The organism is Lysinibacillus louembei (genome assembly GCF_033880585.1).
Lineage (GTDB): Bacteria > Bacillota > Bacilli > Bacillales_A > Planococcaceae > Metasolibacillus > Metasolibacillus louembei.
Window position 1 is genome coordinate 2,786,544 of sequence record NZ_CP137624.1, and the last position, 57,671, is coordinate 2,844,214.

Genomic DNA, 57,671 nt, shown 5'->3' on the forward strand with positions numbered 1-57,671 from the left:
AGGCAATCGGTGGTGACCTGCTACTCGAAAAAGTTTCGAGCAACCCGCTAGTTGAGCCACCTGTTGACCTGCAAGGTGAGCGCCCAAAATCGTTGCTGCAATACAATGCCTCATTAAAAAAGTTGCAGCAAATGGACATTTCGACACTATATACAGGGCACGGTGAGGCAGTGACAGACATTAAGCCGCTTGTTACAGCGCGTCTAACAAAGCAGCATGAGCGTGCGATGTATGTTTTACAGCTGATGGAGGAGCATCGTAATGTCTATGATTTAACGAAAGCATTGTTCGGTAAAACGTATGCTAAACAACCAGGGCTAACATTATCAGAAACATTAGGGCAGCTTGATTATTTAGTTGAAGAAGGCTATGCCCGTAGCGAAATGCAAAATGGGGTAGAAATTTATATCCCTGCATAGAGGAGAGCTACTATTGAAAAAATTATTCTTGTTATTTAGCGTTTGTCTCTTGCTCGTTGCTTGTACAAAAAAAGAGCCTGAGCTAGCTGCAGAAATTGTTATTAGCGATTTGACGGACGCACAATTTGATACAGTCGGAGGAGCAGGTGATGCAACAAAGGATGACTTCAAAATGCTGACATTCAACTTTACGATGAAAAATAGCAAAAATGTCGAGCGAGAAATTACGATGTTTCAAGATTGGAAAAATGTCTTGCAGGAGCACTACTGGACAGGGTCAGGTAGCGCTTTTGATAATTTAACAGCGGATATCGTTGAATACCACACAGAGATTGTTCTTTATGCTAAAGGATTAAGTGAGAGTGATTTACAACAACGGTTTGGCGACGCACATATTCATGTGGAGTGGCAGCAAAACGGTGAAACACGTGGTGAAAATATTTTTTTAAAGGATATCATCTTGGTTCAGTAAAAGGCCCCTTCCTCAAAAGGGGCTTTTCAAGCAAGCTTGAAAAAATCTGGAATCAATAGAAAAAAGCACAGCGCGTATGCTGTGCTTTTTAAGTAGGTTAAACTGCCATCGCAGGGCCAAAGAATTCGTAGTTAACGTTTTCCTCTGGGATATTTAAGTCGCGTAACAAATTAATTACGTGCTGCATAAATGGTGCAGGTCCACATAAGTATACCTTGCTATCATTTTTTAATAAGCCTTCAAGCTGTTCCTTTGTCACGAAGCCTTCCTCATCAGAGTACATTGCTTTGTAAGTGCCGCCGATTTCATCCACCTTTGCAGCAATTGTTTCTGTAAATGCAGCAACGTCTTTGTTGCGTGCACATTGTAGGAATGTGACATCACGCTCTTCAATTGTTTGTAGCATGCTGTTTAATGGTGTTACACCGATACCACCACTTACGAATAAGACAGGTGCACCGCTGTTATCTAATGTGAAGACACCAGCTGGTGCGCTGACATCAATGTGTGTGCCTTGCTCATAGCCTGTGTGTAAATAGTTCGATACGATACCTTTTGGATCGTTTTCGTGCTTCACTGAAATACGATATTCATTTTGGTTATTTGCTTCAGAAACAGTGTATTGGCGGTTCATTAAATATTTTTCGCCAGGTATTTGCATACGCACTGTAACGTATTGTCCTGCTTTGTAAGCTGGTAAAGGTTGACCATCTACGGGTGCTAAATAGAAAGAAGTTACTAACTCGCTTTCTTTTTCTGTGCGTACGATTTTGAATGGCTTGAATAAGCGCCAGCCTTCGTTTTGCTCTGCCTCTTTATATAAATCCTCTTCCACTTGAATGAAAATATCTGCGATGACACCGTAAGCTTGTGCCCATGCATCAATAATTTCGTCTGTCGCTGCATCGCCTAACACTTCTTTAATCGCTTTCAATAAATTTTCACCTACGATTGGGTAGTGCTCTGGTAATACTCCTAAGCTGCGGTGCTTATGTGCAATTTGAATAACTGTTGGCACGATTGCTTGTAAGTTATCGATATGCATAGCAGCTGCTAATACTGTATTTGCTAATGCTGTTTGTTGTCGGCCTTGCTCTTGATTGGAATGGTTAAAAATGTTTAATAATTCTGGATGTGCACTGAACATATTTTTATAGAACGTCTTTGTAATTGTCACACCGTACTCCTGAAGTGCAGGTACAGTCGCTTTAATTGTATCAATTGTTTGTTGTTGTAACATTTAAGTCACGTCCTTTTCCTTTGATAAGCCAACTATAAGCCTAAAGTGAATTTAAAGCAATATCAAAAATACATCTTTAACAAAATGGACACAAATGTAGTATCAAAAATACATCTTTTAGCTGTGAATGATTTCATAAGCAAATAATAGTCCGATTTGATATACTAACGAGAGAAGAAAGTTGGTGAAAAAGTGCGCTTAACCGTCTATACAGATTACTCGTTGCGTGTGCTAATTTATTTAGGTGTACGAGGACAACAGCATTTAGCCACAATACAAGAAATTGCAGATGCGTATCAAATATCAAAAAATCATTTAATGAAAGTCACATACGACCTTGGGCAGCACGGCTTTATCGAAACGATTCGAGGTAGAGGTGGAGGAATTCGTCTTGCAATGGCGCCTGAAGAAATTAATATTGGCGCAGTTATTCGAAAAACAGAAGAAGACTTTCATCTTGTCGAATGCTTTAGCTCAGAAAGCAATTTATGTAAAATTTCAGCTGAATGCCAATTAAAAAATGCTTTGAATGAAGCGTTGAAGGCATATTTAGCGGTTTTAGATCAATATCATATTTCCGATTTCATTCATTCAAAGGAATCGATGCTAAAATTGCTTGGCCTTAAATAACTATATGCGTAACAGCATGTAGTTTTTTTACTATTATTGAAGGGAAGTACAAAAAAATGCATAAAAAAAAGATTTTAATTACTGGTGCAACGAGCGGCCTCGGCTTACATATGACCAAGCTTTGTTTAGCAAAAGGCTACGAAGTTTATGCAACGGGTCGCAATGAAGTGTCATTAACGACATTAGAAAAATTAGGGGCGCATCCGATACAGGCAGATTTGCGTGAAATGGAGCAAATCGATGCATTACTACAGCAATTACCGAAGCTCGATGTGGCGATTATTAATGCAGGTGTTGGCATTTTTGAAAATGCCTTTCATTTAACAGATGAGCAAATTGATACAATGATTGATGTCAATGTGAAAGCGCCAATCTTCCTAGCAAAAAGGCTATTTGCCAATATGCAAAAAGAGGGGCATTTTATTTTTATTAGCTCACAGGCAGGAAAGGTAGCAACGAAAAAAGCGAGTGTTTATGCATCGACAAAGCATGCGCTCACAGGCTTTATCGATGGCTTCCGTCATGAGGCTGCACCATTGAAAGTAACAGGCATTTTCCCAGGGCCGATTGATACGCCATTTCTGCAAAAAGCGGATGCAGCAGGCGCATATCGTCAGGCGATTGCCCACTTTTTATTAACACCAGAAAAAGTTGCAAATGCGGTTATTAAAACAATCGAGCATCCTGTGCGCTCTGTCAATTTACCTTGGGTAATGGGCTTGTCAAGCAAGCTATATGCGATAGCTCCAACGCTTGTAGAAAAGCTTGGCAGTAATTTTTTCAATAAAAAATAAATTTATAAAAATGCACTTGTATTTATATTTATTGCGTGGTAATATGCATGTATAAACTATTAATTTCTATGTATAAAAATACGTAATGATTATCGGAGGCATATTAGATTATGGCAAATAAAAAGGTAGTATTAGCATATTCAGGTGGATTAGACACATCAGTAGCAATTCCTTGGCTAAAGGAGCAGGGCTGGGATGTTATCGCAGTTTGTCTTGATGTAGGTGAAGGCAAAGATTTAGAGTTTATTAAAAACAAAGCATTGCAGGTCGGTGCGGTTGAATCTTATATGGTTGATGCAAAAGACGAATTTGCTGAAGAATATGCATTAATTTCATTACAGGCACATACATGGTATGAGCAAAAATATCCTTTAGTATCTGCGTTATCACGTCCATTAATTTCGAAAAAGCTTGTAGAAATTGCCAACCAAACAAATGCGGATGCGGTAGCACATGGCTGTACAGGTAAAGGTAATGACCAAGTGCGCTTCGAAGTGTCAATTAAAGCATTGAATCCTGACTTAGAAGTGTTAGCACCTGTGCGTGAGTGGGGCTGGAGCCGCGATGAGGAAATTGAATATGCAATGAAGCATAATGTGCCGATTCCTGCGACACTTGATTCACCATTCTCAATTGACCAAAACTTATGGGGACGTGCCAACGAAGCAGGTGTGATGGAAGATCCTTGGGTAGCACCACCAGAAGAAGCATATGGCTTAACGAAGGCCATCGAAAACACACCAGATACTGCTGAAGTAGTAGAAATCGAATTCGTTGCTGGTAAGCCTGTTGCCTTAAATGGTGAAGAAATGAAGCTAGCCGATTTAATTCAAAAATTAAATGCGGTTGCTGGTGAGCACGGCGTTGGGCGTATCGACCACGTAGAAAACCGCTTAGTCGGCATTAAATCACGTGAGGTATACGAAATCCCAGGTGCAAAAGTGCTATTAACAGCACATAAGGAGCTAGAGGACTTAACGCTCGTAAAAGAAATGGCACACTTTAAGCCAGTAATCGAGAAAAAATTATCAGAAATTATTTATGAGGGACTATGGTTCTCACCATTGCGTCCAGCATTAGAAGCATTTTTAAAAGAAACACAGCAATATGTCAACGGTACAGTGCGCGTGAAATTATTTAAAGGGCATGCAATTGTTGAGGGACGTAAATCGCCAAACTCTTTATACAACGAGAAGCTTGCAACATACTCTAAAGAAGATATGTTCAACCATAACTCAGCAGTTGGCTTTATTGAACTATGGGGCTTACCTACTGTTGTAGCAGCAGGTGTCAATAAAAAATAAGTAATTGTGAGCAAGAGGCACTAGCGCTTCTTGCTTCTACTTTTAATCGAGGTGTGAAGGTAATGACAAAATTATGGGGCGGGCGCTTTCAGAAGTCTGCGGAAGCATGGGTAGATGAATTCGGTGCATCCATCGGCTTTGATCAGCAATTAGTAATGGAAGATCTGGAAGGCAGTAAAGCACATGTCACGATGCTAGGCATCCAAGGTATTTTACCAAAAGCAGATGTTGAGCAAATTCTAGATGGCTTACAGCAGCTACAAGTAAAAGCAGAGGCAGGGGAGCTCGCATTTTCAGTAGCAAATGAAGACATTCATTTAAACTTGGAAAAAATGCTAATTGACTTAATCGGCCCTGTTGGTGGCAAGTTACATACTGGTCGCTCACGTAATGACCAAGTAGCAACAGATATGCATTTATTTTTGAAAAAGCGCGTAGCAGAGGTCATCAGCTTAATCGAAAACTTCCAAAAAACGCTACTACAGCAGGCGGAGCAGCATGTTGAAACAATTGCGCCAGGCTATACACATTTACAACGTGCACAACCAATTTCCTTTGCCCACCATTTAATGGCATATTTCTGGATGCTAGAGCGTGACAAGCAGCGCTACACAGAATCTTTAAAACGCATTGATATTTCACCGCTTGGTGCAGGTGCGATGGCTGGTACAACATTCCCAATTGACCGTTTAAAGTCAGCGGAGCTACTAGGCTTTGCGGATGTTTATGCCAACTCAATGGATGCGGTAAGCGACCGTGATTTCATCGTGGAGTTTTTATCAAATTCATCTTTATTGATGGCGCATTTATCACGTTTTGCAGAAGAAATCATTTTATGGTCAACGGATGAATTTAAATTTATCGAGCTAGATGACGCCTTTTCAACAGGCTCATCCATTATGCCGCAAAAGAAAAATCCTGATATGGCGGAGCTGATTCGCGGAAAATCAGGTCGTGTCTACGGCAATTTAATGGGACTATTAACGGTATTAAAAGGCACGCCGTTAACATACAACAAAGATATGCAAGAAGATAAGGAAGGCATGTTTGACACAGTGCACACGGTTCTAGGTGCATTGAAAATTTTCGAAGGCATGGTTGCCACAATGACTGTCAATACAGAGCGCTTACATAGTGCCGTGCATAGCGACTTCTCCAATGCAACGGAGCTAGCTGATTACTTAGCTGCCAAGGGCATGCCATTCCGCGAAGCACATGAGGTCACAGGCAAGCTTGTTTTCACATGTATTCAACGTAGTATTTATTTGCTGGACTTGCCATTAGCAGATATGCAAGCAGAAAGCACATTAATCGAAGCTGATATTTATGACGTGCTCGCACCCGAAGCCGCTGTACGCCGCCGCAACTCACTAGGTGGCACAGGCTTCGAACAAGTACGCACACAACTGGCAAAAGCGAAAGCATTATTAGCATAATATTAAAGAAAGGGGTTCGCTACATGGCAGAAGCCCCTTTCATTATTATTCTTGCGGGCGAATATAGGCATCTTACGGGCGATTTTTTATGTTTCATGGGCGAATATAAGAGGCTTACGGGCGAATTCACCTACCTTGCGGGCGAATCAGTTCTGGAATTTCATAGTAGGTGTATTTTCCGCGTTTTACGATAGGTAAAAGCCTCAATAATCGCTTTGCTGCATAACGTGAAGGTAAATCACACAACACACAAAACTGCTGATTCGTTATTTTCGTATCAACTAATAATCGAAAATCATGCAATGCTTGGAAATGGGCATATTTGTTTTGAAAACGGCAATGTGGGCAAAGAAATTTACCATGAGCAAAGCGCATTTTCGCGGCACATTTCTCACAAAACACACCGCATTTCAATTGCTCTAATGTAAAAGTAAATGCCTCTTTTTTAGGAGAATGTAAAGACAACAGCTGTGCATAAACCTTATCTAAATCAAGTATCGGCTTACAATGCTGTATAAGTTTTTTCTCGATAAAGCTCAGCACATAATCCGCATGAAAAATAGGGGAATCGGGAGGCTTGCTCGCAATGATGGCACGGCGATTTGCGATGACAACAGCACCGTGAAGTGGGATATAGGGAAAGAAAGAAGAAAGCGCACGTAAATGCCGGTTGAGTTGTTCAATAGGGTTAGCAAAACGCTCAGTAACGCCATCAGCACGGGTTCGAAGCAACTGCGAGGACTCCGCATCAAAATGCAGCGTGCCTGCTATATTTTTCACCTCAAGGCACACAATCAATGACGGAAAAATTACGATAAAATCAATTTCGTGACGCTGCTGCTGTGCATTAAAAAAGGAGAAATTGCGAATGACACGATGTGGTGTAGCAAGCTCCTGTAAAAAGAATTGCACCTCATCCTCACCGGAAACTCCGACATTTGCCATAGCAAGCTGCTCTTTAAAGTACAAATAATCTGGATGGAACGCATCAATTCTTCTAATAATTGCTTCAAGTTGTTGAAGCCTCAAATAAAATCACCTCCAATTATAGTATATTATGAAATCCTGTCTATTTCTTCATATAGTTTTAACACTCGCTTTACAATTATCATGTACGATACAAATATTAATTTATTTGGAGGTTTAACATGAAATTTAAAAGTTTAACAGCATTAACAGCAGGGATTACAATTGCATTATCTAGTTTGGGAGCACCGCTAGGAGCAAAGGCTGAAACAATGCTACATATGCAAGCTACATCTCGCTATGATTCAGGCGTACAAAATGAGGATGGTGGTACAACAGAAATTGTTGCTTACAATGCCGATAATCAAAAATACTATGTGATTAATGGAACAACGAAGCAAATTGAAGTGGTCGCATTACCAAATACCGCATCGTTTACAACTTTAAAAGCAGAAAAAAGCATCAATCTTGAAGAAGGGCTTAAAAAAATTAAACCAACATTTACATATGGCGATGTGACAAGTATTAGTATCAACACAGAGCTAAAGACGATTGTAGCAGCAGTGCAAGCTGCCGGTACAAATGATAACGGCTTAGCAGTATTTTTAAATTATGATGGTGTGATACAGCATGTTGTAGAAGCAGGTAAACAGCCAGATATGATTACATTTACACCTGATGGTAAAAAGGCACTTGTAGCAAACGAGGGTGAGCCACGTGAAGGCTATGACAAGGCGGTCGATCCTGAGGGTAGCGTGACGGTTATTGATTTAGCAAATGGTATAACAAATGCGACAGCACAAAATGTAACATTTGAAGCGTTAGATGCACAACGTGAGAAATTAGTGGCACAAGGGGTAATTGTCAAGAAAAATACAGCTCCTTCAGTTGATTTTGAGCCAGAATATATAGCGGTGAATGCAGCTAGTGACAAAGCATATGTAACATTACAGGAAGCAAATGCAATCGCTACACTGGATTTAACAACAAATCAATGGATTGATGTTAAATCATTAGGCTTAAAGGATCATAGCTTAGAAAAAAATGCATTAGATTTTAGAAAAGATAAGAAAATCGCAATTCAGCCAGAAAATTTATTTGGACTTTATATGCCAGATGGAATTGCCAGCTATGAAGTAAATGGCAAAACATATTTAGTGACAGCAAATGAGGGAGACTCTCGTGATTGGGAAGGCTATATAAACGAAATTGAAACAGAATTAGATGGCAATGAAGTCGTGTTATTTGATCCATCGGATTATGACGGCTTAGATGCATCCAAAACGTACAGCTTCGGTGCGCGCTCATTTTCCATTTATGAGGCAGACACAATGAAGCAAGTGTATGATAGCGGTAGCGACTTCGAGAAATTAACAGCGCAAGCTTTGCCTGAATACTTCAATGTTTCAAATAATAATACAAAGCTAGATAATCGCAGTGGTAAAAAAGGGCCTGAGCCTGAAGATGTAAAAATCGGACAAATCGCTGACCGTTTTTATGCTTTCGTTGGACTTGAGCGAATCGGTGGTATTATGATGTACGATATTACAAATCCTAGCGCACCAACGTTTGTCCAATACATCAACGAGCGTGATTTTAGCGAGGATATAAAAGGCGATGTTTCACCAGAAGGGCTTGCATTTATTGCAGCAGAAAAAAGTCCAACAGGCTTGCCAACTTTACTTGCGGCACATGAAGTAAGTGGGACAGTTGCAGCATATACAATTGGTGCACCAAAAGCAGTGACATTTACTGATATTCAAGGTCACTGGGCACAAACAGCGATTGAGCATGTTGCAAGTGTTGGCATTTTCAAAGGTGTTACAAAAGAGCGCTTCAATCCAAATGAACAGCTAACGAAGGCACAATTTATTACAGCATTAAGTCGCACACAGCAGCTTGTACCATCTACAAGCGCACCGTTTACAGATGTGAAAGCAACACATTATTTTAGCGAGGCTGTTGCATGGGCTTATGACAATCAATTGATTGAGACAACGAGCCGACAATTTAAGCCAAACAATGCAATGACACGTGAGCAAGCGGCACAAATACTGTACCGCTACTTACAACAAACAGGCTATGAATTCCTAACACAGCAAACGCAAGCATACACAGATGATGCAACGATTTCATCAGCGGCGAAAGAAGCTGTCTATGCGCTACAGCAAGCTGGTATTATGACAGGTAATGAACAGCAACAATTTAACCCACAGGCTACTTTAACGAGAGCGGAAGCGGCGGCAATTTTAAGCCCATTATTTTAAAGAAATATAAGAAAAGTGCCTGAAACTATCAGGCACTTTTTTGTATGGCTAGCTTTCTGGATTGTCAGCAACTTTGAATTGATCGATTTGTCTTTCCATTTCCTGACTCATTAATAGCAGCTCCTCTGATGCCATTGCGACTGTTTTTGTTGCTTCGGTCTGCTCAAGTGTAGAGCTTGTCACTTGCTCTGTTGCGGCAAGTGTTTGATCGCTTGCATTTAAAATTTCGTGCATTTGATGCTGTATTGTTGAAGATAGGGAAGTGGCAGAGGACACTTCTTCATTGATTGCATGAATAGCAGAAAGCATATTTGTTACATGCTGCGACATTTGCTGGAAGGCAGATGTCGTTTCTTCAACTGCGTTTATTTGAACAGCGAACTGTTCATTTGTTGATTGCATTTCAGCTGTCGCAACTTTTGATTGATTTAAAATTTCCTGAATAGATAGCTGAACATCCGCAGCTGCCTGTGCCGATTGCTCCGCTAGTTTGCGTACCTCATCTGCTACGACTGCAAAGCCTTTACCATGCTCACCAGCGCGCGCTGCTTCAATAGAAGCATTTAATGCCAATAAATTTGTTTGTCCTGAAATCGTTGTAATAAATGTCGCAATGCTTTCAATTTTCGCCATATCCTGTTCAAGCTTTGTCATAATCGCTTGCATATGTTGAATTTTAGCTTGCATTGAATGATTTGTTTCTTCTAAATAATCAATTTGCTGTATAGCCTGTGAGCCAACTTCATCAACTGTTTGGGCAGTGGATGAAAGGACTGTTGTATTATCATGGATTTTTTGCATTTGCTGCTGCAAGGAGTCTGATAGCTCTGCTGCTTTATTTGCCTCTGTATTAACGAGCGCTGCATCATCCGAAATGGATATGGTAGCTGTGGCAATTTCATCACTTGTCGCATTCATTTCCTCTGAATAAGCTGTTAAGCTATTGGAAGATAGGCTCAATTTATAAATCGATTGCTGGATATTACGAATAGTATTGCTCGTTTTACTTACCATATCACCAAATGCTTTCGCTAAGCTGCCAACCTCATCATTTGTCGTTGCTTGCAATTGTACGGTTAAATCACCAGTCGCTAATTGCTGTGCCACCTTTTCAAGCGCTGTAATTGGACGAATCAGGCGGCTGACGATGAATAGCATTAAAATTGTAATAATGATAAGCACAACAGAAAACGTGATAAGCAATATTTTCGTTGTAGAATTAGCAATCGCATTAATGTTTTTCATTTCATAATCGCTACCAACAACCCATTGTACACCTTCAATTTTTTTATAAACGACTAGCTGATTATCAAGCTGCTGATGATTAACTGTGAAATCAGTGTCATCAAGCGACTTTAAAAATGAATAAGCAGGGAGCTCAAAAAGATTTTCATCTTCAATTGTATGATGAACAATCGGATTACCAATAGCACTAACGAGGAAAACCTCCCCATCATAGCCTGGATTAATGGTATTAAGCGTTTCAATTAAGTAGGTTAAACTAATGTCAGCTCCAATAACCCCAACTAATTGATTCGTTTGAGAATAAAGTGGCTGTGAAATCGTAATAACTTTTTCACCAGAAATAGCATCCACATACGGTTCGCCAATGACAATTCCTCCGACTTTAACCGCATCCACATACCATGGACGGTCGCGTGGGTCGATATTTGCTGGTACATTATTGACAGGTGCGGCAATCGTTCTACCATTATTTAAGCTAATATAAACATTTGACACACCTTCATAAATTTCTGTAAATGGTAATAACGCTTCAAAAATCGTATCAACTTCGATTTCATTTGTCGTTACAGAGCTTGTTGCCGCAGCAACAAATTGCTCATTATTCATCAGAAGAGATAAACCGTCGCGATAGCGCTCAAAATAAGCATGAATAATAGCTGTTGTACTTTCTAACATTGTTTCGCTTTGTAGCATGGCATCTTTTTTTAATGCCCTGCTATTAATAGTTGAAATAAATAGCATCATTGCGATAAAAGCAACGATTAATGTGATAAGTAGTGGGATTAATATTTTTCCTTTTAAAGATAGTTGTCTGCGCATTGCTTTTTCGCCCCTCTCTTGTACTGATACGAGTTTATACAATGATAATATACAAAAACTGAATTGCGAAGAATAATCAGAAAATTTTGTCGAAAATTATTAGTGAAACTTTCGACATAATCTTTCGTATATAGTAGTATGGAAAAAATAATGTACAATAGTAGTATTATAAGAATTGGGGGATGCATATGTCTGAATATAAAAATCCATTATTTGAAGATTTAGAAACGCGTGAAAAAATAACAAATGAAATCGTAGAAGCTGAGCCACAGCAGCTTGTTTCGAATGAGGAATATTCACAAATTCGCAAGCGTCAAATTGCTTTAAAATCTGAGCCACAAGTGCGTGCATTAGCCAACAAAATCGATGTGCATAATCAAATTGCAGTATTGGAATTTGGCAAGGACACAGCGAAGGGCATTTCGACTTTTTCTGATCGTATGCTATCGACAATTAAAACGAGTAAGCTAGAGCGTTCAAGTGAGCTGCTCCGCAATTTAAATACGATTATGGACCGCTTTGATCCGAAAGACTTTGAGCAGGAGGAGAAGAAAAAAGGTGGGCTCATTAAACGCTTGTTTTCGAAAAGTAAGGAGCAGCTAGAGAAACTGTTATCCAAATACGATACGATGAACAAGGAAGTTGATGCTGTTTACAACGAAATTCAAAAATACGAAGTAGAAATGAAGCGCAATACGATGGAGCTTGAGCAAATGTATGATGAAAACTTAAACTATTTCCATAGTTTAAGCGAGCATATTGCAGCTGTCGAAGTGAAGGTGGAGGAGCTAAATAGTCAGCTACCATCATTAGAGGCGCAGGCGAATGCAGGTGACCAAGTGGCCATTTTAGAATATGAAACAGTGCAGCGAGCAATTGAATTATTGGAGCAGCGTCGCTACGATTTAGAAATGGCACAGCAAGTGTCATTCCAATCAGCGCCACAAATTCGTCTAATGCAGCAAGGGAATAACCATTTAATTGCGAAAATTAATTCGGCATTTGTGACAACAATTCCTATTTTTAAACAAGGGCTTGTTCATGCGGTAACGATGCAGCGCCAAAAGCTGGTTGCGGATTCGATGATTGAGCTAGACAAACGCACAAATGAAATGCTTGTACGCAATGCTCAAAATATTCGCCAAAACTCTGTTAATATTGCAAGAACAGCGGGTAGCCCAAGCATTACAATCGATACGATTGAAACGACATGGCAAACAATTATGGCAGGCATTGAGGAAACGAAGCAAATTCAAGAAGAAACGATTCGCAACCGTGAAGAAGGTCGCAAGCGTATTGAAAAACTGCAGTTAGAATATGAAAAATTAAAGAAAATGTAATGAACAAGGCTGTTGGAAAAGGCAAAGCTGCTTTTCCAGCAGCTTTTTTCTCGAAGTAAAATCTTCAATGATTGCAGCCTCATTTTATGCTAAAATAAATGAAAACGATTAAATGAGGTTTTGTATGCTAAAAGAAATTGCTCGAAAAAGCGTCATCGCGATTATTGCAACATTGCTACTTAGCGCATTGTTCGCCTACGCAGGCTTTACACCAGAAGAGGAGTTATTCCCATTTCCCAAGCTGTTTCAAATGTTTTTCTTATTAAGTGCACCTGCCTATTTTTTAGGGGGGATTCCTATCTCCATGTTACTTGACCGCTTTTGGAGCTGGCCTTCATTTGAAATATTAGCGTATGCAGCGTTTGGGGCACTATTGATGATTCCTTATTATTTCCTTGCATTTGCTGCGACAGGTGGACCGCTAGGAGTCATCATGTTATTTGGAGCGAGTGCAGCTATTATTTTTTATTTTGTGAAAACCTTCCTACATAAATTATTCAGAAAATACGGATTTTAGAGGTGTATGCTGATGTGGATAGAGCGCTGGCAGCAATTAGCCAAAAATTTAAAGCGACAGGGAGCCTTTGTACAGCCAATTGATATACAGCCTGTCGCAACAGAGCAAGAGCTACAGCAAGTAGAGGCACAGCTTGGCATACAAATCCCATCTGAGTTTCGTCAAGTATTGCAAAAGTGCTCACAGCAAGTAGATGTGTATTGGACGTTACCTGATGAAGTAATTATTCCATCTGAGCTAACAGATATCCCTTCAGGCGATTTTGGATGGAGCTTGGCAAATTTGTATGTACCAGACGAGCAGCTATATTTGCAATTTCATTCAGCTCGTAATGGGGATGCAGTTCTGATAAAGCTTGAAGATGCAACGATTTGGTGCTGGAGCCATGAGGAGGATCAATACGATTACCTTGCGACTAATTTCCAAAGCTATGTCGATGCGATAACCACTTTAGGCTGCATAGGCATAGATTGTGGGCAGCATCGTCAGTTTTGTGATACGACAGGATTAAACCTCCAGCTAACTAGCTCACAAATATGGCTGGATTGGCTTGAGCAATATAGCATCTCTGATTTACAGCAAGCTAAATTGAGCTTACATAGCTTGCTTTTATATGCTTCTATGCACGGTATAAAAGAGACAGAGGTACAGCAGGCCTTTTTACAGTTTGACAAAGAGCAAATTTATCAGGTGCTACGTCAAAATATCGAGCAAGAGCAATCAACCACCAACCAAAAAGCATGGAGTGATATATTAGTCAATGTTTGTGCTAGCGAGGCTGTGCAGTGGGTGAGAGCGCTTTGGCAAAAGGACAGCAACATAGCAAGTGGGCTGCGCGATTATTTGACTGCACAATGCTTGCCCAGCGAAGAAGGGCTATCACTTATTCTTAACGATATAGAAAAGGATAAAGTAAATGGCTATACCGCTTTGCAGAGACTGCGTCATTTTCAGCATCCATCTATCATTGAATGGATGCAAAATACCGTAGCTTTTCCAATCGATGGCTGGGACATCCTGTTAGCACAATCACAGCCAAGTGCTGAGCGATTGTTAGAATGGCTGAATGGACGTGAAGTGGAAAGGCTGATAGCCATTCATGCGATTCATTACATGATGCGAGGAGAAATTGTTCCTACATCTGTTGTGAAAACAGAAAAATGGCGTCCGTTGTTAGCTTTTTGGGAAGAGCATGAAGTATTACGAAAAAATAAAAAGCTATTTAGTCAAGCTTTAAATGGTTTGGATAATTGGTTATTAAAACAACAGAGGGGGAACTAGCAATGAAAAAATTATTAGTGACAGGCTTTGAGCCATTTTTACAATTTACATTAAACCCGACAGAGGAAGTAGTGAAAGCATTAGACGGTAAAGCAATCGGTCAATACCAAATTGTTGGCAAGGTGTTACCTGTAGAATTTGGGGCTGCACAGCAGCACATTCGTCAGCTCTTAATAGAGGAAAAGCCAGATGCGGTTATTGCGCTTGGACTTGCAGGTGGACGCAGTAAAATTACTCCAGAGCGTATCGCCATTAATGTAATGGATGGAGCAAAGGATAATTCAGGTCATACACCGACAGATGAAGTGATTGCTGAGGACGGGGCAGATGGCTATTTTTCTACATTGCCAATTCGTGAGATGGTCAACCGCTTGAAGGATGCAGGTTACCCAGCTACCATTTCCAACACCGCGGGTACATATGTATGTAATTTATTAATGTATACATTGCTATATGAAACAAAAGGAGCTATTCCAGCAGGCTTTATCCATATTCCTGCATCACACCAGCTAGCCATTGAGGAAGGCAAAGTACCAAGCTGGTCACAGGCTGACTTAAATGCAGCGATTGAAATTTGTATTGAAACATTAATTTAAAGTGGTGGGACATGTAGGGAAATTTGCTCTATATGTCCCTTTTTATATAGCGTTCCCTATATAAACAAATAAGGGGGGAATGCAAATGAATATCAGCGCAGGACATTGGCATGTTGGGACAGGAGCAGTAGGCTATATAGATGAAGTAACAGAGGCAAGGCGCGTTGTAAAGCGGGTAGCAAGCTTATTGCAGCAAGCGGGTGTAGAAGTGCGCGTCATTTTCGATAATATGTCCAAAAATCAGCGACAAAATTTAAATTATTTAATTCATGCACACCAAAAGGACAAGGGCTTACATGTTAGCATCCATTTTAATGCGGTCGCAAAAGCGACAGCCGGCGGGCTAGGAACAGAGGTGCTTTACGCGAGAACGGAAATGCAGCAGCTTGCTTCCAAGGTAAGTGCAGCCATAAGCAAGGCGAGCGGCTTGCGTAATCGTGGTGCTAAACGGCGGAACGATTTAGCCTTTTTAAACGCCTTGCCACAAGCCATACTCATTGAAGTATGCTTTGTTAATTCAAAGGAAGATGTTGCTTGCTACAAGCGCCATTTTGAAGCAATCTGTCAGGCAATGGCGCTAGTGCTAAAGTCATGATTCGCACGTAAGACAACAAAAATCGCACGTGAAACAAGCACATTCGCACATAAAACCTAGAGATTCGCACGCAAACGAAGCAAGCCGTGCAAGGAGAGATTCCTTACACTTTTTCATGAGCATTGTACGGAAATCTCATGTAACAGTGCCGTCAAATTGTCCTCATCTTCATACAATGTGAGCAAGGTTGTTAGCTGCTGAATAACTTCCTCATTCGGTTGCCCTAAATGAAACAGGCAAATCGCTTTGTAAGTATAAATATAGCTAAGCATTTGATAACTGAGCTTTTGTTTAAATTGCGTGAAAACACGTGCCAGCAATGTGAGGCATGTCGCATATTTTTTATTTTCTACATATAAAATACATAAATCGAGATGAAAATAAATAGATAAGTAGGTCATATCCTTCTCATAATCTTTGTACAAATCAAGGCGTTTTGTCGCGATGCTAACAATTTCAATGGCAGAATCTAACGGAAATAAAAAGAGAATTGCATTGAGTAGAACTAAATCATTGAGATACCAATGGTCAAGCTTTTGCATCTTTGTCCAAATTTGTTCTGCTAAAAGCCGCGCTTGTAGTAAATCGTCCTGTTCAACTAAGATGAGCAGAGCTTGATAGGCCAAATCAATATGCTGAATAGCCTCATCGTGATGCTGCCGCAAATATTGCTGTACGGGAATTAAATTTTTTTTGATTTCAGCAGAGGTTGTCAAGTCCATTTGGGCAAAATCCCGAATTAATTTTTCACGCGCATTTATTGTGTAATTGGTATGAACGTATAAAAATTCATTGACCGTCATATTTAATTTTGTCGTAAGTTGGACAAGAAGCTGTGCACTAAGGGTGAGCTTACTTTGTTCAATGCGTGAGTATGTACCTTGCTGAGCGATGTCGTAGGCAAGCTCCTTTTGTGTTATTTGCCGGTTTTTCCGTATTTTTTGTAATGTGTCTCCAAAATCCATCGTCTTCACCTCCGAATATTCCGATTCGTATATTTTGTTCTATAATAATAGAATTCTATTATACTGGAAAAGTACAAGTGAGAAGGAGGTTTTTAACATAAAAATAGCAATTATCATCATCACTTTCATACTGCTTTCTACGGTAGTCAATCTTCTATTTCATCGTACCAAACGAAGGCGAATCAAAGAAAATTGGGCACAGAAGCACCAGCAAGGGCATGAGCCTTTGTCATCAGTTAGCAGCTATTGGCACAATAAGCAGCGCACAACACATATTGTCGATGATTACACATGGCATGATTTAAATTTAGATGAGGTCTATGAGCAAATCAAATTCACCTATACAAGCCCTGGCTCGGAAAAGCTTTATGCTTTATTAAGAGAAATTCATTTGGGAGGCGGGCCACATCAACAGCGAGAAGCTTTTCTGAAAAAATTGTCTGTATCGCCTGTGTTACAAGAACAATTACAATTGATTTTGTATGATATTGGAAAGAGAAATGGGACGAACAGCTCTGCTTATATGCACTCAATTGAAGACAAGCAAATCCCGCATCAATGGCTGTATTCACTATGTGGAGTGTTACCATTTTTCTCATTAGCTGTCGCTTTTTATAGTAGCCAAATCGCAATTTTCTTATTTTTCGGCTGTGTAGTATTGAATGCCATTATTTATACTAGTAAAAAAGACCAATATGAAAGTGAATTTTTCTCTCTGCTCTATGCAATTTCGATTATTTATGGCGCCAAAAGGATGGCAAAATTTAAGCTGACAGATGAACTGTGCCTACATCTGAAAAAGCTCAAGCCGTTATATAAATATCGTTATTTGATTTCAAAAAATAAAGAGACGCCGCTTGAAATAGTAATGGACTATTTTAGAACATTTTTCCTCATCGATTTTTTCATTTATCGCCGAATTACCAAGCATTTGTATGTACAACAAGAAGCTGCAGCGTATGTTTGGGAGTTGATTGCTGAAATCGATGTGAGCTTTTCGATTTTACATATGCGTGAGCATTATAGACATAGCGTGCCACTGTTTGTAGATGATTTCAAGGTTACATGTGAGGGGCTATACCATCCACTGCTTGCACAGCCTGTGAAAAATACTTTTTCAACAGATTGTAGTGTGCTGATTACAGGCTCGAATGCTTCTGGGAAATCGACCTTTATGAAAAGTTTGGCGTTGAATTGTATATTAGCACAAACGCTCAATACTGTTTTTGCAGATGCCTTTCAAATGAAGCGAGCTGCGATTTTTACATCATTCGCAATTAATGACAGCTTACTACAAGGGGAGAGCTATTTTATGGCCGAAATGCATTCGCTGAAAAGAATGCTGGACGTAATTGAACAAGATGTTCCTTGTTTCACATTTATTGATGAAATATTAAAGGGTACGAATACTATTGAACGTATTTCTGCATCGGCTGCAATTTTAACATGGTTACATAAGCAAAAAAATAATTTAACATTTATCGCTTCACATGATATCGAATTATATCAAATATGTGGGGAAATGTATGATGGCTACTATTTCGAGGGAATCGTTGAAAATAATCAGATTCGCTTCACTTATGCTATAAATAAAGGCAATACGTATATAAAAAATGCGTTAGAGCTTTTGAAATTGAGAGGCTTTCCAAAGACGGTTGTTGATAATGCTGAAATGCTGTCTGATAGTTATATATCAACAGGACAGTGGCAAGGGAAAAGTTTTCAAAAAAGATGAAACATTTTCACAATCTAGTCGTATATTGATTATCGGGGTTAAAGAGAGGAGTTGGAGGATTTGTTAGTATTACAAAATGTAACGAAGCGTTATAAAGATTTTACAGCCGTTCAAAGCTTAAATTTTTCCATTTCACCTGGTGAGATTTTTGGATTAATTGGCCAAAATGGCGCAGGGAAAACGACAACGTTTCGCATGATTTTAGATTTGCAGGAGACGACAGAGGGCGTTATTACGTGGGAAGGAACGCCTATTAATGATGTGAATCGTGACTTGCTTGGCTATTTGCCAGAGGAGCGCGGCATTTTCCCACAAATGAAGGTGGAGGAGCAGCTTATTTATTTTGGACAGCTGCGTGGCATGACGAAAGCAGCTGTTAAAAAAGAGGCTGATTTTTGGATTAAGCGCTTTGAGCTTGAGGAAAAGCGCAATGATAAGGCGGAAACATTATCAAAGGGAAATCAGCAAAAGGTACAATTAATTGCTAGCTTTATTCACAAGCCAAAGTTTTTAATTTTAGATGAGCCATTTAGTGGACTAGACCCAGTGAATAAGGATTTATTAAAAAATGCGATTTTATTATTAAAAGAGCAAGGTATGACGATTTTATTTTCAAGTCATCAAATGGATAATGTCGAGGAGCTATGTGACCATCTTTGCTTATTAAAGCGCGGTGTTTCGCTGTTTTCAGGCTCGCTCTTAGATTTGAAAAAGCAGTATGGTAAAACGAAGCTAACGATTCGCACAGAGCTGTCCGCGGATAAGCTAGCCAAGCTTGATGGTGTGAAATCGGTGAAGGAAGAGCGTGAGCAATATGTGCTTACTTTAGAGGATGAGCAATATGCGAAAGGTGTGTTTGATGTCGTATCGAGCGGTACATATATTGAAAAATTTAGCTTAGATTACTTGTCACTCGACGAGATTTTCAAAGACAAGGTAGGTGGCACGCATGTCTAAATTTATGATTTTATTGAAGGAAAATTATAAGCAAAAGGTCAAGGCTAAATCATTTATTATTATGACGGTCTTGTATATTTTAGGGATTTCTGTGTTTTTCTTCTGGTCAGATATAAAGGAAGCACTATTTTCTAGTGAGCCTGATCAAATGATTTATGTCAATACGACAAGCTTTGATGTTAGTGCCATGCTAGAGGATGGCGATATCGTATGGACAGAGCTAGCCTCTACGACAGAGGCAGAAGAGGCCTTGAAAAAAGAGGAGTACGTGGCAGCGCTGATTTTTTCCGCAGCGGATACAACATTGGCAGTCAATTTAGTGTCGCTTGACCCGTTGCCGTTAAATATGCAGCAACAATTATCAGCAACTGCCAATACAATTGGACAATTTTATGCGATGGATCAATTAAATTTAAGTCCTGAGCAGTCTGCACAGCTGTTAAATGCTGCACCGCAAATTGAAATGAAAACATTAAATGAAGCGGCGACAGATGGCAAGTCAGAGGAACAAAAATCAGCAGGTATGCTTGTTTCCTATATTGCTGGCTTCCTAGTGTATATATTCGTTATTTCATTTTTATCCATTGTCACTTCTGATGTTGCATCAGAAAAAGGCTCACGTGCTTTGGAAATGCTGCTAGTAAGCGTTAAAGCGGAAACGCATTTTAAAGCGAAGGTTATGAGCATATTTTTAGTTGCTGTAACGCAATTCGCTGTGATGTTTGGCACATCATTTGTACTATTAAAGCTAACTGATGGCGGTGCTAAATGGGCGATGGTAAGTGAAGTGTTAGGAGAGCTTCACGGTCAATATTTATTGTATGTCGCTGCATTTTTACTCGTGACAATTTTCATGTTTTTAATTATCGGAGCACTGCTCGGCTCGCTCGTATCAAAGCCAGAGGAAGCTTCACAGGCGATGATGCCTGCAATGATTTTAGTTATTGTGGCATTCTTTATTATGGTAACAGCAACAGGAAATCCTGATACATTGCTTGTGACAATCGCATCGTATGTGCCATTCACATCGGGAATGGTAATGCCAATGCGCATTGGTGCAACAGATTTAGGTGTGCTTGAGCCAGTAATTTCTTTAGCGATTTTGGTTGCATCAACATTCGTGCTTTATTTAGTGAGCATATCCTTCTATAAACGTAGTGTATTAACATACTCGACAGGCGGATTGATTCAAAAAATTAAAACGGTGTTTAAGGTGACAACTTAATATAGAGGAGGCTTGGAATCTGGGGAAATCCTAGATTTCAAGCGTTTTTTTATTTTCGCTCAACGAATAGTAAAATTCGCTCATCAAAGTACGATTTTCGCTCAACGAAAGCCCGAATTCGCTCATCGAAAATTGAAATTCGCTCGCATCTCCCTGTTCCTAAGTCTTATCTCCGCCCTTTGACTGAAATATTTCAAAAGTCGAAACAAATTATTGAATTACTATTCAATAATATTCGAATATTTGTTAAAATAGGCAAGTCAAAATATAAAGGTGGGGAAATGATGAAAGTATTTCGAAAGCTCGGCTGGTTTTTTAAAGAGCGCAGGCGAGAGTATGTAATTGGTCTTTTAACGTTAACACTTGTTGCAATTTTGCAGCTTGTGCCACCGAAGGTCATTGGTTATACCATTGATGAAATCGGTGAAGGGACGCTGACAGTAGGCACTTTAACAAAATGGGTAGGCATTATTGTTGTCGTCGCTATTTTGATGTATATTCTCCGCTATTACTGGCGTCAGATGATTTTTGGGTCATCGAACTATTTGGCGAAAACATTGCGTGAGAAGCTGTTTCGCCATTTTACAAAAATGTCGCCATCCTTTTATCAGCAACGTCGTGTTGGGGATTTGATGGCACATGCGACGAATGATATTTCTGCTGTACAGCAAACAGCAGGCGGTGGTGTTTTAACATTATTCGATTCCATTACGACAGGAACATTTGTCATTTTGGCGATGGCAATTACGATTGATTGGCGCTTGACGCTGATTGCCTTAGTGCCAATGCCAATTATGGCTTTCTTAACAAGCTATTATGGGAAGCTGCTACATGAACGGTTCCGTCATGCGCAAGCTGCATTTTCAGATTTGAATGATAAAACGCAGGAAAGCATTTCAGGGATGAAGGTCATTAAAACATTCGGGCAGCAACAGGATGATATCGAGGATTTTACGCAGTTATCGAACGATGTTGTCGATAAAAATATGCGCGTAGCGAAAATCGATTCGCTGTTTGATCCGACGATTAGCCTTGTCATTGGTGTCAGCTTTTTCCTAAGCTTAGGATTCGGTGCGAAGTTTATTACAGAGGGTGCAATGACGATTGGTGATTTAATCGCATTTACGACGTATTTAGGCTTGCTCGTATGGCCGATGCTAGCAATTGGTATGCTGTTTAACATCGTGGAGCGCGGTTCGGCTTCGTATGACCGTATTGAGCAGCTATTGAATGAGCCTGTTGAAATTATGGATAAAACAGGAGCCTCCAATATGCGACCAAAAGGGGATTTGTCATTCCATGTGGATTCGTTTACATTCCCAGATGATGCGACACCATCCTTAACAAATGTCCACTTTGATTTAAAGCAAGGGCAAACACTTGGGATTGTTGGGAAAACGGGTTCAGGCAAAACGACAATTTTAAAGCTATTGCTGCGTGAATTTGAAGGCTATGAAGGCTATATCAAATATGGAGATATTCGCATCGATGATTATACAATGCTTGCATTGCGTGAGGCGATTGGCTATGTACCACAGGATCATTTCCTGTTCTCATCGACGATTTATAAAAATATTGCTTTTACAAATCCAGATGCACCAAGGGAACAGGTGGAGCATGCGGCAAGCTTAGCATACATTCATAACGATATTTTAGGCTTTACAGAAGGCTATGAAACGATTGTTGGTGAGCGTGGTGTCTCGCTCTCAGGAGGGCAAAAGCAGCGTATTTCGATTGCGCGTGCGTTAATGATGGAGCCAGAGCTATTAATATTGGATGATTCCTTATCTGCGGTCGATGCAAAAACAGAGGAAGCGATTTTACAGGCATTAAAAGCTTCACGTGAAAATGCGACAACGATTATTACATCACATCGCTTAAGTGCGATTCAGCATGCACATATCATTATCGTTATGCATGAAGGGACGGTTGTTGAGAAGGGCACGCATGAGGAATTGATGGAATTAAGAGGACGTTACTACGAAATGTATGAATTGCAGCAACTAGAGCAGCAAGTGGAAAAGGGGGGCATCTAGTATGGAAAAGCAGACAACCTTTTCACGCAAGGAGCAAGCAGCCATTTTGAAGCGTTTGCTACGCTATTTAATTCCGCATAAAAAGGCGGTTGTTATCGCACTTGCTTTACTTGTTTTAACAGTCATTGGCGATGTGCTCGGACCGTATATTATTAAAGTCTTTTTAGATGACCATGTCGCACTCGGCGATTTTGAAACGAAGCCAATTCTTGTTTTAGCGATTAGCTATGCGACCATTCAAATTTTAAATGTGGTTATTAGCTATTTACAATTATTGAAGTTTCAAGAGTTAGCACTGAAAATTATTCAGCAGCTTCGCATCGATGTATTTTCGAAAATTCATCAGCTTGGTATGCGTTATTTTGACCGAGTTCCAGCTGGCTCCATTGTATCGCGTGCAACGAATGATACAGAAGCGATTAAAGATATGTTCGTCAGCGTATTGATTAGCTTCGTACAGGCAGGATTTTTAATTATCGGTGTCTATGTAGCAATGTTTTTATTGAATCCTGTGCTGGCATTGTTTGCGCTTGTGCTACTGCCAATCGTGATTTACATCATTTATCTATATCGCAAATATAGCTCACTTGTCTATATGGAAATGCGTGAAAAGCTAAGTGAATTAAATGCAAAGCTATCAGAGTCGTTATCTGGTATGAGTATCGTGCAAGCATTCCGCCAAGAGAAGCGCTTTAATGATGAGTTTGATGATATTAATGGCAAGCATTTTAAGGCGATGATGGACAATACAAAGCTAAATAGCTTATTGCTGCGTCCTGTAGTTGACTTAGTGTATTTTGCGGCAATTGTACTGCTGCTAGTGTATTTCGGTAAAACATCGTTAACGACAGCAGTTGAGGTTGGGGTTGTTTACGCGTTTATCACATATATTAATCGCTTCTTTGAGCCAATTAATCAAGTGATGGAGCGTTTAGCGATTTTCCAGCAAGCTTTAGTAGCGGCATCGCGTGTATTTGTGCTATTGGATGAAGAGGAGCTAGAGCCTGTTCAGCAAAATAAGGCAGGGCAAATTACTGATGGGCGCATTGAGTTTAAAGATGTAACATTCAGCTATGACGGGCAAAAGGATGTGCTGAAAAATATTTCATTTACGGTCAATCCAGGTGAAACGGTGGCACTTGTTGGTCATACAGGAAGCGGCAAAAGCTCGATTATTAATTTATTAATGCGCTTTTATGAATTTGAACAAGGCGATATTTGCATTGATGGTGAGTCCATTAAAGCATTCAGCCAAGAGGAAATTCGCCGTAAGCTAGGGCTTGTGCTGCAAGATCCATTTTTATTTTACGGCACAATCGACAGCAACATCCGCTTATATAATAAAGAAATAACGGATATCGATGTTGAAAAAGCTGCTGAATTTGTACAGGCAGATCGCTTTATCAATACGCTACCTGATAAATATAAGCAAAAGGTGACAGAGCGAGGCTCAACGTTTTCAAGTGGTCAACGCCAGCTTTTAGCCTTCGCTCGAACGATTGCGACAAATCCAAAAGTTTTAGTGCTAGATGAGGCAACGGCAGCAATCGATACTGAAACGGAAGTGGCGATTCAGCAGTCTTTAGAGAAGATGCGAAAAGGTCGCACAACGATTGCCATTGCGCACCGTTTATCGACGATTCAAGATGCTGAGCAAATTTTGGTGCTACACCAAGGAGAAATCAAGGAGCGTGGCACACACCAAGAGCTCCTTGCACAGCAAGGCTTGTATTACAAAATGTATTTATTGCAAAATGGTATAGCGAGTTTATAGAGGAGAGGACACCAAGGTAGCTGCCTTGGTGTTTTTTTATGAAGTGATCGAATAGCTGATAAAAGTGATCGAATAACCTGTAAAAGTGATCAAATAGAAGCTAAAATCGCTCGAATAGCATAATCTGTTTTACCATTTATGGATTTTATTTGTTATACTACTTAATATAGGGATAGCAAGAGGGGAAAAATAATGATTACAGAATTACAGCAAAGTGATTTTCATAAATGTGCCAGCATTTTAAATGAACAAGGGCAAATAGAGGCAAAAGCCATTATTGCGGGCATTAATCCAGGGCGTGTCTTTGTCGATGATGTGAGTACACCAACAACGGGGCTTATTTGGTTAGGCAATAATGATGGTTTTATTTTTATTGGAGATGAGAATAATGAGCAATTTAATCAAGAGATCAATGCGTTTCTTGACGATGTCATTGCCCCTGAAGCCAAAGAAGTGGGCCTGGCTTGGTTTGAAGGGGTAGGCAATCATGAGGAATGGAATCCTATGATTGAATCGTTATTGGCACAGCGTGAAGTTGGAAGCTGGCTGCAAAGGGTATACATTTTACAGCAGGAAGATTATCAGCCTAATCTAGAGCCGTTGCTGGCACAAGGATATACGATACATAAAATGGATGAGGCACTCTATAATAATAAGGCAATCAAAAACATAGAATTTTTACACGCAAAAATAGATGAGTTTTGGTCGTCACCACAGCATTTTTTCAATGAAGGCATCGGTTATAGTATTGTCTATAACAACGAAATTGTCAGTGTTTGTTTTTCTGCCTTTGTTGTGGAAAATACCCATTGCGTAACGATTGAAACATTGAAAGAGCATCAAGGGAAAAAATTAGCACAAATCACAGCGCATCGTTTTGTAAAAGCTTGCTTTGAGCAGCATATGGTGCCATATTGGGACTGTATGGAGGGCAATAAACCTTCTGTAGCCGTCGCTGAAAGCTTGGGCTTTAGCAATACGTTTAATTATAAAGGCTATGAGTTTTCATTTTAAAGAAAACGGATGAGCGCATATCGCTCATCCGTGTTTTTATGCTTGAACAATGTGGTCATTGACGAACGCTTGTAAGAAAAATAATTCATTGTCGTTCGGCTCACGCCCATTTTCTATCTTAAAGCACTCAATTGCATCGTCAAGTGAAGGGGATATGACAGCTTGACTTGCAGTGATTAATTCCGCCCAATACGTATCCATTTCAGCTGTATCACAGATGGATTCATGACCAAGTAGGAATTGCTCGGCTCCATACTTTTGTATGTCCTTTATCATTGGGATTAATAATGATTGCTTAAAACGAAACAGCCCATTCGTCGTTGTGCCATATGCGGCATCCCCTAAAAAAATCACCTTTTCATCAGGAATATAGACAATTGTCGAATCGTTCGTATGCGTGCTTTTGATTTGTTCAATGCCGCAAATTTTATTGCCTAAATCAATTGTTAATGTATGTTCAAAGATGATGTCAGGTGTCCTCAATTGGAAGCTATCTTGATTTGGTATGTCAGCTTGTATAATCTCCATACATTTAGCACTTATTTGCTGTGCATTGACATATGTTTGTAGTGAATGGTCGTCAAACTCGTAGCTTTGCCATTCTTTTAACAGCTCGCTTGTTTGGTGGTTGACGATTGTAATAGCATCAAATTCATTCATACCAAGAAAATGATCCCAATGTGCATGTGTAAGCACTACATATTTAATCGGTGGCACCTGCAGTTTTGCAATTTCTTGTAAAAATTCCTTTGCATGCTGTGGCGAATTGCCAGCATCAATCACAAGACTATATTGCTCACCACATACTAAACCTAGTGTCGGTCGCTCCTGCTCATCTTGATTGGCTAAATAATAAATCGTCTCGCTTAATTTAGTTAACATGTTAAATTCTCCTCTATGTTTACCTATTTAGTTGATGAAAGAGAAAATTTACATGTCGATTTGAAAATTTTCTCTATATTATTTTTTTACCATTGGACTTGTACCTCCTCTATTTACTAAAGTAAAGTATACCGTTTTTTTCCTTTTCAAACAATAACATTTATCATCTCGCTTTATGCTATGATATGTATAGGTTAGGGAAGAGGAGATGCTTGAGATGAGCGAAGAGAGAAAAGGCATACTTTATACATTTTTATCGTATGCGATGTGGGGGTTTTTACCGCTTTTTTGGAAGTTACTAGAGCATGTAAATAGCATGGAAGTATTAGTAGGACGTGTGATTTGGTCATTTATTTTTACTATGTTGGCGATTTTATTTATCGGACAGAGGAAAGCGCTTTTTCAAGATTTACATTATTTATGGCAGCATAAGAAGCAATTCATTTCATTGATTGCAGCATCATTTATGATTGCGGTCAATTGGTACATATTTATTTATGCAGTGAATAGCAATCAAATGCTAGAAACGAGCCTTGGCTATTATATTAATCCACTATTTTCTGTGTTATTTGGGGTGCTTTTTTTCAAGGAAAGATTGTCTCGTATGCAGCTATTTGCCGTTATGATTGCTTTCATTGGAGTAATGGTCATGACGCTCAATTACGGACGCTTACCGTGGATTGCCCTATGCTTAGCTTTGACTTTTGCTATTTATGGTGTGCTGAAAAAAAGAATTGTGTTGGATGCACTGCGTGGATTAACAATTGAAACATTATTTACATTGCCCATTGCGATTGTTGTTTATGCCTATTTATTCCAGCAAGGGAATGCTTCCTTTTTACATGACAATTGGTCGACAAATTTGTTATTAATGGCAAGTGGGATTGCCACAGCCATTCCGTTAATTTGTTTTGCAAAAGGTGCGCAGCGCATTCCACTTTATTTAATCGGTTTTTTACAATATATTGCACCAACAATGATGCTCATTATAGGTGTTATTTTATATAAAGAGCCGTTTACGAAAGTAGAGCTACTAGCATTTTCAATTATTTGGTTGGCACTTGCCATTTTCTCCATTTCAACATTGCGCGAACAGCTCGTGAGGAAGCAGAAATTAGCATAAGATGAAAAATGATTTCACCTTTTTGCCATAAAACTTTCACAGTTGAAACAAGCGCATTTTCCCGTACAATTTGATAGGATGAATGTATGACAGTAAGGGAGCGAAAAGGAATATGAATACAGATATAAATATATTGTTAGCCTTTGGGGCAGGCTTTTTAAGCTTTATTTCGCCATGTACGTTGCCGCTGTATCCAGCATTTTTATCGTACATAACGGGCATGAGCTTTGATGAATTGACAAAAGAAAAAGGAATGATGCAACGAAGAGCCATTTTACATACGTTAAGCTTTTTAGTCGGCTTCTCGATTATATTTATTGTACTTGGCTTCGGGATATCATTCGTGGAGGAATTTTTCCATCAATATCGAGATTTATTACGTCAAGTTGGAGCCATTTTAATTGTCTTATTCGGTTTGCTGATTGTTGGCTGGCTACAAATTGATTTTTTAATGAAAGATCACAAAGTTAAATTTAAAAATCGCCCATCTGGCTATTTTGGTTCAGCTGTTATCGGTTTAGCCTTTGCAGCAGGGTGGACACCATGCTCAGGGCCAATTTTAGCTGCGATTGTCGCATTAGCTAGTACACAGCCTGGATCTAGCATGTGGTATATGCTCGCCTATTATTTTGGTTTTGCAATCCCGTTCTTTGTGTTATCATTCTTTGTAACAAGATTAACTTGGATTCGCCGCAATAGCCAAAAAATCGTCAAAGTTGGCGGCTATATTATGATTGCTGTCGGAATTTTATTGTTCTTTAATGGTTTAGATTACATTATTCGTATCTTCTCAGGGCTATTTGGCGGATTCACAGGATTTTAAGTAGAGAGGAGGAGTGCTATGCCAACAGTTATGGTCGTAGATGACGCTTTGTTTATGCGTGCATTTATTAGTAAATTGTTTGAAGAGTGGGGCTTTACCGTTGTTGCCCAAGCTTCGAATGGCAAAAAGGCGGTAGCACTTTTTCGAGAATTGCAGCCAGATATCGTAACGATGGATTTAACGATGCCTGTGATGACAGGTTTAGAGGCATCAAAGCACATTATGAGCGAGTTTCCCAATGCAAAAATAGTGATGATTACCGCATTAGGACAACAGCGGCATATTAAAGAGGCGCTAACCTATGGCGTAAAGGATTTCATTGTAAAGCCTTTTAAACCAGAGGAATTAAAGCGAATTGTGGATACATTATTTAGTTAATTGAAGAAAGCAGGAGGGACACAATGCTTAATACTATCCCCTCTCAATATTTATTAATCGGTTCAACTGTTATGGCAATTATTATGGGGACATTTGTCATGTTTGTCCGCATGCGTGCACAAAAAAAACCTGTGAATGCACGGAAAATCATTATTCCACCGATTGCTATGTCAACAGGAGCACTAATGTTTATTTTTGAGGAATTTCGTGTTGCCCCCTTACAAATTGTAGAGGCAACAGCTATCGGTTTAATTTTTTCAACTGTCTTAATCGCCACATCGAAATTTGAAGTGCGAGAGGGCGCTATTTTTCTAAAACGTTCAAAGGCATTTTTCTTTATTTTAGTTGGTTTGCTTGTATTTCGAATCGTTTTAAAATTGATTTTTTCGAACAGCTTAGACATTGGTGAATTAGGCGGCATGTTCTGGATTTTAGCATTCGCCATGCTTGTACCGTGGCGCATCGCAATGCTATGGCAGTTTAAAAAATTGGAGAAGACAGTATAAGAAAAGGCTATGGAGATGCGCTCCATAGCCTTTTTCTGTATTAAAACAAGTGTTCATAAGGTGTGATATCAATTTTCAATTCATCTAGCTTTTTACGCAAAAATTTATGATCACGTTTTGGTGTAGCGATAATATAGCCACGAATAAGGATGTCTTGGTCAATTGTTGTGGCATGCTCCTTGAGAGCAAGCTCACCAATTTTCCCAGCAATTTTTTCCTTTGCAACTTGACGGAAAAGCTCAGGAACAGGGGATGTTAGCTCGTTCAATAAAGCTTTTGCCTCATCTCCCCACAAATGAATTGTTTTATCTAAATAATATTCTTGCCAATCTAAGTCGGATTTACCGTCATTTTTAGGCATGCGCTTTAAAAATTTGCGGAACATGAAAAAGCCGCCAATTGCAAGCAAGCTTATCATGACAACGACCCAAAAAACGATAAATAATAAAAACCAGCTATTCAGCAAATCATTCACCTCTTTACAATCTCTTTTTCTATTATAAAAGCTTTTCATATATTTAGCACTCGAAATGTTTTCACACTGTCCCTTTTCTTCTTTGTCAGCACTATATAAGTAAGTGAAAGGGGGGAAGGAAGATGGCAGCATACGAATTTGAGCAAGCAACAATGACGCTCCAGTTTGAAGTTGGTAGAAGCGCAGAAGGGAAAAAACTTTATAAAACTGCTTCATATCGCAATATTGAAGCAGCTGCTACACCAGCGCAACTGGCAGCTGTTGCATCAGCATTAGCAAGTTTAACCGTTTATCCTTTAGCAGCGATTACACGCTTGGATAAGCAACGCATTCAACAATAAAAGAAAGGGGGAGGATGTGGATGACAAACACATTGCAGTTAATTTTTCAATTAGCAAATGAAAAATCATTGACTTTATCTGTTATGGAACCGCGAGAAAATTTGACAGACGCTGAAGTTGCAGCAGTGATGGAGACCATTGTTACACAAAATGTCTTTAAACGCGATGAAGCAAGCATTGTCGCAAAAAAGGCGGCACGCCTCATTAGCCGTAATGTAAAAGAATTTAACATTATGTAATATGGCAAATTGCCCAGTGAGCATATGCTTTCTGGGTAATTTTTTTATCAAAGAGGGGGGGACTACAAATGGAGCAATGGGTAACTTTGATTCAAGATATAGGCTTTCCAATCCTTGTCTCATTTTATTTATTGTCTCGCATTGAAAGCAAGCTCGATGCAATTCATGAGGTGCTAACAACCATTAAACACTTGTGAAAAAAGGCTTCACAAATTCGTCAGAAAGTCTTCATAGCTAGAGCTATTGTATTCGCTTTCCGAATTCGTTAAGATGGACTTAATGATAACAGAGTGGAGCGAGATATAGAATGAAAAAAAGAAATTTGTTTATATTGCTAATGCTATTTACAGTAATTTTAGGAGCATGTAGCAATTATAAATTTAAACCGACAATATCTTATGAAGTAAATGATTTTACAGCAACAAACCAGCATGGTGAAGAACTATCTTTAGCAGATTTAAAAGGCAAACCATGGCTTGCAATGTTTATTTTCACAAACTGTAAAACAATTTGTTCACCAATGACAAACAATATGGCTGAAATCCAAGATCGCTTAGTTGAGCAGGGAGTAGAAGATTATAATATCGTCGCTTTTTCTGTTGACCCTGAAAATGACACACCTGAAGTATTAGGGGCATATTTAGATCGCTATGGTGTAGCAGATGAATCAAAATGGCAGCTTGTCACAGGCTACGACCAAAAATTCATCGAACAATTTGGTTTAAATTCCTTTAAAACATTCATTAAAAAAGTTGAAGGAGAAGACCAAATCACACATATGAATACATTTTATTTAGTAGACGCAACAGGAACAGCCGTGAAAAACTACTCAGGCTACACAGAAACAGAAGAAGGTGTTTCTTATGACACAATTGCAATTGATTTAGAAACACTAATTGAAGAGCAAGCGAAATAAAACTGTCGGGATTCGTCCCGACAGTTTTTTAATGGGCGAAACTACTTTAGTCGGGCTTCATGGTAAGAATCTGCTCAGGAATTTCATAATAAGAATGTCCTCCCTTTTTCAGCATAGGTAAAATCTTTAATAGCCGTTTCGCTGCATATCTCGATGAAATATCGCACAGCCAAGAAAACTGCTGATTGGTAATTGTCGTGTCAACAAGCAAACGGAAATCATATAATGCTTGAAAATAAGCGTATTTATCTTGAAAACGGCAGCGCAAACAAAGGAATTTACCATGTGCAAAGTGCATCTTTCACAAAAAACACCACGTTTTAATCGCATGAATGTAAAAGTATATTGCTCTTTTTTAGGGGAATGTAGGGACATCAGATTATTGTAAATGTTCTCGATATCCATTACAGGCTCTTGGTACTGCATTAATTTTTTCGCAATAAAGCTTGTTACATAATCTGCGTGAAAAATAGGAAAATCGTGAGGCTTGCTTGTAATAATAGCCCGGCGATTCGCAATGACAACAGCACCGCAAATAGGAATAGTGGGGAATAAAAAGGAGAGCGCGCGCAAATGGCGGTTTAATTGCTCAATCGGGTTTGGAAAGCGCTCTGTCACGCCGGCACGCATACATAACAATTGTGAGGTTTCCATATCAAACTGCAAGGTGCCCGTCATATTTTTCACTTCAAAGCATACAATCAATGAAGGAAAAATGATAATAAAATCAATTTCATGGCGTTGCTGCTGTGCATTCAGAAAGGAAAAATTGCGAATAATCCGATGCGGCATAGCAAGCTCCCGTAAATAGAATTGCACCTCGTTCTCACCAGCAATGCCAGCATTCATCATGGCTAGCTGCTCCTTCAAATGCAAATAATCTGGATGAAGCTCATGCAGCCTTCTCATAATGGCTTCAAGCTGTTGAAGCTTCAAATAAAATCACCTCCTATTTCAGTATACCAAAAGAAAGGCACGCCGCAAAAGCATGCCTTTTCATCTTATTCTTGTCCTGCTTTTTCTAAAGCCTGTGCAAAATCTGCAAGTAAATCGTCTTCATTTTCTAAGCCAACAGAGAAGCGGAATAGTCCGTCTGTAATGCCGCGCTTAATGCGTTCCTCAGGCTCCATAGCAGCATGGCTCATTTTTGCTGGGTACGATAAAATCGATTCTACACCACCAAGGCTGACTGCAAAGACTGGAATTTGCATCGCACTAGCGAATTTTTTTGCTACTTCGTAGTTAGGTAGTGTGAACGATAACACTGCACCAGCAGATGTGCTTTGTGCCGCATGAATAGCGTAGCCTGGATGCGTTTCTAACCCTGGATAGTACACTTTTTCAACAAGTGGGTGTGCTTGTAAATATTGTGCAATTTTCATAGCGACACGACTTGATTCATTAAAGCGCACCGCTGTCGTTTTCATATTTTGAATTAATGTATAGCTATCTTGCACGCCCAGCACAGAGCCGAACGAGTTTTGGATAAAGTATAGCTGGTTGCTTAACTCAGGCGTTTTTGTTACTGCAAGGCCTGCGACAATATCAGAATGTCCCGATAAAAACTTCGTTGCACTATGGATGACGATATCCACACCTAATTCTAATGGACGTTGGTGTAACGGTGTCATAAACGTATTATCTAAAAACGATAATGCACCATGTTCCTTTGCGATAGCTGCAACTGCACGAATATCTGTAATACCGAGCGTTGGGTTAGATGGCGTTTCGATATAGAGTAGCTTCGTTTCAGGTTTAACCGCCGCACGTACCGCTGCTAAATTGGAAAAATCAACGAATGTATGCGTAATGCCAAAGCGTGGTAACACCTTTGTGACAAAGCGATACGTGCCACCATACACATCCTCTGTAATAACGATATGGTCGCCTTTTGACAATAGCATTAAACAAGCAGTGACAGCTGCCATCCCTGTTGCGAAGGCAAATCCACGGTCACCGCCTTCAAGCTCAGCAATCGCACGCTCTAACGCATCACGTGTTGGGTTGCCTGAACGCGCATAATCGAATTCGCCAAATTCATCAATTGATTCTTGATGGAAGGTAGAGGATAAATACATCGGCACATTGACTGCACCTTTTTTATCCGCATAGCCTTCACGAATTGCGCCATGGATAAGCGCTGTTTCAAGGTTTGTCATTAAAACCCTTCCTTTCGCAGCAAGTCAAATACTTGTTGTAAATCCTCGATTAAATCCTCGGCTTCCTCTACACCAACAGAGAAGCGAAGCAGTCGATTACAAACACCGCGTGCTACGCGCTCTTCATATGGAATATCCGCATGTGTTTGCGTTGCAGGATATGTGATAAAGCTCTCTACACCACCAAGGCTTTCCGCAAATGTAATGAGCTTAATATTTTGTAGGAATGGGTCAACCATCGCTTCATCCTTGACACGGAATGACAGCATGCCGCCTTTTCCTGTATATAATACATCGGTTACAAGAGGCTCCTGCTCTAAATATGCTGCAACTTGCTTTGCATTAGCATCGTGCTGCTTTAAGCGTAAATGCAATGTTTTTAAACCACGAATTAATAGCCATGCATCAAGCGGTCCTAATGTCATACCGACACCATTATGGATAAAGCCTAAGCGTTCGCATAGCTCCTGTCCTTTTGCAACAACAAGTCCAGCTAATACGTCATTATGTCCACCGATATATTTTGTCGCACTATGAAGGACGATATCTGCGCCAAGCTCAATTGGACGTTGGAAATAAGGTGTGTAGAATGTATTGTCTACGATTAATAGTAAGTTATGCTCCTTTGCAACTGCTGCGTATGCCACTAAATCAATTTCCTGCATTAATGGGTTTGTTGGTGTTTCAATAAATAATGCACGTGTGTTGTCAGTGATTAATGCTTTAACTTCCTCGACTGATGTAAATGTTGCATAGACAGGTTTAATATTGTAGTTGTCTGAATACGTTTTTAATAGGCGGTATGTGCCACCGTATAAATCTTCTGGTAAAATGAGTTCATCATTTGGTTTAAATAATGATAATACGAGCTGAATCGCTGCCATACCTGAGCTACAAGCAAAGCCTGCATCGCCACCTTCAAGCTTTGCGATACCTTCTTCTAAAATCGTGCGGGTTGGGTTTTTAGTACGTGTATAATCGTAGCCTGTCGATTTGCCGATGCCATCGTGTTTATAGGCTGTTGAAAAATGAACAGGTGGGTTGACAGCCCCTGTTTTTGGATCGCTATGATTTCCTAATTGTACTAATGTTGTTTCAATACGCTGCTTTGTCATAAACTCACTCTTTCTATCATTATATTTCGCAAAACAAGAATGTTTTGACTATTAAACAAATTTATCATTTATATTCTATCGTATCAATAGCTTTTCTCTGAATTAAGCAACAAAAAAACGAAAACAAAGCTGTTTTCGTCATTTCTGTCTATCCTTATTTCTCTTTTAATAAATCGCGAATTTCTTTCAAAAGCTCTTCCTTTGAATCCACTTCTGGTGCTTTTTCCTCAATAGCCTCTTCTTTTTTCTTGCTTAGCTTATTCATGATACGAATTGCCATGAAAATAGCAAAGGCAATTAACGTGAAATCGATAATTGATTGTAAAAACGCACCAATTTTTATTTGTGCATCACCAATACCGAATGCAAAGCTTTTTGAAAGGTCAATACCGCCTGTTAATATACCGATTAATGGCATAATAATATCATCAACTAATGATGAAACGATTTTCCCAAATGCTGCACCGATAACTACAGCAACTGCTAAATCAATCACATTGCCGCGCATCGCAAATTCTTTAAAGTCTTTCCACATAATATAATGCTCCTTTTAAAATATATAAGTTTGTGCTCTACTTTTTTATTGTAGCGGACAAAAGTGATAAATGAAATAGGATAATATCATTGATTAAACAAAATCTATTTTATTTCGATAATAAATATATGGTAATTAAACGATTGAAATAATGGGGTGCGCATATGGCAAAAAAGAACAAGGGCAAGAAAGATCCACTTCTTTCTCAAAAAATTCAAATATGGATTATTGTGCTGTTAGTACCTGTTGCGATAACAGTTTATTTTTTTGTCTATTTAGCATGGAAAGAGCTGCAGCTAATCCCAACTTTTCAAGCAACGGTTGAAGAAGAGGAAGCATCTCAAGTACCACCAAATTTCGACTTAGATATTCCTATGGAGTATATTCCAATCTACTTAGCTGCTGAGGAAAAATATGGTGTTCCTTGGACATTGCTTGCTGCACATCATCGCGTAGAAACACGTTTTTCAACGATGTCGACACTTGTATCTCCAGTCGGTGCAGAAGGACATATGCAATTTATGCCTTGTACCTTTGTCGGCTGGAAGCACCCAACTTGTACAGGCTTAGGACAAGGAGAAATAACAAAAGAAGAGAAAATGAATCCGAAAATGATTAAAAAATATGGTGGCTACGGTGTTGATGCCAATAATGATGGCATTGCAGATCCATATGACATCGAGGATGCGATTTACTCCGCTGCAAACTTTTTAGCAAAGGCGGGCGTGGCAAAAGGGGAATTAAAAAAAGCGATTTACCAATATAATCATAGTGCACAATACGTAGAGGATATTTTATTTTATTATAAGCAATACCGTGAGCATAGCGAGGAGCTAGAGCGAGTTGCACTACAGGAGGCAAATGCTAAAAAGTAAAAGCTGTCCGAAAAGATAATATCTTTTCGAACAGCGACTTTTATTTATGTTGCTTTACGCATAGATTTCATGATAAAGCTTACAATAAATATTAAAATAATGGCCCCGATGAGCGCTGGGAAAACATAGAAGTCAGAAACTTTCCAACCCCAATTACCGAGAACCATACTGCCAATCCAAGAACCAATAATACCTGCAATAATATTACCAATCACGCCTCCAGGGACGTCTTTTCCTAAAATAACCCCTGCGAGCCATCCTAACAGACCGCCAATAATCAGAAACCAAATAAAGCTAATCATAGATGTTCATCTCCTTTGTGATCATTAAAGTTATAATAGCGCCTACTTAGTTATAACCAAATTCCACAGGATTTAAACATTTAATTTATAAAAGTTTTGCGCCAAGCGAATTTTTGAAATGCTGTAATGCCCATATATGCCCGTCTGGATTGAAGCTAGCGACCGCCTCTTGATGGACAACAATGTCAAAGCCAAGATTGTATGCATCAACTGCTGTGTGCAGCACACAAATATCTGTACAAACCCCAGTTAAATGAACTTCTTGGATGTTGCGCTCGCGCAGTAAAATTGCTAAATTTGTTCCTGCAAAGGCACTATAACGCGTTTTATCAAATGAAATGCATTTTTCTTGATTTGCTTCATAGATGGCTTTCACTTCACCGTAAAGCTCACGTCCCACGGTTCCCGCAATATTATGTGGGGGAAATAGCTTCGTTTCAGGATGGAATGTATCGCCCTCATAATGAATATCATTTGCAAAAATAACGACATCCCCATTTGTTAAAAAACGCTCGATAAGTTCAACGATTTTTCCTTCAATTTGTTGCCCTGGCTCACCACATGTAAGCTTGCCATCAGCGGCAACAAAATCGTACGTATAATCAATTACTAGCAATGCTTTTGTCAATTTGAATAGCCTCCCCAAAATACTTTTCTATTATTATGCCATCTGTCATGACAGATGTAAATTTTATAACAGGAGATAATTGTATTTTGATTATTCTAAATATTTTGCCAAATTAATATGTTTGATGTATAATAAAAGAAAAGTAACGGAGTGATGAAAATGGATGTAAAATTAATGAAAAAACTAGATCGTCAAGGATTATTATTTGCATTCGTTCATACAGTAATACTGTTAAATGTAGCGGCTGATTTTGTATTCTTCAGATGATAAAAAGGTTGATGAAAAGCGATAATTATTGTAGCTTTTCATCATCTTTTTTATTTAGTAGGAATTTTCTCCATTAAAATAGAATGTAAGTGGAGAAGGGGGATGAATTTAATGGAGAAATTTGAAAAGGCTTTTCAGCACATGGAGCGCCCATTTGCTTGGCTAGACTTTGATGCGCTTGATCAAAATATCGATTTTGTTAATTGTCTTGCAACAAAGCCTGTTAGAATTGCAACAAAGTCAATTCGTTCTGTAGGTGTATTAAAATACGTGCAAGAAAAGTTGCACCATTGTGCTGGTTTTATGACATTTACTGCTGCGGAAAGCGTATATTTAATCGAGCAAGGCTTAGATAACATTTTGCTCGGCTATCCAACAGTTGAAGAAAATTCAATTAAAAAACTGCTCACTTATAATAAGGAAGGTAAAGATATTACATTTATGGTCGATGCCATTGAGCAAGCACAGCTATTACAAAGCTATGCGGCAGCCTTGCAAACGACCGCCAATATTTGCATTGATATAAATGTGTCAACAGATTATAAATGGATTTATTTCGGTTCAAAGCGTTCGCCGCTTGATACGCTACAAAAATTAAAAAACTTAACGGACGCCATTGCTCAATTGCCGAACGTTCGCATCCATGCGGTGATGGGCTATGAGGCACAATTAGCGGGCGTTCCTGATTTAACGCATGCAACTTCTGCAAAGGTACGAACAAAAGGGATGCTTATTCGTCGCTTGAAAAAGCAATCGGTTAATAAAATAACGTCCTTTCGCCGGCTAGCAGTAGCACATGTGAAATCAGTAGCACCGCTTGCTTTTGTTAATGGCGGGGGCTCAGGAAGCATTGCTTATACATGTGCCCAGAAGGAAATTACGGAGGTGACAGTAGGCTCTGCCTTTTTTGCCTCTGCGCTTTTCGATCATTATGATAGCTTACAATTGCAGCCAGCAGTTGGTTTTGCGCTACGTGTCACGCGTCAATTTGACGACCATACATTCGTTTGTCAAGGTGGTGGCTATATTGCATCAGGTGCCATTGGGGAAGACCGTGCACCTGTATTTTTAAATGTACGGTATCAATTGCTCCCATTAGAAGGAGCAGGTGAAGTACAAACGCCTTTTATCGATCCGACTGGTTCGTTAAAAATTGGAGACACAGTTTATTTGCGCCATGCAAAGGCTGGTGAGTTATGTGAGCGATTCTCTGTTTTGCATACTACACGTGGCGACACATATGAAGGCCCTATATTAACATATCGAGGTGAGCAACAATGTTTTCTATAAACAATTGGCAGCAAGGAGAAAAATGGACGAATTGGTCGCAACAAATTACTTCCTATCCATCAACTTATTATGCACCAATATCTATTGAAGAAATTCAGCAAGTAATTCTTAATATGAAAAAAAATCAAACATTACGTGTAACGGGAGCGGCGCACTCATTTAGCCCTGTAGCGATGCCTGAAGAGACAGCTTTAACAATGCATCATTTACGAGGCTTACTAGCAGTTGACCAAGAAAATTTAACTGCAACATTTTATGCAGGGACTTACTTGCATGAAATTGGTCCATTGTTAGCAGCACATAATTTAGCATTAATTAATATGGGTGATATTCAAGCACAAACATTAGCTGGAGTTATTGCGACAGGCACGCATGGCACAGGTGTGACGCTTGGCTCCTTTTCATCCATGGTGACAAAATGGAGCTTTATAAATGGTTTAGGGGAATATATTGAACATGAAAAAGGCGCAGATACTTTGTCTGAAGCGCTGCATGTATCGGTTGGCTTACTCGGTATTTTAGTCACTGTCACAATTAAGGTAATGCCGCTCTATAGCCTGCATTACATATCGGAAAAAGTAAATTTAATGGATGCCTTACAAAGCTTTCAACAAACAATCCACACACATCGGCACGTGGAGTGGTTTTATTTTCCGGGAAGTGATTTGATTCAAGTGAAAAAAATGGATGCTGTTGCGCCTGTGGAACAAAATAAATGGGAGCGGCGCTTAAATGAGGCGAATTTGCAGCTTGTTGAAAACGGCTTATTTTACGTCATTTCGGAGCTTTGTAAATGGCAGCCAAAGGCAAGTGCATCTGTTAGCAAGCTAAGTGCAAAGCTTGTATCAGAAGGACAGCGTACAGATTTAAGCTATCGCATGTTTCCATCACCACGCAGTGTAAAATTTGTTGAAACGGAATATGCAATCCCATTGCAGCAATTTGAGGCATGCATGGAGGAAGTACATGCAGTATTAAAGCAAGGGCTATTTGATGTGCATTTCCCAATTGAATGCCGTACGACAAAAGGCGAAGAGGGAATGCTTAGCCCAACGCAAGGTGAGGAGAGTGCCTTTTTAGCCTTCCATATGTATAAAGGCATGAACGAAACACCGTATTTTGAATGGGTGCGTACATTGATGAAAAAATATAATGGGCGACCGCATTGGGGCAAGGTCAACGATTATCATGCGGACAACATCCGTCAATATTATCCGAAATTTGATCAATTTGCAGCAATCCGAGAGGAACACGATCCAAACAATCTATTTGTCACAACTTATTTCCGTCGTATTTTTCAATAAAAAGCATATTTTAATATAGAAATTGTTTGAGAAGCTTTGTGGAAATACAATTGTCTCTATTTTGTCATAATTTCGAAAAAATTATTTAAATACAATAAATCGCATTGCTATCGCAATGAAAACGCTTTCTAATTATTTGATTTTTTTAAATTGTTAAAAAATTTAGTGAAATACTGTTGACGCGCCCTGTTTTTCGTACTATGATAGCGACAATCAAATAAATAACCAAGTTGAAATGGAAAAACGTGAGGGGCGTTTAAAAAATGAGAAGTGATATGATTAAGCTAGGAGTCGACCGAGCTCCTCATCGTAGTTTGCTATATGCTACGGGAAAAGTGAAGGCGAAAGATTTAGATAAGCCTTTTATCGGTGTTTGTAATTCCTATATTGATATTATTCCAGGACATGTGCATTTGCGACAGTTTGCAGATGTTGTCAAGGAAGCAATTATCGAAGCAGGTGGCATTCCATTTGAATTTAATACAATTGGTGTAGATGATGGCATTGCAATGGGACATATTGGTATGCGTTATTCGCTGCCAAGCCGAGAAATTATTGCAGATGCTGCTGAGACAGTTATTAATGCCCATTGGTTTGACGGAGTTTTCTACATTCCAAACTGCGATAAAATTACACCAGGCATGTTAATGGCAGCTGTTCGCACAAACGTCCCATCTGTTTTCGTATCAGGTGGACCGATGGAGGCTGGCACTTCATCAAGCGGTAAACAACTTTCTTTAACATCTGTTTTCGAGGGAGTTGGCGCACATAAATCTGGCAAAATGTCAGCGGAAGAGCTGCTAGATATCGAAAACAATGCATGTCCAACATGTGGCTCATGCTCAGGCATGTTTACAGCGAACTCAATGAACTGTTTAATGGAAATGCTCGGTGTCGCATTACCAGGGAACGGAACAATCGTTGCAACAAGCGAAGAGCGTCACCGTTTAATTAAGGAAGCAGCGCACCATTTAGTGCGAATGATAAAAGAAGATATCAAGCCACGCGATATCATTACAAAAGAAGCGATTGACGATGCATTTGCACTCGACATGGCAATGGGTGGCTCAACAAATACAGTATTACACACATTAGCGATTGCCAATGAAGCAGAAATCGACTATAACATTGAAGATATTAATAAAGTCGCAGAGCGCGTACCGTATTTAGCAAAAATTATGCCTGCAAGCGACCTTTCAATGGATGATATAAATCGTGCAGGTGGAGTACAAGCAATTATTAATGAATTGACGAAAATTCCAGGTGCGATTCATCCAAATCGTCCAACAATTGCAGGTGTCACAATGGGTGAGCTTGTGAAAAATGACCATATCACAAATGATCAAGTCATTCGCACAAAAGATAATCCATATTCACCTGTCGGAGGTCTATCTGTCTTATTCGGCAATATTGCGCCAGAGGGCTCTGTTATTAAAGTAGGTGCGGTAGACCCTTCTATTAAAGAATTTACTGGTGAAGCAATCGTCTTTAATTCACAGGAAGAAGCACAAGCCGCAATCGATAACGGCACAGTCCGAGAAGGGCATGTTGTAGTGATTCGCTATGAAGGACCAAAAGGCGGTCCAGGAATGCCAGAAATGCTTGCACCAACTTCTGCGATTCAAGGTAGAGGCTTAGGAACGAAAGTCGCGTTAATTACAGACGGGCGTTTCTCAGGTGCATCGCGCGGTATTTCCATTGGACATATTTCGCCAGAGGCTGCGGAAGGCGGACCGATTGCTTTAGTAGAAAATGGCGATATTATCGTCATTGATTTACCGAATCGTACAATTAATTTACAAGTGTCGGACGAAGTGTTAGCGGAGCGCCGACAAACATTACAACCATTTGAACCAAAAATTAAGCGAGGCTGGTTAGCACGTTATTCAGCATTAGTAACAAATGCTTCTCAGGGCGGCGTTATGAAAATATGATAAATCGTTGATGAGGTTAAAGGAATTAGAGATTTGTATCTACCAGAGAGTCGGTATTGCTGGAAGCCGACGATACAACTAATTCTGACATCCCCTCGGAGTGAGCTATTAAACGCAGGAAATTGCCATTAGATAGCTCCGGGCATAGTCAAAGTGCTCGTTATTAATGAATAGTGTCCTAGCATTTAGTTGCACACAATTTTTGTGGAATGCGAGGGATTTACACTATTCTTGAGGTAGCATGTTTCAGCATGCTATAAATAAGGGTGGTACCATGGAAAGTCTTTTTCATCCCTACGTAAGAGGTGTTCTTTTGCGTGCGGAGGAAAAGGCTTTTTTATATTTCAAAAGAATGTTGAAGTAAAGAGACAAAAATTAGGAGGCGTTGAGGATGACAGCAAATGTTTCGGTAAGCGACATGGGGCAGCAAGAAACGCAAGTTGAACAAATCAAAAAACCAAAAGATGGTGCAGACATCTTAATTCAAGCATTACATGACCAAGGCGTTGAGATCGTCTTTGGCTATCCAGGTGGTGCTGTATTACAAATTTATGATGCGATGTATCGCAACCCGATTCGTCATATTTTAACACGACATGAGCAAGGTGCAATTCATGCAGCAGAAGGCTATGCACGTGTCACGAATCGACCAGGCGTTGTTATCGCAACGAGCGGACCAGGCGCAACAAACTTAGTGACAGGCATTGCAGATGCAATGATTGATTCATTGCCCCTTGTTATTTTCACAGGGCAAGTTGCGACATCTGTTATCGGCACAGACGCCTTCCAAGAAGCGGACATTATGGGCATTACAACACCGATTACCAAGCATAATTACCAAGTGCAGGATATTCGCGATATTCCGCGCATCGTCAAAGAGGCGTTCCATATCGCCAATACAGGACGCAAAGGGCCGGTTGTTATCGACTTCCCGAAAAATGTATCACAGGCTATTTTTACAGAGGGTGATATGCCAGAAGCGCCCAAAGAAATTTATTTACCAGGTTATCAACCGACATACCAGCCAAATTATTTACAAATTCAAAAGGCTATTCAAGCAATTTCACAGGCGAAAAAGCCCATCGTATTAGCTGGGGCGGGTGTACTTTTTGCAGATGCACGCGAACAATTAACTGAATTTATAGAAAAGTATAATTTGCCAATTATTAATACATTGCTTGGCTTAGGCAGCATTCACGGTCAGCATGAGCTATTTTATGGAATGGCTGGGATGCACGGTACATTTACGGCGAACGATGCGATTACAAATGCCGATTTATTAATTAATATCGGTGCTCGCTTCGATGATCGACTAACAGGAAACTTAGCGACATTTGCACCAAATGCAACGATTATCCATATTGACATCGACCCTGCTGAAATCGGTAAAAATGTACCAACAGACATTCCGATTGTAGCGGATGCAAAGGAAGCATTGAAGGCATTATTGAAAAAGGATTTTGACGCACCAGACACAGCACAATGGATTGCGTATTTAAACAACAATAGAAAAGAATATCCATTATGGTACGAGGAAGCTGGCGAGGAAGTATTGCCACAGCAAGCAATTGAAATGATTCACCGCATTACAGATGGCGATGCCATTGTTACAACAGATGTTGGACAGCATCAAATGTGGGCAGCACAATATTATGCTTTAAACAATGGGCATAGCTGGATTACATCTGGTGGACTTGGAACGATGGGCTTTGGCTTCCCAGCAGCAATTGGGGCACAGTTTGCGAAGCCTGACAAAAAGGTTATTGCTATTTGTGGCGATGCAGGCTTCCAAATGACAGCACAGGAGCTTTCACTATTAAAAGAATTCGATTTGCCTGTAAAAATTGTCATTTTAAATAATAGCTGCTTAGGCATGGTGCGTCAGTGGCAGCAAACATTTTATGAGGAGCGCTATTCTTCTTCATTAATGCCTATCCAGCCAGATTTCGTTAAGCTAGCAGATGCTTATGGCATTCAAGGCTATCGCATTGACACACTAGAGGAAGCTGAGCGTATTTTCACAGAGGCGATTAACTCAGATGCGCCAGCACTTATTGATTGTCGCGTCAAGCAAATTGAAAATGTATACCCGATGGTAGCACCAGGAACAGGGCTGCATGAAATGATTGGAGTGAAGAAGGCATGAGACGTGTTATCACGGTAACAGTAATTAACCAAAGTGGCGTGTTAAATCGCATCACAGGACTTTTGATGAAGCGCCAATTCAATATTGAATCCATTACAGTAGGGCATACAGAGCAGCCAAACTTTTCAAAAATGACATTTGTCGTACATGTGGAGGACGAAAATAAAATCGAACAGCTTATTAAGCAGCTATCGAAGCAAATCGATGTCTTAAAAGTGAATGACATTACAGACAAATCGATTATCGTACGTGAGCTTGCGCTAGTAAAGGTCATTTCGCCAGCCAATTTGCGGGCAGAATTAAATGCAATTGTTGAGCCATTCCGTCCACAAGTAGTAGATACAGCAAAAAATGTTGTGACATATCAAGTCATTGGCCATCCAGAAAAAATCGATGCCTTTATTGAGCTAATTCGCCCATATGGCATTAAAGAGCTAACGCGTACAGGGGCAACAGCCGCAGTACGTGAAATTCAAAAAACAGAAGCACCGCAGCTCTCTATTTTGAAATAACAAAATAGTTTAGCATATAAAAAAACATTCAACTTTCAGGAGGAATTTCCCATGTCAAAAATGTATTATGAGCAAGATATCAATGATTCAGTATTAAAAGGTAAAAAAATCGCAATTATCGGCTATGGCTCACAAGGTCATGCACACGCGTTAAACTTAAAGGAATCTGGTTTCGATGTAGTTGTAGGCGTTCGTCCAGGTAAATCATTCGACCAAGCAAAGGAAGATGGCGTAGCAGTAATGTCAGTTGCAGAAGCAGCAGAAGCAGCTGATATCATCCAAATTTTATTACCAGATGAGCGTCAAAAAGCGGTATATGAAGCAGAAATCGCACCACATTTAACAGCTGGTAAGGCGCTAATGTTCGCACATGGCTTCAACATCCACTTCGGTCAAATTACACCGCCTGCTGATGTAGACGTATTCTTAGTAGCACCAAAGGGCCCAGGTCACTTAGTGCGTCGTCAATATACAGAAGGTGCTGGTGTACCAGGCTTATTCGCTATTCACCAAGATGCAACAGGTCAAGCGAAAGATTTAGCACTTGCATACGGTAAAGGTATCGGCTCTGCGCGTGGCGGTTTACTAGAAACAACATTTGCTGAAGAAACAGTAACAGACTTATTCGGTGAGCAAGCAGTTCTTTGCGGTGGCGCAACAGCGTTAGTGCAAGCAGGCTTTGAAACATTAGTGGAAGCGGGCTACCAACCGGAATTAGCTTACTTCGAAACATTGCACGAATTAAAGCTAATCGTTGATCTAATGTTTGAAGGCGGTATGGAAACAATGCGCTATTCAGTATCTGATACAGCGGAGTGGGGCGACTATGTAACAGGTCCACGCATCATTACTGATGATGTAAAAGCCAACATGAAAGCTGTATTAACAGATATTCAAGATGGCACATTCGCAAAAGACTGGATTAAAGAAAACGAAACAGGTCGTCCACGTTATACAAAATATAAAGAAGCTGGTGCCAACCACCAAATCGAAGAAGTCGGTCGCAAGCTGCGTGCGATGATGCCATTCATTCAAGCAGGTAAAGAGAAGGTAGTGGTGAAATAATCGTGCGCAAAATTGATATTTTTGATACGACGCTGCGAGATGGAGAGCAGTCAGCAGGAATTAACTTAAACACAGCGGAAAAAATTGAAATTGCGAAACAATTAGAGCGTTTAGGGGTCACAATTATAGAAGCAGGCTTTCCTGCTTCTTCTCCCGGTGACTTTGATGCGGTCAACCGCATTGCTAAAACGGTAAAAAATTCGATTGTAACAGGTTTGGCGCGCTGTGTGCAAAAAGATATTGACGCGACATGGGAAGCAATCAAAGTAGCAGAGCAACCACATATCCATGTGTTTTTAGCAACATCGCCAATTCATATGGAATACAAGTTAAAAAAATCTCCTGAGCAAGTAGTAGAACAAGCAGTGGAAGCAGTGAAATATGCTAAGAAGCTTTTCCCGCTTGTGCAATGGTCAGCAGAGGATGGCTTCCGCTCCGATCGAGATTTCCTTGTGAAAATTATCGGTGAGGTCATCGCAGCAGGTGCAACTACAATCAACGTGCCTGATACGGTTGGCTATGCATCGCCACAAGAGTATGGAGCATTATTCAAATATTTACGCGAAAATGTGCGTGGCGCAGATCAAGTCAAATTTTCTGCACATTGCCATGATGATTTAGGAATGGCAACAGCCAATTCGATTGCGGCGGTAGAAAACGGTGCAGATCAAGTGGAATGTACGATTAATGGTATCGGGGAGCGTGCAGGTAACGCTTCATTAGAGGAAATCGGCGTAGCGCTACATATTCGCAAAGATATTTATCCATTCGAAACAGGCTTGAATTTAAAAGAAATTAAACGTACCTCACAGCTCGTAAGCCGTTTAACAGGCGTTGTCATTCAGCCAAATAAAGCTATTGTAGGTCGCAATGCCTTTGCACATGAATCAGGCATTCACCAAGACGGTGTACTGAAAAACCCTGAAACATACGAAATCATTTCACCAGCATTAATCGGTGAGGATGAAGTGCCGTTAGTATTAGGCAAGCACTCAGGGCGCGCAGCATTCCGCGACCGTGCAGTGAAAATGGGCTATGATTTATCAGATGAAAAGCTAAACAAGGCATTCGCTGAGTTCAAAAAATTAGCTGATCGTAAAAAAGAAATTACAGAAGACGATTTAGTGACGTTATTAACAGAGCAACAAGTGTTGATTGAAGATGTACCGCTATATGAGCTAAAAAGTGTACAAGTGCAATATGGCACAGAAAATATTCCAACAGCCACTGCGGCTGTCGCTACACCAACTGGTAATGTTGCAACAGCCGCTTCAACAGGAGCAGGTTCAGTGGAGGCGATTTTCAACACATTGGAGCAATTAGTCGGTGGGACAGTCAATATTTTAGATTATCGTGTCACATCTGTTGGCAAAGGGCGCGATGCTTTAGGGGAAGCAGTTATTAATTTACGCTACAACGGCTATACAACAACAGGCCGTGATGCAGCGCAGGATGTGTTAGAAGCATCTGCCAAAGCATATTTAAATGCAATTAATCGCCAACTAATTCAAGCAAGCATTCGCGCACAACAACCAACCGTATAAAGCGAAAACTTTTGCGGGCAGTTGTGATCAATAGCAAAGCAATTACTGCCCGTGAATACGGGATAGAAATGAATGCGGGGCTATGCAAATGCCTCGCATTACTTCAAAGAATAACGCGAAGAAGGATAGGTGTTTTTTATGGAAAAGAAAATTACAGTATTACCTGGAGACGGCATTGGACCTGAAGTAATTGCTTCAGCAGTTCGAGTATTACAAGTGATTGGCAAACGTTTCAATCATACATTTCATTTAGGCTACGCTGCGATTGGTGGTGCAGCAATCGACCAATTCAATAACCCACTGCCAAATGAAACGATTCAAATGTGTGAGCAAAGTGACGCAATTTTATTAGGTGCTGTAGGTGGACCGAAGTGGGATAACAACCCAACGCATTTACGCCCAGAAAAAGGCTTGCTACAAATTCGTAAGCACTTTGATTTATTTGCGAACCTCCGTCCAGTGAAGGCATTCCCAAGTTTACTTGCTTCTTCTCCATTAAAGCGCGAGGTGGCAGAAAACGTTGATTTAATGATAGTGCGTGAATTAACAGGCGGCATTTATTTCGGCGAACCACGTAAAAAAACAGCACAAGCAGCTGTTGATACATGCGTATATTCACGTGAGGAAATTGAGCGCATTGTAGACAATGCCTTTGAACTAGCGAGATTACGCCGAGGTAAGCTTTGCTCTGTAGATAAAGCGAATGTGTTAGATACATCACGTTTATGGCGTGAAGTTGTAGAAGAAAAGAAGAAAAGCTATCCTGATGTGCAAGTGGAGCATAATTTAGTCGATTCCGTTGCCATGAAGCTGATTACAAATCCAGGTCATTATGATGTCGTTGTAACAGAAAACATGTTTGGCGATATTTTAAGCGATGAAGCCTCTGTTATTACAGGCTCTTTAGGTGTATTACCATCCGCTTCAATTCGCGGTGATAACTTCGGCTTGTATGAGCCGGTGCATGGTTCAGCACCAGAAATCGCAGGTCAAGGCATTGCCAATCCAGCTGCAACGATTTTATCGGTGGCGATGATGCTACAATATTCATTCGGCTTAAAAGAAGAGGCAGCAGAAATTGAGCGTGCCGTGAGTGCCGTATTCGATGATGGTTACTTCACAGCAGACTTAGCACAGGATGGAACACGCGTTTTATCTACAGATGAGTGGACAGATAAAGTAATTAATGAAATTGATACGAGCTTTGTTTCAGACAGTATTATGATTTCATACATTTAAGGATTGGTGAGTACAATGGCAAAAAATATTATTGAAAAAATTTGGGCATCACATATCGTACATCAAGAAGCAGGCAAGCCCGACCTACTATATATCGACCTGCATTTAATTCATGAAGTAACAAGCCCGCAAGCATTTGAAGGCTTGCGCTTAAATAACCGCAAAGTGCGCCGCACAGACCTATGCTTTGCGACAATGGATCATAACGTACCAACGAAAAATTTACCGACAATCAATGACCCAATCGCGAAAAAGCAAATTACGACATTAGCAGACAATGCCAAGGAATTTGGTGTACAGCTTGCAGATATGGGGCATCCAGACCAAGGGATTGTTCACGTTATCGGTCCAGAGCTTGGCTTAACACAGCCAGGGAAAACAATCGTTTGTGGTGACTCACATACATCGACACACGGTGCATTCGGTGCAATTGCATTCGGTATCGGTACATCGGAAGTAGAGCATGTACTTTCGACGCAAACATTGTGGCAAACGAAGCCACCAACAATGGAAATTCGCGTAAACGGCAAGCTTGGCGCTGGCGTAACAGCAAAGGACATCATTTTAGCGATTATCGCAAAATGGGGCATCGGTGTCGGCACAGGGCATATCGTGGAATATACAGGTGAGGCGATTCGCAATTTAACGATGGAAGAGCGCATGACGATTTGTAATATGTCCATTGAAGCAGGAGCGAAAGCAGGCTTAATTTCCCCTGACGAAACGACAGTTGAATTTTTACGTGGTCGTCGCTTCGCACCACAAAAGCAATTTGATGAGGCAGCAGCCTACTGGTTAAGCCTTGCATCAGATGAAGGGGCCAGCTATGATGTTGTCTTAGAAATTGATGCAAATGAAATCGAGCCTGTCGTAACATGGGGAACAAACCCAGCGATGGGTACAGGTGTATCGAAAACTGTACCAACAGCAGCCGATTATGACAACGAATCAGATAAACAAGCGCTACAAAAAGCACTTGCTTACATGGGTCTAGAGGAGGGACAGCCGATTACATCAATCGAAATTCAGCATGTCTTTATCGGTTCTTGTACAAATTCACGCCTATCCGATTTACGTGCAGCCGCAAGTGTTGTCAAAGGCAATAAACTACATCCAAATGTAACAGGTATTGTAGTACCAGGCTCTCACTCAACGAAAATCGCTGCAGAGGCAGAAGGCTTAGACAAAGTCTTTATCGAAGCAGGCTTTGAATGGCGCGAATCAGGCTGCTCAGCGTGTCTAGGTATGAACGAGGATGTCATTCCATTTGGTGAACGCTGTGCATCTACATCAAACCGTAACTTTGAAGGGCGTCAAGGCGCTGGCGCACGCACGCATTTAGTCAGCCCTGCAATGGCAGCAGCGGCAGGCATTTATGGCCATTTTGTAGATGTGCGACAACTAGAGAAGCAAGAAGCGTAGGGGAGAGAAGACGATGGAACCAATTAATATTGTGAAAAGCGTATATGCACCACTTGATCGAAAAAACGTAGATACAGACCAAATCATTTCAAAGGAATTTTTAAAGCGCATTGAACGCACAGGCTTTGGTGAATTTTTATTTTACCACTGGCGCTTTGATAAAGAGGGTAATGAAATCACGGATTTCGTGCTAAATAAACCAGCATATAAAAACGCAGAAATTTTAGTCGCACAAGACAATTTCGGCTGTGGCTCCTCACGTGAGCATGCACCTTGGGCAATTTTAGATTATGGCTTCCGCGTAGTCATCGCGCCAAGCTTCGCCGACATTTTCCATAACAACTGCTTCAAAAATGGCATTTTGCCAATCAAGCTAACAGAAGCAGAATGTGACGAGCTATTAGCACAAGGCTTACAGCAGGCACAAGAAATCGAAGTCAACTTGGAGGCACAAACAGTTACAGCAGCATCAAAAGTGTATAGCTTCAACATCGACCCATACTATAAAGAAATGCTATTAAACGGCTGGGACGAAATCGCTTTGACATTCAAATATGAGGACGAAATTGCTGCATACGAAGCAAAGCGTATCGTCTTTGAATAGAATAATGAGGAAAAAGATGAGCTTAGTGATACACTAGGCTCATCTTTTTTAAGGTGGTGAGGCACTTTATTATAATGAAGTTACTGATATATTTGAAATTGCTGATAGAAAGGCAAAACTTACTGATAGAACATTAAAAGTTGCTGATAGAAGCGTAAAAGTTACCGATAGAACATTAAAACTTACCGATAGCATCATCAAACTAGCTAATAAATAAAAAGCGTCCTTATAAAAGGGCGCTTTTTACTGTATAACAACCGCATGCGAACCAAGTGCTTGGTAGCTTGAGAAAAACGTGTTGATATCGACGATTTCATCGCCGTGCAATGGATTCATAATTGTGACGCTATTTTTGCTTGCCCCTGTCAGCACAACCGCATGCAAATTGCTGTAAATAGGGTGCCTTTCACCTGTTTCTTCAACAATCCAAAAGCGATTCGTTCGCGGTGCTTGCCAATCAATTGTGACCCATGTTAAAACAGGGTAGCCTTGCTCAACATATGCAAGAATTTCCTGCTGTGAAGCACCTGTAATATTTGAGGCACGCAATGGCGAGGCTTGTTCTTCTAAAATGGTATTCGCCGCCTGTGCAATAGGGTTCGCAAAGACATAGAAGCCATCTGTTGCACTTGCAGGATTGCCAGCATAGGCAAGCTCTGGATCTGGACCGTAGCGTATCCCGCCACGAATTTCTGTTGCTTGTCTCGGCAAATAGTTGCGCTTCATCGTCATTTTATCTGTGTCGATACTAAAATAGTTGAGCATCGCAGTGAGTGATGTAATTTCACAGCCATTTGGTAGCTCTGGATTTTGCAACACAATAGGCACAGCTAATCCAGCTTGCGCTTTAGGGTAGATGGTTTCAATAAACAAGTTTGGTTTGCTTTTATCAAAGGTAAAGGGAGTGCGTGATTGCTCCTGCCCATTCGCATGATAAATAACTGCCTCATACTGCTCCTTTTCTAGCAGCTGTGCAAATTTAGCAATGCCATCCACTGACGATGTGGCACGTGCAATCTCTGTGCCTTGCTGCTCAATTGCAACCTCCACATGTGGTACAGCAACACGACTATAAAATTCTACTGTATAAATCGTTAGCTCATCAGAAAAATTAGCAGCCTCATGATTTACTGGCAAAAGCTTTGGACTTTGACAGCTCGAAAGGATGACTATTGCGAAAAGTAACGTCATCAAAAATAGTCGTCTCAATTCGCAGTCATCCTTTCTAAAAAATTATTGCTTTACAAAGTATTCGTTATACCAAACAAGGAACATGTAAATGGACCAAATTTTACGCTGGCTATTTGTTGTTCCTGCAATATGTGAATCCAGCAATGCTAAAATTTTATCACGATCGAAAAATTGTGCAGCAATATCACTGCTAAACAGTGCACGTACTTCCTTGACATATTTCTCATCACGCAACCAGTGGCGAATTGGTACAGGGAAGCCGATTTTTTTACGGTTTGCCCACGCTTCTGGCAGTGCCTCACGCGCTGCTTGACGGAATGCATATTTCGTATTTTCTTCATTGACACGATAGCGTGTTGGCACAGATGCCGCTACATCCATCATTTCACGGTCAAGAAGGGGTACACGCAATTCAATCGAATGCGCCATCGACATTTTATCCGCCTTCAGTAAAATATCATCAACAATCCATAAATTTAAATCTAACAGCTGCTTCTTCGTCACATCATCCTGCCCTTGGAATTTTTTATAGTAAGGGCTAACGATATCTTGAACAGAAGGAGCATTATTGAAATCATCTGTTAAAATTGCTGCAGATTCATGCTCCTCAAAAATGCGCGCTTGTCCGATAAATGTTTGCTCAACAGGCAATTTTGCACGTCTTGCTAAGCCACCAATTTTGCTGTTTGGCATAATTGCCCCGGCAATATTTGCTAAAGCACGAATTGGAGAAGGGAGGCTTTTGAATTTTTTCATATTTGGCGTATCTGTATATTCATCATAACCACCAAATAGTTCGTCTGCACCTTCACCTGAAAGGACAACTGTTACATGCTTACGAGCTAAACGTGCCAAATAGTAAAGAGGTACAATCGACGGATTCGAATGCGGCTCATCCATCATATATTGAATTTTACCTAAATCAGCAAAGCACTCATCTGGATTCAATGTTTCATTGACATTTTCGATACCAAGCTCTTTTGATAATTCAACTGCATTATCAATTTCAGAGAAGTTCTCAGCGCTAAAGCCAACCGTAAATGTTTTATCAGGGCGTAGCACGCTTGCCACATAGCTGGAATCCACACCACTTGATAAAAAGGAACCGACCTTTACATCTGCGATTGTGTGTGCCGCAACAGACTCACGCACCGCATCATCAATATCTTCGATAATTTTATCTAAAGGACGTTCCTCAGGCGCATATGTTGGCTCCCAGTAGCGCTCAATTGTTAGCTGTCCATTTTCATACGTCATATAGTGTGCAGCAGGTAGCTTGAAAATGCCTTTAAAAAACGTTTCATTGAGCACAGGGTATTGGAACGTTAAATAAGGCTTCAATGCTTGTTTATTTAGCTCTTTCGTAAAATGAGGGTGCGGTAAAAAGCTCTTAATTTCCGAGCCGAAAAACAGCGTTCCATTCATTTGCCCATAGTAAAATGGCTTAATCCCGAAATGGTCACGTGCGGCAAATAATTTTTGGTTATTGCGATCCCAAATAACGAACGCAAACATCCCACGCAGCTTTTGCACAAGCTTTGGTCCATATTCCTCATAGCCATGCAATAAAATTTCACTATCTGTCTGTGTTGTAAAGACATGCCCTTTTTCAATTAAATCTTCACGAATCGTTTGGAAATTATAAATTTCCCCATTAAAAATCAACACAAGCGAATTATCTTCATTAAATAAAGGCTGTGAGCCATGTGCCAAGTCAATAATGCTCAAACGACGGAAGCCAAGATTGGCAATCCCTTCATTAAATTGTCCACCACTATCAGGTCCACGATGAATAATTTGATTCATCATATTTTCTAAAACGGCTGGTGAATTGTCCACCTCGCCGATAAATCCAGTAAATCCACACATATTTATTAATCTCCCTTAAAAATCTCTATTTAAATGTGTACTTCGATTATATGTCAAATAATAATAGTCAGGCTACTTTAGACAGAAGCAATTGCTTCTGTTCATTTAAAAACATAAATAATGGAATCATCCATACGCAGTACTTATTTTAATCCTTACTGTAGTATTATGCCTAAAAACTATGCTGTTGGTCAACTGCTGGATTTGAAAGGGGAGAGACAACCTTTCATTTACAATAAGTATAAAAGTATCTTCAGTTGCTTTTCCTCCATAACGATGTACGAATCATTGCTGTTACGAGTATCAAAATAGGTGGAAATTAGCAGGTTTGATAACAAAATAAAACTTCGTATAACAATAGCACTTGCTGGAATTGCATAGTGTGAAAGGAACGATACGATTGCTTTATTGTTAAAAAAATGACTTAATAATAAGGGAGGGGAGGGTAACTATGAATAACAATCATCAATCTCATAATGTAAAAGACTCGGTTCACAGCATTGCTTATGCTATAGAACAACATTTAAAAAGTCATACAGGCCCATTTGTTATAGCAATTGATGGCGGTAGTGGAGCTGGTAAATCAGTGGTGGCGTCTGAAGTAGCTAACCTTCTAGGAGCTACAGTTATACAATGCGATGATTTCTTCAATATTAAAATCTCTGATGAAGACTGGGATACGTTTTCAGTGGAAAATAAATGCCGTTTATGTATTGATTTTGAACGAATACGCAATGAAGCACTTTTACCACTACTTACCGGAAAACAGGCAGTATATTTACCATACTATTATTTGTCTATGACAGAGTCATCATCCAAAAAGGTAGTGAAAGAACCTTCACAAATCATTATTCTTGATGGTATTTACAGTTCACATTGGTTAAATGATTTGGTTGATCTTAAAGTACTTGTAAATGTTCCATCAGAGATTCGTTATAAACGACATAATTTAAGGGAAGGCACAGATGATATAGACTGGCATTTACGATGGGATCCAGTAGAAGATTATTATTTTTCAGTGCTACGTCCTTTAAATACATTTGACTTAGTAGTTGTAAATGAATAATGCAAAAGTTTTATTAAAATCCTGTGTATCAATGCAGGATTTTTCTTATTTAATCAATGGACCGTATTGTTGAATGAGATTTCCGATAATTTTAAATGGTATTTCAAATAATTTTCCTTGCAATAGACATATCCCTATCAACTAGATAACTTTAAAAGACTAAGCAACCATCTGGTGTCAATATTCGAACGATGCCAGATGGTTGCTTAGTTTTTAGCATATTCTTCAACAGTTTTTTTTCATAATAAGATGGCCTTTAATAAGGCTCTGCCTCATGCCCTTTATTAATCGCATCTTGTGGGGCTTTATCACCCTTCGTATTGCCAAGCGGTTTGGAAGCATTAGCATCGCTTTGAGCTTTTTGTAAGCCTTCCTTCAGTAAGCGACCGTATTCCTCATCCGCTTCCTCTGCTAAAGCAACCATGGCATTTTGAATATCGATATGACAGGCTGATAAATCGCGTATTAAATTGGCAAGTAGCTCGTCGCGTTCCCATTGCTCAAAATTGCGATAAGTTTCGCCAGCTTGCTTTGTATTACTTTGACGATCAATTGATTCACGTACAAGATTTCCTTCGACATATGGCGTATACTCTTTGCCGCTTTGTGTTGCTTCCTTTAAGCCATTTAACATGGAAGGCTCATAGTTAACATGTGGATTTTGCCCAGGTGCTAAATCGCGTTTATACATCATTTGCCCGCCGCTTTGATTTGTGGCAACATGCTTTTTCGGCGCATTAATTGGAAGCTGCAAATAGTTTGCCCCTACGCGATGACGCTGTGTATCAGAATAGGAGAACGTGCGACCTTGTAACATTTTATCATCAGAAAAATCTAAGCCATCGACAAGTACACCAGTGCCGAACGTTGCCTGCTCCACCTCAGCAAAATAATCCTCAGGATTTTTATTCAATACCATTTTGCCAACAAGATGCCACGGAAACTGATCATTTGGCCAAAGCTTTGTATCATCCAATGGGTCAAAATCAAGCTCAGGGTGTGGACCGTCCTCCATAATTTGAACATAGAGCTCCCATTCAGGATATTCCCCGCGCTCAATCGCATCATATAAATCCTGTGTGGCATGGTTGAAATTGTCCTTTTGAATTTCTTCCGCTTCTTTTTGTGTTAAATTTTTAATGCCTTGCAGCGGCTCCCAATGATATTTCACAAGCACCGCCTTTCCTTCACTATTTACCCATTTATACGTGTTGACACCAGAGCCTTGCATCATGCGATAGTTCGCTGGAATACCCCAAGGTGAGTAGACTAACGTTACCATATGGAAGGTTTCTGGGGAGCTCGCACAAAAATCAAAAAAGCGTTCCACACTTTGAATATTTGTAATAGGGTCAGGCTTAAAGGCATGAATCATATCTGGAAACTTAATGGCATCACGAATAAAGAAGATTTTTAAATTATTGCCGACTAAATCCCAGTTGCCATCCTCTGTATAAAACTTTACTGCAAAGCCTCGTGGATCGCGCAATGTTTCAGGGGAATGACCTCCATGAATTACCGTAGAGAAACGCACAAATACGGGTGTTTGCTTGCCCTTATCTTGAAAGACTTTTGCACGTGTATAGTTAGAAATGGGCTCGTCACCAACAACGCCGTATGTTTCAAAATAACCATGCGCACCAGCACCACGAGCATGTACGACACGCTCAGGAATTCTTTCGCGGTCAAAGTGACTAAGTTTCTCTAAAAAGTCGTAATTTTCAAGTGTCGCAGGACCACGATTACCAACAGTTCGTAAATTTTGATTGTTCGTAATCGGATGCCCTTGCCGATTGGTTAAAGTCATATCCTCTGGATTTGTCGAATCATTTTGCTTTGTCATCGTATAACTCCTTTCTAGTAGATAACTTTATATTGTCCATTATTGGCACAAACTAGACATTTAAATAAAAAGGAGTACTGTTGTTTTAAAGAAAATGAGAGACTTGCTTAGAGAGCTTATCATAAAAAAAGACTAGGCTCATGTATACTATGAGGCTAGTCCTAAGTTTAAGTAGATTCTCTAAATGCTGCTTACCATTTATCAGCACCATATTTATTATCTTGATCATCAAAATTAATATTGGTGGTAGGCTTGTCAACGCTTTGCAATTTTAAGCCAATTCTTATGAGGATAAATGCTAAGAAAAAGGCAGCAAATAATACAAAGAAGGCGGTGGCTTGGGCTGCATTAATAATGTAATTGTAAGCATCTCCACCTACCCAAGCATTTTGAGAATCACGGTATGAATATTCTTCGGGATTAGAATAGAAAAGCAATCTCTTAAATCAATTCAGCCTTAATGACCGCAGCCAACCCCTTTTTCAAAGCGGCTATTTCTTCCTCGCTCAGCTTTTGTAGTACATTTTCATTCATTTCTATGCTAGTTGCCTCAATGTTACTGCGCAGTTGATTTGCTTTTTCTGTGCTTGTGACGAACACGTTTCTGCGATTAGTGGGGTCGATTTCACGCTCAATTAAATTCATCTTTTGCATTTTATCTAATATGCCTGAAACAGTAGGTGCTTCTAAATAAAGTAACTCACCAATTCTTTTAGGGGTAATTTTCCCTTCCATCCACAAGCAATTTAATACGCCATATTGGGCAGGGGTAATGTCGAATTTTTCTAACTGATGGTTAAAATGCTTGTGTACTTTATGCTGGGCTACACTCAATAAAAAGTTAATACATTCATCTAATTTCAAGTCATTCACCTCCATCACTTGACAGTATTTATCATAGCATGGTATTTTCGGTATGAAAATATTTTTGTTACAGAAGTATTCTGAGTGAGAATTAAGGAGGGTTATTATGGAATTATTTAAAGCTATTGTTGTAAGAAAAATGAACGATGAAGTGACGTATAAGCTAGAGGATGTATCGCTTTCCGATTTATCTGCTGGGGAGGTAGTCATCGAGGTTGCGTATTCCTCGGTGAACTTTAAGGATATGTTAGCTGTGCAAGCAAGCGGTGGCGTAGTGCGAGATTATCCGATGATTCCAGGGATTGATTTAAGTGGAACGATTGTTCATTCTACAGATGAACGCTTTTTCGAAGGGCAAGCGGTGCTTGTGACAGGCTTTGACACTGGAGTAAGGCATACTGGAGGATTTGCACAATATGCGCGCATTCCTGCTGATTGGATTGTGCCTCTACCAGATGGGCTGACGCTAAAGGATGCGATGGTTTTCGGAACGGCTGGTTTTACTGCAGCATTATCTATTATGGCATTGGAAAAGCATGGCATGTCTGTTGGCAGTAGCCCGCAAATTGTAGTGACAGGCTCAACGG

At 40.0% G+C, this 57,671-nt stretch carries 56 protein-coding genes (2 of these 56 cut by a window edge); 39 read left to right on the plus strand and 17 right to left on the minus strand.

Annotated features, from left to right (window positions below; genetic code table 11):
- Together R6U77_RS13865 and R6U77_RS13870 are read left to right on the plus strand one after the other, a co-directional pair.
- Positions 1 to 419, plus strand: the 3' portion of a protein-coding gene (locus R6U77_RS13865) for an MBL fold metallo-hydrolase (RefSeq protein ID WP_319836076.1). It extends 523 nt beyond the left edge of the window; the window shows 419 of its 942 coding nt (coding positions 524–942); its start codon lies beyond the left edge, outside the window; its stop codon occupies positions 417 to 419.
- Between the two features lie 13 nt (positions 420 to 432).
- Positions 433 to 891 carry a hypothetical protein gene (locus R6U77_RS13870; protein WP_319836077.1) on the plus strand — a complete coding sequence of 153 codons (459 nt, stop codon included), beginning with the start codon at positions 433 to 435 and terminating at the stop codon, positions 889 to 891.
- A gap of 97 nt (positions 892 to 988) precedes the next feature.
- Here the strand turns inward: R6U77_RS13870 and hmpA are convergent, their stop codons facing one another.
- Complete coding sequence (hmpA, locus tag R6U77_RS13875; protein WP_319836078.1) at positions 989 to 2,131, minus strand: NO-inducible flavohemoprotein; 1,143 nt, start codon at positions 2,129 to 2,131, stop codon at positions 989 to 991.
- A 192-nt stretch (positions 2,132 to 2,323) separates the two neighbouring features.
- Between hmpA and R6U77_RS13880 the strand changes: the two genes are divergently transcribed.
- From R6U77_RS13880 to argH, 4 genes are all read left to right on the plus strand, one after another.
- Positions 2,324 to 2,761 carry an RrF2 family transcriptional regulator gene (locus R6U77_RS13880; protein ID WP_319836079.1) on the plus strand — a complete coding sequence of 146 codons (438 nt, stop codon included), beginning with the start codon at positions 2,324 to 2,326 and terminating at the stop codon, positions 2,759 to 2,761.
- Between the two features lie 56 nt (positions 2,762 to 2,817).
- Positions 2,818 to 3,555 carry an SDR family NAD(P)-dependent oxidoreductase gene (locus R6U77_RS13885; protein ID WP_319836080.1) on the plus strand — a complete coding sequence of 246 codons (738 nt, stop codon included), beginning with the start codon at positions 2,818 to 2,820 and terminating at the stop codon, positions 3,553 to 3,555.
- Positions 3,556 to 3,665: 110 nt separating this feature from the next.
- The gene (locus R6U77_RS13890) at positions 3,666 to 4,859 is read left to right on the plus strand and encodes an argininosuccinate synthase (RefSeq protein WP_293920487.1); all 1,194 of its coding nucleotides are present in this window, start codon (positions 3,666 to 3,668) and stop codon (positions 4,857 to 4,859) included.
- A 62-nt stretch (positions 4,860 to 4,921) separates the two neighbouring features.
- Positions 4,922 to 6,295, plus strand: a complete 1,374-nt coding sequence (gene argH / locus R6U77_RS13895; RefSeq protein WP_319836081.1) for an argininosuccinate lyase — start codon at positions 4,922 to 4,924, stop codon at positions 6,293 to 6,295.
- A 126-nt stretch (positions 6,296 to 6,421) separates the two neighbouring features.
- Here the strand turns inward: argH and R6U77_RS13900 are convergent, their stop codons facing one another.
- Positions 6,422 to 7,324, minus strand: coding sequence for a nuclease-related domain-containing protein (locus tag R6U77_RS13900; RefSeq protein ID WP_319836082.1), 903 nt, complete (start codon positions 7,322 to 7,324; stop codon positions 6,422 to 6,424).
- 119 nt (positions 7,325 to 7,443) lie between these two features.
- On the opposite strand from R6U77_RS13900, the gene R6U77_RS13905 reads away from it, so the two are divergent.
- Positions 7,444 to 9,528: a choice-of-anchor I family protein gene (locus tag R6U77_RS13905; protein WP_319836083.1), complete on the plus strand. Its 2,085-nt coding sequence runs from the start codon at positions 7,444 to 7,446 to the stop codon at positions 9,526 to 9,528.
- A 48-nt stretch (positions 9,529 to 9,576) separates the two neighbouring features.
- Here the strand turns inward: R6U77_RS13905 and R6U77_RS13910 are convergent, their stop codons facing one another.
- Complete coding sequence (locus tag R6U77_RS13910) at positions 9,577 to 11,592, minus strand: methyl-accepting chemotaxis protein (RefSeq protein ID WP_319836084.1); 2,016 nt, start codon at positions 11,590 to 11,592, stop codon at positions 9,577 to 9,579.
- Between the two features lie 188 nt (positions 11,593 to 11,780).
- Between R6U77_RS13910 and R6U77_RS13915 the strand changes: the two genes are divergently transcribed.
- The 5 genes from R6U77_RS13915 to R6U77_RS13935 all read left to right on the plus strand — a co-directional run bounded on the left by R6U77_RS13915 (position 11,781) and on the right by R6U77_RS13935 (position 15,921).
- Positions 11,781 to 12,932 (plus strand): toxic anion resistance protein, encoded by a 1,152-nt coding sequence (locus R6U77_RS13915; RefSeq protein ID WP_293920474.1) that lies wholly within the window; start codon positions 11,781 to 11,783, stop codon positions 12,930 to 12,932.
- Positions 12,933 to 13,056: 124 nt separating this feature from the next.
- Entirely contained in the window at positions 13,057 to 13,449 is a 393-nt protein-coding gene (locus tag R6U77_RS13920; protein WP_293920471.1) for a hypothetical protein, read from the plus strand.
- A gap of 12 nt (positions 13,450 to 13,461) precedes the next feature.
- Positions 13,462 to 14,730 carry an SMI1/KNR4 family protein gene (locus tag R6U77_RS13925; protein ID WP_319836085.1) on the plus strand — a complete coding sequence of 423 codons (1,269 nt, stop codon included), beginning with the start codon at positions 13,462 to 13,464 and terminating at the stop codon, positions 14,728 to 14,730.
- A gap of 2 nt (positions 14,731 to 14,732) precedes the next feature.
- Positions 14,733 to 15,326, plus strand: coding sequence for a pyroglutamyl-peptidase I (gene pcp, locus R6U77_RS13930; protein ID WP_319836086.1), 594 nt, complete (start codon positions 14,733 to 14,735; stop codon positions 15,324 to 15,326).
- Positions 15,327 to 15,411: 85 nt separating this feature from the next.
- Positions 15,412 to 15,921 (plus strand): N-acetylmuramoyl-L-alanine amidase, encoded by a 510-nt coding sequence (locus R6U77_RS13935; RefSeq protein WP_319836087.1) that lies wholly within the window; start codon positions 15,412 to 15,414, stop codon positions 15,919 to 15,921.
- A gap of 113 nt (positions 15,922 to 16,034) precedes the next feature.
- Here the strand turns inward: R6U77_RS13935 and R6U77_RS13940 are convergent, their stop codons facing one another.
- Positions 16,035 to 16,886, minus strand: a complete 852-nt coding sequence (locus R6U77_RS13940; protein ID WP_319836088.1) for a helix-turn-helix domain-containing protein — start codon at positions 16,884 to 16,886, stop codon at positions 16,035 to 16,037.
- A 226-nt stretch (positions 16,887 to 17,112) separates the two neighbouring features.
- Here R6U77_RS13940 and R6U77_RS13945 point away from each other — a divergent pair, with 226 nt between their 5' ends.
- From R6U77_RS13945 to R6U77_RS13970, 6 genes are all read left to right on the plus strand, one after another.
- Positions 17,113 to 18,621, plus strand: coding sequence for a MutS-related protein (locus tag R6U77_RS13945; RefSeq protein WP_319836089.1), 1,509 nt, complete (start codon positions 17,113 to 17,115; stop codon positions 18,619 to 18,621).
- Between the two features lie 60 nt (positions 18,622 to 18,681).
- Complete coding sequence (locus R6U77_RS13950; RefSeq protein WP_319836090.1) at positions 18,682 to 19,578, plus strand: ABC transporter ATP-binding protein; 897 nt, start codon at positions 18,682 to 18,684, stop codon at positions 19,576 to 19,578.
- A complete protein-coding gene (locus R6U77_RS13955; RefSeq protein WP_319836091.1) occupies positions 19,571 to 20,803 on the plus strand; it encodes an ABC transporter permease in 1,233 nt (410 codons plus the stop codon). The genes R6U77_RS13950 and R6U77_RS13955 overlap by 8 nt, the downstream gene beginning before the upstream one ends.
- Positions 20,804 to 21,087: 284 nt before the next feature.
- Positions 21,088 to 22,839: an ABC transporter ATP-binding protein gene (locus R6U77_RS13960; RefSeq protein WP_319836092.1), complete on the plus strand. Its 1,752-nt coding sequence runs from the start codon at positions 21,088 to 21,090 to the stop codon at positions 22,837 to 22,839.
- 1 nt (position 22,840) lies between these two features.
- Positions 22,841 to 24,613: an ABC transporter ATP-binding protein gene (locus R6U77_RS13965; RefSeq protein ID WP_319836093.1), complete on the plus strand. Its 1,773-nt coding sequence runs from the start codon at positions 22,841 to 22,843 to the stop codon at positions 24,611 to 24,613.
- A 192-nt stretch (positions 24,614 to 24,805) separates the two neighbouring features.
- On the plus strand, positions 24,806 to 25,627 hold the full coding sequence (locus R6U77_RS13970) for a GNAT family N-acetyltransferase (protein ID WP_319836094.1): 822 nt from the start codon (positions 24,806 to 24,808) through the stop codon (positions 25,625 to 25,627).
- Between the two features lie 36 nt (positions 25,628 to 25,663).
- On the opposite strand, the gene R6U77_RS13975 is transcribed toward R6U77_RS13970, so the two are convergent.
- Complete coding sequence (locus R6U77_RS13975) at positions 25,664 to 26,509, minus strand: MBL fold metallo-hydrolase (RefSeq protein ID WP_319836095.1); 846 nt, start codon at positions 26,507 to 26,509, stop codon at positions 25,664 to 25,666.
- Between the two features lie 217 nt (positions 26,510 to 26,726).
- Here R6U77_RS13975 and rarD point away from each other — a divergent pair, with 217 nt between their 5' ends.
- From rarD to R6U77_RS13995, 4 genes are all read left to right on the plus strand, one after another.
- Positions 26,727 to 27,632, plus strand: coding sequence for an EamA family transporter RarD (gene rarD / locus R6U77_RS13980; protein ID WP_319836096.1), 906 nt, complete (start codon positions 26,727 to 26,729; stop codon positions 27,630 to 27,632).
- Positions 27,633 to 27,744: 112 nt separating this feature from the next.
- Positions 27,745 to 28,455 carry a cytochrome c biogenesis CcdA family protein gene (locus R6U77_RS13985; RefSeq protein ID WP_319836097.1) on the plus strand — a complete coding sequence of 237 codons (711 nt, stop codon included), beginning with the start codon at positions 27,745 to 27,747 and terminating at the stop codon, positions 28,453 to 28,455.
- 18 nt (positions 28,456 to 28,473) lie between these two features.
- Positions 28,474 to 28,833, plus strand: coding sequence for a response regulator (locus tag R6U77_RS13990; RefSeq protein ID WP_293920450.1), 360 nt, complete (start codon positions 28,474 to 28,476; stop codon positions 28,831 to 28,833).
- 23 nt (positions 28,834 to 28,856) lie between these two features.
- Entirely contained in the window at positions 28,857 to 29,339 is a 483-nt protein-coding gene (locus R6U77_RS13995) for a CcdC family protein (RefSeq protein WP_293920447.1), read from the plus strand.
- Between the two features lie 40 nt (positions 29,340 to 29,379).
- Here R6U77_RS13995 and R6U77_RS14000 read toward each other — a convergent pair whose 3' ends face one another.
- Entirely contained in the window at positions 29,380 to 29,805 is a 426-nt protein-coding gene (locus tag R6U77_RS14000; protein ID WP_319836098.1) for a DUF2621 domain-containing protein, read from the minus strand.
- 131 nt (positions 29,806 to 29,936) lie between these two features.
- Between R6U77_RS14000 and R6U77_RS14005 the strand changes: the two genes are divergently transcribed.
- The 4 genes from R6U77_RS14005 (at position 29,937) to R6U77_RS14020 (ending at position 31,310) form a co-directional block, all read left to right on the plus strand.
- Positions 29,937 to 30,155, plus strand: coding sequence for a DUF1659 domain-containing protein (locus R6U77_RS14005; RefSeq protein ID WP_319836099.1), 219 nt, complete (start codon positions 29,937 to 29,939; stop codon positions 30,153 to 30,155).
- Positions 30,156 to 30,175: 20 nt separating this feature from the next.
- The gene (locus tag R6U77_RS14010; protein ID WP_319836100.1) at positions 30,176 to 30,394 is read left to right on the plus strand and encodes a DUF2922 domain-containing protein; all 219 of its coding nucleotides are present in this window, start codon (positions 30,176 to 30,178) and stop codon (positions 30,392 to 30,394) included.
- Positions 30,395 to 30,462: 68 nt separating this feature from the next.
- Positions 30,463 to 30,591, plus strand: a complete 129-nt coding sequence (locus R6U77_RS14015; RefSeq protein ID WP_293920442.1) for a YvrJ family protein — start codon at positions 30,463 to 30,465, stop codon at positions 30,589 to 30,591.
- A 110-nt stretch (positions 30,592 to 30,701) separates the two neighbouring features.
- Positions 30,702 to 31,310, plus strand: a complete 609-nt coding sequence (locus R6U77_RS14020) for an SCO family protein (RefSeq protein WP_319836101.1) — start codon at positions 30,702 to 30,704, stop codon at positions 31,308 to 31,310.
- 126 nt (positions 31,311 to 31,436) lie between these two features.
- Here the strand turns inward: R6U77_RS14020 and R6U77_RS14025 are convergent, their stop codons facing one another.
- The 4 genes from R6U77_RS14025 to mscL all read right to left on the minus strand — a co-directional run bounded on the left by R6U77_RS14025 (position 31,437) and on the right by mscL (position 35,119).
- A complete protein-coding gene (locus R6U77_RS14025; RefSeq protein WP_319836102.1) occupies positions 31,437 to 32,246 on the minus strand; it encodes a nuclease-related domain-containing protein in 810 nt (269 codons plus the stop codon).
- Between the two features lie 65 nt (positions 32,247 to 32,311).
- Complete coding sequence (locus tag R6U77_RS14030) at positions 32,312 to 33,469, minus strand: aminotransferase class I/II-fold pyridoxal phosphate-dependent enzyme (protein WP_319836103.1); 1,158 nt, start codon at positions 33,467 to 33,469, stop codon at positions 32,312 to 32,314.
- Complete coding sequence (locus tag R6U77_RS14035; protein ID WP_319836104.1) at positions 33,469 to 34,584, minus strand: methionine biosynthesis PLP-dependent protein; 1,116 nt, start codon at positions 34,582 to 34,584, stop codon at positions 33,469 to 33,471. The genes R6U77_RS14030 and R6U77_RS14035 overlap by 1 nt, the downstream gene beginning before the upstream one ends.
- 154 nt (positions 34,585 to 34,738) lie before the next feature.
- The gene (gene mscL, locus R6U77_RS14040) at positions 34,739 to 35,119 is read right to left on the minus strand and encodes a large conductance mechanosensitive channel protein MscL (protein WP_293920435.1); all 381 of its coding nucleotides are present in this window, start codon (positions 35,117 to 35,119) and stop codon (positions 34,739 to 34,741) included.
- A gap of 164 nt (positions 35,120 to 35,283) precedes the next feature.
- Here mscL and R6U77_RS14045 point away from each other — a divergent pair, with 164 nt between their 5' ends.
- Positions 35,284 to 35,994, plus strand: coding sequence for a lytic transglycosylase domain-containing protein (locus R6U77_RS14045; RefSeq protein ID WP_319836105.1), 711 nt, complete (start codon positions 35,284 to 35,286; stop codon positions 35,992 to 35,994).
- Between the two features lie 44 nt (positions 35,995 to 36,038).
- Here R6U77_RS14045 and R6U77_RS14050 read toward each other — a convergent pair whose 3' ends face one another.
- Both R6U77_RS14050 and R6U77_RS14055 read right to left on the minus strand, forming a co-directional pair.
- Positions 36,039 to 36,296 carry a GlsB/YeaQ/YmgE family stress response membrane protein gene (locus tag R6U77_RS14050; RefSeq protein WP_293920432.1) on the minus strand — a complete coding sequence of 86 codons (258 nt, stop codon included), beginning with the start codon at positions 36,294 to 36,296 and terminating at the stop codon, positions 36,039 to 36,041.
- Between the two features lie 85 nt (positions 36,297 to 36,381).
- Positions 36,382 to 36,924 (minus strand): cysteine hydrolase family protein, encoded by a 543-nt coding sequence (locus tag R6U77_RS14055; protein WP_319836106.1) that lies wholly within the window; start codon positions 36,922 to 36,924, stop codon positions 36,382 to 36,384.
- A gap of 378 nt (positions 36,925 to 37,302) precedes the next feature.
- Between R6U77_RS14055 and R6U77_RS14060 the strand changes: the two genes are divergently transcribed.
- The 10 genes from R6U77_RS14060 to leuD all read left to right on the plus strand — a co-directional run bounded on the left by R6U77_RS14060 (position 37,303) and on the right by leuD (position 50,251).
- Positions 37,303 to 38,481 (plus strand): alanine racemase, encoded by a 1,179-nt coding sequence (locus R6U77_RS14060; RefSeq protein ID WP_319836107.1) that lies wholly within the window; start codon positions 37,303 to 37,305, stop codon positions 38,479 to 38,481.
- Positions 38,469 to 39,785 carry a D-arabinono-1,4-lactone oxidase gene (locus tag R6U77_RS14065; RefSeq protein WP_319836108.1) on the plus strand — a complete coding sequence of 439 codons (1,317 nt, stop codon included), beginning with the start codon at positions 38,469 to 38,471 and terminating at the stop codon, positions 39,783 to 39,785. Before R6U77_RS14060 ends, R6U77_RS14065 begins: the two co-directional genes overlap by 13 nt.
- Before the next feature lie 263 nt (positions 39,786 to 40,048).
- Positions 40,049 to 41,719, plus strand: a complete 1,671-nt coding sequence (gene ilvD / locus R6U77_RS14070; RefSeq protein ID WP_319836109.1) for a dihydroxy-acid dehydratase — start codon at positions 40,049 to 40,051, stop codon at positions 41,717 to 41,719.
- Between the two features lie 391 nt (positions 41,720 to 42,110).
- On the plus strand, positions 42,111 to 43,865 hold the full coding sequence (gene ilvB / locus R6U77_RS14075) for a biosynthetic-type acetolactate synthase large subunit (protein ID WP_293920425.1): 1,755 nt from the start codon (positions 42,111 to 42,113) through the stop codon (positions 43,863 to 43,865).
- Entirely contained in the window at positions 43,862 to 44,377 is a 516-nt protein-coding gene (gene ilvN / locus R6U77_RS14080; protein WP_319836110.1) for an acetolactate synthase small subunit, read from the plus strand. Before ilvB ends, ilvN begins: the two co-directional genes overlap by 4 nt.
- A 51-nt stretch (positions 44,378 to 44,428) precedes the next feature.
- The gene (ilvC, locus tag R6U77_RS14085) at positions 44,429 to 45,442 is read left to right on the plus strand and encodes a ketol-acid reductoisomerase (RefSeq protein WP_319836111.1); all 1,014 of its coding nucleotides are present in this window, start codon (positions 44,429 to 44,431) and stop codon (positions 45,440 to 45,442) included.
- A 2-nt stretch (positions 45,443 to 45,444) separates the two neighbouring features.
- Positions 45,445 to 46,986 carry a 2-isopropylmalate synthase gene (locus R6U77_RS14090; protein WP_319836112.1) on the plus strand — a complete coding sequence of 514 codons (1,542 nt, stop codon included), beginning with the start codon at positions 45,445 to 45,447 and terminating at the stop codon, positions 46,984 to 46,986.
- A gap of 138 nt (positions 46,987 to 47,124) precedes the next feature.
- Entirely contained in the window at positions 47,125 to 48,225 is a 1,101-nt protein-coding gene (gene leuB, locus R6U77_RS14095; protein WP_293920420.1) for a 3-isopropylmalate dehydrogenase, read from the plus strand.
- 15 nt (positions 48,226 to 48,240) lie between these two features.
- The gene (gene leuC, locus R6U77_RS14100; protein WP_319836113.1) at positions 48,241 to 49,647 is read left to right on the plus strand and encodes a 3-isopropylmalate dehydratase large subunit; all 1,407 of its coding nucleotides are present in this window, start codon (positions 48,241 to 48,243) and stop codon (positions 49,645 to 49,647) included.
- 13 nt (positions 49,648 to 49,660) lie between these two features.
- Entirely contained in the window at positions 49,661 to 50,251 is a 591-nt protein-coding gene (gene leuD, locus R6U77_RS14105) for a 3-isopropylmalate dehydratase small subunit (RefSeq protein ID WP_319836114.1), read from the plus strand.
- 243 nt (positions 50,252 to 50,494) lie between these two features.
- Here leuD and R6U77_RS14110 read toward each other — a convergent pair whose 3' ends face one another.
- Together R6U77_RS14110 and asnB are read right to left on the minus strand one after the other, a co-directional pair.
- Complete coding sequence (locus R6U77_RS14110; protein WP_319836115.1) at positions 50,495 to 51,460, minus strand: C39 family peptidase; 966 nt, start codon at positions 51,458 to 51,460, stop codon at positions 50,495 to 50,497.
- 24 nt (positions 51,461 to 51,484) lie between these two features.
- Positions 51,485 to 53,311 carry an asparagine synthase (glutamine-hydrolyzing) gene (gene asnB, locus R6U77_RS14115; protein WP_319836116.1) on the minus strand — a complete coding sequence of 609 codons (1,827 nt, stop codon included), beginning with the start codon at positions 53,309 to 53,311 and terminating at the stop codon, positions 51,485 to 51,487.
- Positions 53,312 to 53,762: 451 nt separating this feature from the next.
- Between asnB and R6U77_RS14120 the strand changes: the two genes are divergently transcribed.
- The gene (locus R6U77_RS14120; RefSeq protein ID WP_319836117.1) at positions 53,763 to 54,377 is read left to right on the plus strand and encodes a uridine kinase family protein; all 615 of its coding nucleotides are present in this window, start codon (positions 53,763 to 53,765) and stop codon (positions 54,375 to 54,377) included.
- Positions 54,378 to 54,633: 256 nt separating this feature from the next.
- Here R6U77_RS14120 and R6U77_RS14125 read toward each other — a convergent pair whose 3' ends face one another.
- The 3 genes from R6U77_RS14125 to R6U77_RS14135 form a co-directional block, all read right to left on the minus strand.
- Positions 54,634 to 56,220, minus strand: a complete 1,587-nt coding sequence (locus R6U77_RS14125) for a catalase (RefSeq protein WP_319836118.1) — start codon at positions 56,218 to 56,220, stop codon at positions 54,634 to 54,636.
- 191 nt (positions 56,221 to 56,411) lie between these two features.
- Positions 56,412 to 56,657, minus strand: a complete 246-nt coding sequence (locus tag R6U77_RS14130) for a hypothetical protein (protein ID WP_319836119.1) — start codon at positions 56,655 to 56,657, stop codon at positions 56,412 to 56,414.
- Positions 56,658 to 56,661: 4 nt separating this feature from the next.
- Positions 56,662 to 57,084 (minus strand): MarR family winged helix-turn-helix transcriptional regulator, encoded by a 423-nt coding sequence (locus tag R6U77_RS14135; protein ID WP_319836120.1) that lies wholly within the window; start codon positions 57,082 to 57,084, stop codon positions 56,662 to 56,664.
- A 106-nt stretch (positions 57,085 to 57,190) separates the two neighbouring features.
- On the opposite strand from R6U77_RS14135, the gene R6U77_RS14140 reads away from it, so the two are divergent.
- Positions 57,191 to 57,671, plus strand: partial view of a YhdH/YhfP family quinone oxidoreductase gene (locus R6U77_RS14140; RefSeq protein WP_319836121.1) — the 5' portion only. Its footprint extends 509 nt past the window's final position; only the first 481 of its 990 coding nucleotides appear in the window; it begins with the start codon at positions 57,191 to 57,193; its stop codon lies off the right edge, out of view.

Bases quoted from the DNA above. Each gene is read 5' to 3' on its own strand.
- argH (WP_319836081.1), top strand. From the start codon at position 4,922: ATGACAAAATTATGGGGCGGGCGCTTTCAGAAGTCTGCGGAAGCATGG.
- R6U77_RS13890 (WP_293920487.1), top strand. From the start codon at position 3,666: ATGGCAAATAAAAAGGTAGTATTAGCATATTCAGGTGGATTAGACACA.
- R6U77_RS14020 (WP_319836101.1), top strand. From the start codon at position 30,702: ATGAAAAAAAGAAATTTGTTTATATTGCTAATGCTATTTACAGTAATT.
- R6U77_RS13955 (WP_319836091.1), top strand. From the start codon at position 19,571: ATGTCTAAATTTATGATTTTATTGAAGGAAAATTATAAGCAAAAGGTC.
- leuC (WP_319836113.1), top strand. From the start codon at position 48,241: ATGGCAAAAAATATTATTGAAAAAATTTGGGCATCACATATCGTACAT.
- R6U77_RS13970 (WP_319836094.1), top strand. From the start codon at position 24,806: ATGATTACAGAATTACAGCAAAGTGATTTTCATAAATGTGCCAGCATT.
- R6U77_RS14010 (WP_319836100.1), top strand. From the start codon at position 30,176: ATGACAAACACATTGCAGTTAATTTTTCAATTAGCAAATGAAAAATCA.
- ilvC (WP_319836111.1), top strand. From the start codon at position 44,429: ATGTCAAAAATGTATTATGAGCAAGATATCAATGATTCAGTATTAAAA.
- pcp (WP_319836086.1), top strand. From the start codon at position 14,733: ATGAAAAAATTATTAGTGACAGGCTTTGAGCCATTTTTACAATTTACA.
- R6U77_RS13985 (WP_319836097.1), top strand. From the start codon at position 27,745: ATGAATACAGATATAAATATATTGTTAGCCTTTGGGGCAGGCTTTTTA.
- leuB (WP_293920420.1), top strand. From the start codon at position 47,125: ATGGAAAAGAAAATTACAGTATTACCTGGAGACGGCATTGGACCTGAA.
- R6U77_RS14045 (WP_319836105.1), top strand. From the start codon at position 35,284: ATGGCAAAAAAGAACAAGGGCAAGAAAGATCCACTTCTTTCTCAAAAA.
- R6U77_RS13995 (WP_293920447.1), top strand. From the start codon at position 28,857: ATGCTTAATACTATCCCCTCTCAATATTTATTAATCGGTTCAACTGTT.
- ilvB (WP_293920425.1), top strand. From the start codon at position 42,111: ATGACAGCAAATGTTTCGGTAAGCGACATGGGGCAGCAAGAAACGCAA.
- R6U77_RS14120 (WP_319836117.1), top strand. From the start codon at position 53,763: ATGAATAACAATCATCAATCTCATAATGTAAAAGACTCGGTTCACAGC.
- R6U77_RS14035 (WP_319836104.1), bottom strand. From the start codon at position 34,584: ATGACAAAGCAGCGTATTGAAACAACATTAGTACAATTAGGAAATCAT.
- R6U77_RS13960 (WP_319836092.1), top strand. From the start codon at position 21,088: ATGAAAGTATTTCGAAAGCTCGGCTGGTTTTTTAAAGAGCGCAGGCGA.
- R6U77_RS13965 (WP_319836093.1), top strand. From the start codon at position 22,841: ATGGAAAAGCAGACAACCTTTTCACGCAAGGAGCAAGCAGCCATTTTG.
- R6U77_RS13915 (WP_293920474.1), top strand. From the start codon at position 11,781: ATGTCTGAATATAAAAATCCATTATTTGAAGATTTAGAAACGCGTGAA.
- R6U77_RS14030 (WP_319836103.1), bottom strand. From the start codon at position 33,469: ATGACAAACCTTGAAACAGCGCTTATCCATGGCGCAATTCGTGAAGGC.
- ilvD (WP_319836109.1), top strand. From the start codon at position 40,049: ATGAGAAGTGATATGATTAAGCTAGGAGTCGACCGAGCTCCTCATCGT.
- asnB (WP_319836116.1), bottom strand. From the start codon at position 53,311: ATGTGTGGATTTACTGGATTTATCGGCGAGGTGGACAATTCACCAGCC.
- R6U77_RS14005 (WP_319836099.1), top strand. From the start codon at position 29,937: ATGGCAGCATACGAATTTGAGCAAGCAACAATGACGCTCCAGTTTGAA.
- R6U77_RS13885 (WP_319836080.1), top strand. From the start codon at position 2,818: ATGCATAAAAAAAAGATTTTAATTACTGGTGCAACGAGCGGCCTCGGC.
- ilvN (WP_319836110.1), top strand. From the start codon at position 43,862: ATGAGACGTGTTATCACGGTAACAGTAATTAACCAAAGTGGCGTGTTA.
- R6U77_RS13925 (WP_319836085.1), top strand. From the start codon at position 13,462: ATGTGGATAGAGCGCTGGCAGCAATTAGCCAAAAATTTAAAGCGACAG.
- leuD (WP_319836114.1), top strand. From the start codon at position 49,661: ATGGAACCAATTAATATTGTGAAAAGCGTATATGCACCACTTGATCGA.
- R6U77_RS14065 (WP_319836108.1), top strand. From the start codon at position 38,469: ATGTTTTCTATAAACAATTGGCAGCAAGGAGAAAAATGGACGAATTGG.
- rarD (WP_319836096.1), top strand. From the start codon at position 26,727: ATGAGCGAAGAGAGAAAAGGCATACTTTATACATTTTTATCGTATGCG.
- R6U77_RS13905 (WP_319836083.1), top strand. From the start codon at position 7,444: ATGAAATTTAAAAGTTTAACAGCATTAACAGCAGGGATTACAATTGCA.
- mscL (WP_293920435.1), bottom strand. From the start codon at position 35,119: ATGTGGAAAGACTTTAAAGAATTTGCGATGCGCGGCAATGTGATTGAT.
- R6U77_RS14125 (WP_319836118.1), bottom strand. From the start codon at position 56,220: ATGACAAAGCAAAATGATTCGACAAATCCAGAGGATATGACTTTAACC.
- R6U77_RS14060 (WP_319836107.1), top strand. From the start codon at position 37,303: ATGGAGAAATTTGAAAAGGCTTTTCAGCACATGGAGCGCCCATTTGCT.
- R6U77_RS14050 (WP_293920432.1), bottom strand. From the start codon at position 36,296: ATGATTAGCTTTATTTGGTTTCTGATTATTGGCGGTCTGTTAGGATGG.
- R6U77_RS13935 (WP_319836087.1), top strand. From the start codon at position 15,412: ATGAATATCAGCGCAGGACATTGGCATGTTGGGACAGGAGCAGTAGGC.
- R6U77_RS13910 (WP_319836084.1), bottom strand. From the start codon at position 11,592: ATGCGCAGACAACTATCTTTAAAAGGAAAAATATTAATCCCACTACTT.
- R6U77_RS13990 (WP_293920450.1), top strand. From the start codon at position 28,474: ATGCCAACAGTTATGGTCGTAGATGACGCTTTGTTTATGCGTGCATTT.
- R6U77_RS13975 (WP_319836095.1), bottom strand. From the start codon at position 26,509: ATGTTAACTAAATTAAGCGAGACGATTTATTATTTAGCCAATCAAGAT.
- R6U77_RS13940 (WP_319836088.1), bottom strand. From the start codon at position 16,886: ATGGATTTTGGAGACACATTACAAAAAATACGGAAAAACCGGCAAATA.
- hmpA (WP_319836078.1), bottom strand. From the start codon at position 2,131: ATGTTACAACAACAAACAATTGATACAATTAAAGCGACTGTACCTGCA.
- R6U77_RS14015 (WP_293920442.1), top strand. From the start codon at position 30,463: ATGGAGCAATGGGTAACTTTGATTCAAGATATAGGCTTTCCAATCCTT.
- R6U77_RS13920 (WP_293920471.1), top strand. From the start codon at position 13,057: ATGCTAAAAGAAATTGCTCGAAAAAGCGTCATCGCGATTATTGCAACA.